56 protein-coding genes and 1 riboswitch (1 of these 57 only partly in view) are annotated in these 55,947 nt (G+C 68.8%); of the genes, 21 read left to right on the top strand and 35 right to left on the bottom strand.

All coding sequences use genetic code 11. The features are described 5' to 3' along the window. A protein-coding gene (gene carD, locus AB0L97_RS30255; RefSeq protein ID WP_011206964.1) for an RNA polymerase-binding transcription factor CarD crosses the window boundary here: on the bottom strand, positions 1 to 344 show its 5' portion. The gene continues 145 nt to the left of window position 1, outside the view; the window shows 344 of its 489 coding nt (coding positions 1–344); the start codon lies at positions 342 to 344; its stop codon lies beyond the left edge, outside the window. A 399-nt stretch (positions 345 to 743) separates the two neighbouring features. Between carD and AB0L97_RS30250 the strand changes: the two genes are divergently transcribed. Together AB0L97_RS30250 and radA are read left to right on the top strand one after the other, a co-directional pair. After that, positions 744 to 1,484, top strand: a complete 741-nt coding sequence (locus AB0L97_RS30250; protein WP_355076730.1) for a hypothetical protein — start codon at positions 744 to 746, stop codon at positions 1,482 to 1,484. A gap of 95 nt (positions 1,485 to 1,579) precedes the next feature. Continuing rightward, positions 1,580 to 2,977, top strand: coding sequence for a DNA repair protein RadA (gene radA / locus AB0L97_RS30245; protein ID WP_364436100.1), 1,398 nt, complete (start codon positions 1,580 to 1,582; stop codon positions 2,975 to 2,977). 9 nt (positions 2,978 to 2,986) lie between these two features. Here the strand turns inward: radA and AB0L97_RS30240 are convergent, their stop codons facing one another. Continuing rightward, positions 2,987 to 3,634: a hypothetical protein gene (locus AB0L97_RS30240; RefSeq protein ID WP_364436097.1), complete on the bottom strand. Its 648-nt coding sequence runs from the start codon at positions 3,632 to 3,634 to the stop codon at positions 2,987 to 2,989. Between the two features lie 124 nt (positions 3,635 to 3,758). After that, on the bottom strand, positions 3,759 to 4,382 hold the full coding sequence (locus AB0L97_RS30235) for a carbonic anhydrase (RefSeq protein WP_355076724.1): 624 nt from the start codon (positions 4,380 to 4,382) through the stop codon (positions 3,759 to 3,761). Between the two features lie 88 nt (positions 4,383 to 4,470). Here AB0L97_RS30235 and AB0L97_RS30230 point away from each other — a divergent pair, with 88 nt between their 5' ends. Next, positions 4,471 to 5,391 carry an A/G-specific adenine glycosylase gene (locus AB0L97_RS30230; protein WP_364436093.1) on the top strand — a complete coding sequence of 307 codons (921 nt, stop codon included), beginning with the start codon at positions 4,471 to 4,473 and terminating at the stop codon, positions 5,389 to 5,391. Between the two features lie 21 nt (positions 5,392 to 5,412). Here AB0L97_RS30230 and AB0L97_RS30225 read toward each other — a convergent pair whose 3' ends face one another. Beyond that, positions 5,413 to 6,159: an alpha/beta hydrolase gene (locus AB0L97_RS30225; RefSeq protein WP_355076721.1), complete on the bottom strand. Its 747-nt coding sequence runs from the start codon at positions 6,157 to 6,159 to the stop codon at positions 5,413 to 5,415. 58 nt (positions 6,160 to 6,217) lie between these two features. Between AB0L97_RS30225 and mhuD the strand changes: the two genes are divergently transcribed. The 4 genes from mhuD to AB0L97_RS30205 all read left to right on the top strand — a co-directional run bounded on the left by mhuD (position 6,218) and on the right by AB0L97_RS30205 (position 8,304). After that, positions 6,218 to 6,532, top strand: a complete 315-nt coding sequence (mhuD, locus tag AB0L97_RS30220; protein WP_355076719.1) for a mycobilin-forming heme oxygenase MhuD — start codon at positions 6,218 to 6,220, stop codon at positions 6,530 to 6,532. An 80-nt stretch (positions 6,533 to 6,612) separates the two neighbouring features. Further along, positions 6,613 to 6,765, top strand: a riboswitch (cobalamin riboswitch). A 29-nt stretch (positions 6,766 to 6,794) separates the two neighbouring features. Next, a complete protein-coding gene (locus AB0L97_RS30215; RefSeq protein ID WP_039794710.1) occupies positions 6,795 to 6,989 on the top strand; it encodes a CbtB-domain containing protein in 195 nt (64 codons plus the stop codon). Then, a complete protein-coding gene (locus AB0L97_RS30210) occupies positions 6,980 to 7,786 on the top strand; it encodes a CbtA family protein (RefSeq protein WP_364436088.1) in 807 nt (268 codons plus the stop codon). The genes AB0L97_RS30215 and AB0L97_RS30210 overlap by 10 nt, the downstream gene beginning before the upstream one ends. Positions 7,787 to 7,821: 35 nt before the next feature. Next, positions 7,822 to 8,304 carry a hypothetical protein gene (locus AB0L97_RS30205; protein WP_364436085.1) on the top strand — a complete coding sequence of 161 codons (483 nt, stop codon included), beginning with the start codon at positions 7,822 to 7,824 and terminating at the stop codon, positions 8,302 to 8,304. Between the two features lie 62 nt (positions 8,305 to 8,366). On the opposite strand, the gene AB0L97_RS30200 is transcribed toward AB0L97_RS30205, so the two are convergent. From AB0L97_RS30200 to AB0L97_RS30190, 3 genes are all read right to left on the bottom strand, one after another. Further along, the gene (locus AB0L97_RS30200) at positions 8,367 to 8,807 is read right to left on the bottom strand and encodes an OsmC family peroxiredoxin (protein WP_355076714.1); all 441 of its coding nucleotides are present in this window, start codon (positions 8,805 to 8,807) and stop codon (positions 8,367 to 8,369) included. A gap of 158 nt (positions 8,808 to 8,965) precedes the next feature. Continuing rightward, positions 8,966 to 9,286, bottom strand: a complete 321-nt coding sequence (locus AB0L97_RS30195) for a multidrug efflux SMR transporter (RefSeq protein ID WP_355081674.1) — start codon at positions 9,284 to 9,286, stop codon at positions 8,966 to 8,968. A gap of 1 nt (position 9,287) precedes the next feature. Then, positions 9,288 to 9,935, bottom strand: coding sequence for an NAD(P)H-dependent oxidoreductase (locus tag AB0L97_RS30190; RefSeq protein WP_364436080.1), 648 nt, complete (start codon positions 9,933 to 9,935; stop codon positions 9,288 to 9,290). Positions 9,936 to 10,044: 109 nt separating this feature from the next. On the opposite strand from AB0L97_RS30190, the gene AB0L97_RS30185 reads away from it, so the two are divergent. Next, positions 10,045 to 10,656 (top strand): TetR family transcriptional regulator, encoded by a 612-nt coding sequence (locus AB0L97_RS30185; protein WP_364436077.1) that lies wholly within the window; start codon positions 10,045 to 10,047, stop codon positions 10,654 to 10,656. Between the two features lie 57 nt (positions 10,657 to 10,713). Here the strand turns inward: AB0L97_RS30185 and AB0L97_RS30180 are convergent, their stop codons facing one another. Both AB0L97_RS30180 and AB0L97_RS30175 read right to left on the bottom strand, forming a co-directional pair. Beyond that, a complete protein-coding gene (locus tag AB0L97_RS30180) occupies positions 10,714 to 11,577 on the bottom strand; it encodes an ABC transporter permease (protein WP_355079122.1) in 864 nt (287 codons plus the stop codon). Beyond that, positions 11,574 to 12,476 (bottom strand): ABC transporter ATP-binding protein, encoded by a 903-nt coding sequence (locus tag AB0L97_RS30175; RefSeq protein WP_364436073.1) that lies wholly within the window; start codon positions 12,474 to 12,476, stop codon positions 11,574 to 11,576. The genes AB0L97_RS30180 and AB0L97_RS30175 overlap by 4 nt, the downstream gene beginning before the upstream one ends. A 229-nt stretch (positions 12,477 to 12,705) precedes the next feature. On the opposite strand from AB0L97_RS30175, the gene AB0L97_RS30170 reads away from it, so the two are divergent. The 4 genes from AB0L97_RS30170 to AB0L97_RS30155 all read left to right on the top strand — a co-directional run bounded on the left by AB0L97_RS30170 (position 12,706) and on the right by AB0L97_RS30155 (position 16,601). Next, positions 12,706 to 14,280, top strand: a complete 1,575-nt coding sequence (locus AB0L97_RS30170) for a histidine kinase (RefSeq protein WP_364436070.1) — start codon at positions 12,706 to 12,708, stop codon at positions 14,278 to 14,280. A gap of 32 nt (positions 14,281 to 14,312) precedes the next feature. After that, the gene (locus AB0L97_RS30165; protein WP_355079128.1) at positions 14,313 to 15,017 is read left to right on the top strand and encodes a response regulator transcription factor; all 705 of its coding nucleotides are present in this window, start codon (positions 14,313 to 14,315) and stop codon (positions 15,015 to 15,017) included. A 502-nt stretch (positions 15,018 to 15,519) separates the two neighbouring features. Then, on the top strand, positions 15,520 to 15,762 hold the full coding sequence (locus AB0L97_RS30160; RefSeq protein WP_364436066.1) for a hypothetical protein: 243 nt from the start codon (positions 15,520 to 15,522) through the stop codon (positions 15,760 to 15,762). A 32-nt stretch (positions 15,763 to 15,794) separates the two neighbouring features. After that, entirely contained in the window at positions 15,795 to 16,601 is an 807-nt protein-coding gene (locus tag AB0L97_RS30155; protein ID WP_364436063.1) for an LLM class flavin-dependent oxidoreductase, read from the top strand. Between the two features lie 73 nt (positions 16,602 to 16,674). Here AB0L97_RS30155 and AB0L97_RS30150 read toward each other — a convergent pair whose 3' ends face one another. The 19 genes from AB0L97_RS30150 to ftsH all read right to left on the bottom strand — a co-directional run bounded on the left by AB0L97_RS30150 (position 16,675) and on the right by ftsH (position 35,459). Further along, entirely contained in the window at positions 16,675 to 19,230 is a 2,556-nt protein-coding gene (locus AB0L97_RS30150; RefSeq protein WP_355079133.1) for an ATP-dependent Clp protease ATP-binding subunit, read from the bottom strand. Positions 19,231 to 19,520: 290 nt separating this feature from the next. After that, positions 19,521 to 20,432 carry an alpha/beta fold hydrolase gene (locus tag AB0L97_RS30145; RefSeq protein ID WP_364436188.1) on the bottom strand — a complete coding sequence of 304 codons (912 nt, stop codon included), beginning with the start codon at positions 20,430 to 20,432 and terminating at the stop codon, positions 19,521 to 19,523. Positions 20,433 to 20,548: 116 nt separating this feature from the next. Further along, the gene (locus tag AB0L97_RS30140; RefSeq protein ID WP_364436058.1) at positions 20,549 to 21,139 is read right to left on the bottom strand and encodes an anthrone oxygenase family protein; all 591 of its coding nucleotides are present in this window, start codon (positions 21,137 to 21,139) and stop codon (positions 20,549 to 20,551) included. A gap of 131 nt (positions 21,140 to 21,270) precedes the next feature. Then, entirely contained in the window at positions 21,271 to 21,870 is a 600-nt protein-coding gene (locus tag AB0L97_RS30135) for an FHA domain-containing protein (protein WP_355079137.1), read from the bottom strand. A 229-nt stretch (positions 21,871 to 22,099) separates the two neighbouring features. Then, positions 22,100 to 22,459, bottom strand: a complete 360-nt coding sequence (locus AB0L97_RS30130) for an Lsr2 family protein (RefSeq protein ID WP_039794672.1) — start codon at positions 22,457 to 22,459, stop codon at positions 22,100 to 22,102. 115 nt (positions 22,460 to 22,574) lie between these two features. After that, positions 22,575 to 24,074: a lysine--tRNA ligase gene (lysS, locus tag AB0L97_RS30125; RefSeq protein WP_355079258.1), complete on the bottom strand. Its 1,500-nt coding sequence runs from the start codon at positions 24,072 to 24,074 to the stop codon at positions 22,575 to 22,577. 262 nt (positions 24,075 to 24,336) lie between these two features. Then, the gene (locus AB0L97_RS30120; RefSeq protein WP_355079260.1) at positions 24,337 to 24,759 is read right to left on the bottom strand and encodes a rhodanese-like domain-containing protein; all 423 of its coding nucleotides are present in this window, start codon (positions 24,757 to 24,759) and stop codon (positions 24,337 to 24,339) included. Positions 24,760 to 24,767: 8 nt separating this feature from the next. Further along, complete coding sequence (locus AB0L97_RS30115; protein ID WP_356963552.1) at positions 24,768 to 25,376, bottom strand: cysteine dioxygenase family protein; 609 nt, start codon at positions 25,374 to 25,376, stop codon at positions 24,768 to 24,770. 181 nt (positions 25,377 to 25,557) lie between these two features. Further along, positions 25,558 to 26,355 (bottom strand): type III pantothenate kinase, encoded by a 798-nt coding sequence (locus tag AB0L97_RS30110; RefSeq protein WP_364436053.1) that lies wholly within the window; start codon positions 26,353 to 26,355, stop codon positions 25,558 to 25,560. A 16-nt stretch (positions 26,356 to 26,371) separates the two neighbouring features. Beyond that, positions 26,372 to 26,791 carry an aspartate 1-decarboxylase gene (panD, locus tag AB0L97_RS30105; protein ID WP_355079144.1) on the bottom strand — a complete coding sequence of 140 codons (420 nt, stop codon included), beginning with the start codon at positions 26,789 to 26,791 and terminating at the stop codon, positions 26,372 to 26,374. Between the two features lie 13 nt (positions 26,792 to 26,804). After that, on the bottom strand, positions 26,805 to 27,782 hold the full coding sequence (gene panC / locus AB0L97_RS30100; protein ID WP_364436049.1) for a pantoate--beta-alanine ligase: 978 nt from the start codon (positions 27,780 to 27,782) through the stop codon (positions 26,805 to 26,807). Beyond that, positions 27,782 to 28,711 (bottom strand): DUF2520 domain-containing protein, encoded by a 930-nt coding sequence (locus AB0L97_RS30095; protein ID WP_364436046.1) that lies wholly within the window; start codon positions 28,709 to 28,711, stop codon positions 27,782 to 27,784. Before AB0L97_RS30095 ends, panC begins: the two co-directional genes overlap by 1 nt. A gap of 155 nt (positions 28,712 to 28,866) precedes the next feature. Continuing rightward, entirely contained in the window at positions 28,867 to 29,814 is a 948-nt protein-coding gene (locus AB0L97_RS30090; protein ID WP_364436043.1) for a DUF6779 domain-containing protein, read from the bottom strand. 70 nt (positions 29,815 to 29,884) lie between these two features. Then, the gene (locus AB0L97_RS30085; RefSeq protein WP_355079262.1) at positions 29,885 to 30,355 is read right to left on the bottom strand and encodes a DUF3180 domain-containing protein; all 471 of its coding nucleotides are present in this window, start codon (positions 30,353 to 30,355) and stop codon (positions 29,885 to 29,887) included. A gap of 2 nt (positions 30,356 to 30,357) precedes the next feature. Continuing rightward, positions 30,358 to 30,894, bottom strand: a complete 537-nt coding sequence (gene folK / locus AB0L97_RS30080) for a 2-amino-4-hydroxy-6-hydroxymethyldihydropteridine diphosphokinase (RefSeq protein WP_364436040.1) — start codon at positions 30,892 to 30,894, stop codon at positions 30,358 to 30,360. 58 nt (positions 30,895 to 30,952) lie between these two features. Next, positions 30,953 to 31,390, bottom strand: coding sequence for a dihydroneopterin aldolase (folB, locus tag AB0L97_RS30075; RefSeq protein WP_356963547.1), 438 nt, complete (start codon positions 31,388 to 31,390; stop codon positions 30,953 to 30,955). After that, complete coding sequence (folP, locus tag AB0L97_RS30070; RefSeq protein ID WP_364436183.1) at positions 31,387 to 32,244, bottom strand: dihydropteroate synthase; 858 nt, start codon at positions 32,242 to 32,244, stop codon at positions 31,387 to 31,389. Before folP ends, folB begins: the two co-directional genes overlap by 4 nt. Positions 32,245 to 32,315: 71 nt before the next feature. Beyond that, positions 32,316 to 32,933 (bottom strand): GTP cyclohydrolase I FolE, encoded by a 618-nt coding sequence (gene folE, locus AB0L97_RS30065; RefSeq protein ID WP_355079266.1) that lies wholly within the window; start codon positions 32,931 to 32,933, stop codon positions 32,316 to 32,318. A gap of 141 nt (positions 32,934 to 33,074) precedes the next feature. Beyond that, positions 33,075 to 35,459, bottom strand: a complete 2,385-nt coding sequence (gene ftsH, locus AB0L97_RS30060) for an ATP-dependent zinc metalloprotease FtsH (RefSeq protein WP_355079156.1) — start codon at positions 35,457 to 35,459, stop codon at positions 33,075 to 33,077. Positions 35,460 to 35,885: 426 nt separating this feature from the next. Here ftsH and AB0L97_RS30055 point away from each other — a divergent pair, with 426 nt between their 5' ends. Continuing rightward, positions 35,886 to 36,764: a hypothetical protein gene (locus tag AB0L97_RS30055; RefSeq protein WP_364436035.1), complete on the top strand. Its 879-nt coding sequence runs from the start codon at positions 35,886 to 35,888 to the stop codon at positions 36,762 to 36,764. Here the strand turns inward: AB0L97_RS30055 and AB0L97_RS30050 are convergent. After that, positions 36,744 to 37,577 carry a DUF1266 domain-containing protein gene (locus tag AB0L97_RS30050; protein WP_355079160.1) on the bottom strand — a complete coding sequence of 278 codons (834 nt, stop codon included), beginning with the start codon at positions 37,575 to 37,577 and terminating at the stop codon, positions 36,744 to 36,746. The genes AB0L97_RS30055 and AB0L97_RS30050 overlap by 21 nt on opposite strands. A 165-nt stretch (positions 37,578 to 37,742) precedes the next feature. On the opposite strand from AB0L97_RS30050, the gene AB0L97_RS30045 reads away from it, so the two are divergent. Next, the gene (locus AB0L97_RS30045; protein ID WP_067794607.1) at positions 37,743 to 38,009 is read left to right on the top strand and encodes a DUF2277 domain-containing protein; all 267 of its coding nucleotides are present in this window, start codon (positions 37,743 to 37,745) and stop codon (positions 38,007 to 38,009) included. 13 nt (positions 38,010 to 38,022) lie between these two features. Here AB0L97_RS30045 and AB0L97_RS30040 read toward each other — a convergent pair whose 3' ends face one another. Continuing rightward, positions 38,023 to 39,336 carry a helix-turn-helix domain-containing protein gene (locus AB0L97_RS30040; protein WP_364436030.1) on the bottom strand — a complete coding sequence of 438 codons (1,314 nt, stop codon included), beginning with the start codon at positions 39,334 to 39,336 and terminating at the stop codon, positions 38,023 to 38,025. Positions 39,337 to 39,521: 185 nt separating this feature from the next. Here AB0L97_RS30040 and AB0L97_RS30035 point away from each other — a divergent pair, with 185 nt between their 5' ends. From AB0L97_RS30035 to AB0L97_RS30025, 3 genes are all read left to right on the top strand, one after another. After that, positions 39,522 to 41,126 (top strand): aldehyde dehydrogenase family protein, encoded by a 1,605-nt coding sequence (locus tag AB0L97_RS30035; protein WP_364436026.1) that lies wholly within the window; start codon positions 39,522 to 39,524, stop codon positions 41,124 to 41,126. After that, positions 41,123 to 41,959, top strand: a complete 837-nt coding sequence (locus AB0L97_RS30030) for an SDR family oxidoreductase (RefSeq protein ID WP_364436023.1) — start codon at positions 41,123 to 41,125, stop codon at positions 41,957 to 41,959. The genes AB0L97_RS30035 and AB0L97_RS30030 overlap by 4 nt, the downstream gene beginning before the upstream one ends. Before the next feature lie 427 nt (positions 41,960 to 42,386). Beyond that, positions 42,387 to 43,274: a LysR family transcriptional regulator gene (locus tag AB0L97_RS30025; protein ID WP_355079169.1), complete on the top strand. Its 888-nt coding sequence runs from the start codon at positions 42,387 to 42,389 to the stop codon at positions 43,272 to 43,274. On the opposite strand, the gene AB0L97_RS30020 is transcribed toward AB0L97_RS30025, so the two are convergent. Further along, positions 43,264 to 44,757: an amidase family protein gene (locus AB0L97_RS30020; protein ID WP_364436019.1), complete on the bottom strand. Its 1,494-nt coding sequence runs from the start codon at positions 44,755 to 44,757 to the stop codon at positions 43,264 to 43,266. The two genes, AB0L97_RS30025 and AB0L97_RS30020, sit on opposite strands and share 11 nt — an antisense overlap. A gap of 178 nt (positions 44,758 to 44,935) precedes the next feature. Here AB0L97_RS30020 and AB0L97_RS30015 point away from each other — a divergent pair, with 178 nt between their 5' ends. From AB0L97_RS30015 to AB0L97_RS30005, 3 genes are read left to right on the top strand one after another with little or no spacing between them, the layout of a single operon-like run. After that, complete coding sequence (locus AB0L97_RS30015) at positions 44,936 to 47,485, top strand: serine/threonine-protein kinase (RefSeq protein ID WP_364436016.1); 2,550 nt, start codon at positions 44,936 to 44,938, stop codon at positions 47,483 to 47,485. Then, positions 47,482 to 50,196 carry a protein kinase gene (locus AB0L97_RS30010; protein ID WP_364436013.1) on the top strand — a complete coding sequence of 905 codons (2,715 nt, stop codon included), beginning with the start codon at positions 47,482 to 47,484 and terminating at the stop codon, positions 50,194 to 50,196. Before AB0L97_RS30015 ends, AB0L97_RS30010 begins: the two co-directional genes overlap by 4 nt. Then, complete coding sequence (locus tag AB0L97_RS30005) at positions 50,193 to 50,909, top strand: cyclase family protein (protein ID WP_355079177.1); 717 nt, start codon at positions 50,193 to 50,195, stop codon at positions 50,907 to 50,909. Before AB0L97_RS30010 ends, AB0L97_RS30005 begins: the two co-directional genes overlap by 4 nt. A gap of 4 nt (positions 50,910 to 50,913) precedes the next feature. On the opposite strand, the gene hpt is transcribed toward AB0L97_RS30005, so the two are convergent. The 4 genes from hpt to AB0L97_RS29985 are packed head-to-tail and all read right to left on the bottom strand — an operon-like array spanning position 50,914 to position 55,219. After that, positions 50,914 to 51,468: a hypoxanthine phosphoribosyltransferase gene (gene hpt / locus AB0L97_RS30000; RefSeq protein ID WP_039794624.1), complete on the bottom strand. Its 555-nt coding sequence runs from the start codon at positions 51,466 to 51,468 to the stop codon at positions 50,914 to 50,916. 1 nt (position 51,469) lies between these two features. Next, positions 51,470 to 52,597 carry a tRNA lysidine(34) synthetase TilS gene (gene tilS, locus AB0L97_RS29995; protein ID WP_364436008.1) on the bottom strand — a complete coding sequence of 376 codons (1,128 nt, stop codon included), beginning with the start codon at positions 52,595 to 52,597 and terminating at the stop codon, positions 51,470 to 51,472. 59 nt (positions 52,598 to 52,656) lie between these two features. Beyond that, complete coding sequence (locus tag AB0L97_RS29990; RefSeq protein ID WP_356963538.1) at positions 52,657 to 53,766, bottom strand: zinc-dependent metalloprotease; 1,110 nt, start codon at positions 53,764 to 53,766, stop codon at positions 52,657 to 52,659. Positions 53,767 to 53,779: 13 nt separating this feature from the next. Continuing rightward, positions 53,780 to 55,219: a D-alanyl-D-alanine carboxypeptidase gene (locus tag AB0L97_RS29985; protein WP_364436179.1), complete on the bottom strand. Its 1,440-nt coding sequence runs from the start codon at positions 55,217 to 55,219 to the stop codon at positions 53,780 to 53,782. 217 nt (positions 55,220 to 55,436) lie between these two features. Here AB0L97_RS29985 and AB0L97_RS29980 point away from each other — a divergent pair, with 217 nt between their 5' ends. Then, positions 55,437 to 55,928 carry an inorganic diphosphatase gene (locus tag AB0L97_RS29980; RefSeq protein ID WP_355079184.1) on the top strand — a complete coding sequence of 164 codons (492 nt, stop codon included), beginning with the start codon at positions 55,437 to 55,439 and terminating at the stop codon, positions 55,926 to 55,928. Positions 55,929 to 55,947: the final 19 nt, after the last annotated feature.

Below are 55,947 nucleotides of genomic sequence, written 5' to 3'. Positions count from 1 at the left end.
TCCCGGCGCCACAGATCGCGGACGACCTCGGCCACCTTGTTCACATCGCCGGAAGCGAGCTTCTCGAGGTTGGCCTTGTAGCGGCGGGACCAGTTGGTCGGCTCCTCCGTATGCGGCGCGCGAAGCACCTGGAAGACCCGATCGAGACCCTCCTGACCCACGACGTCACGCACGCCGACGTATTCGGCGTTCTCCGCGGGAACCCGAACAGTGAGATCGCCTTGGGCGACCTTCAGGACCAGATACTCTTTTTGCTCACCCTTTATGGTGCGAGTCTCGATTGCTTCGATCAGCGCCGCTCCGTGGTGGGGGTAAACGACGGTGTCTCCGACCTTAAAAATCATGTGTCCCGTGCCCCTTTCGATGTTCACAGTTTAACATGCGACTCGATAACGGCGCGATCAACTGTGCAGGTCAGGGCCACAACGAGGCAACCGTGGGGCTTGACAGATGCCAGGCTGTGTGCATTACGTTGTGCCAGAACGGGTTATCTCCCGGCTGGAGTCGGCGCCGCTCGCCGCCCACGCGTCGGCACCTTCGTGGCAACCTCCGAAGTTCGATCGAACCGTTATCGACACGCCGGGTGTCGGCGCGGACGCCCCCGTGGCCCCGTCGCATGCGCCCGGGCCGAACCCCGAGTTCGACCCGGCCCCCGCGCCCGGGCTCTCGAGGGAACTACTACGCTGCCTAGTTACTACGCTCCCGCGCGGAGCCAGAGCCCGGTCGACATGGAGGGACAACCCGTGACTGCCCTGAAAGCTGTGACCGCCCCGAAGGGGGCGCGACGTCGCATGGTGACGGTTGCCGCACTCGCCGCCGGAGCGGCGATCGCGCTGTCCGGCTGCGGCGCGGGCCAGATCGCGCAGACCGCCGAACAGGTCGCCGCCGTGAACGGCAACCACGCCGACGTGGGCCGCATCGCGCTGCGCAACGTGCACATCGTGTACCCGTCCGAGGGCACCGCGTACAACAACGCCAAGGGCGGCAAGGCGCTCATCGCGCTGTCCATCATCAACAACGGCGAGTCCGTCCCCGACGAGCTGACCAGCATCACGACCGACCTCGGCACCGTCAAGATCACCCCCGCCTCCGGCAAGTCGGTCGTCGAACTCGCCCCGCAGCAGACCGTCGTCGCGGCGAGCCAGCCGGTCAAGCGCGAGGCCGCGTCGACCACCACCAGCGCCGCGCCGACCACGAGTGCCGGTGCGCCCACCTCAGCGCCGCGCTCCGCCGCGCCGACCACCACCGCCGAGTCGCACGGCTCCCCGGCCGCCGCCGAGGACCCGGAGGCCAACCCGATCCTGATCGAGATCACCGGCCTGACCAAGGACATCGCCCCCGGCCTGACCTACAACGTCTCGTTCAACTTCAAGCAGAACGGCACCGTCCAGGTCCAGGTCCCGGTCGACGCGGGCCAGCACACCGAGCGCCACGAGTCCGACAAGTCGGGCCCGGCCGAAGCCGAGCACACCGGCGGTCACTGAGGCTGTGTCTGATTCGCAGCGCCTGCGGCGCTGCGTGTTCGCGGCGCAGGCGCTGGAAATCAAACACTGTCGGCCCTGGTGCGTATGGTGCCGGTGTGGCAAAGACCAAGCCGACCTTCCGCTGCTCCGCCTGTTCGCATGAAGTCGCCAAATGGGTGGGCAAGTGCCCCGAATGCGGGGCTTGGGGCACCGTCGACGAAGTAGTCGCCGCGGCAGGTGCGGTCGGGTCTCCTGGGCGCAAGGCGATGTTGCCGAGCACCGCGGCCGCGCCGATTTCGCAGATCGATTCCAAGGTCACCAGAGCGCGGCCGACGGGCGTCACCGAGTTGGACCGCGTGCTCGGCGGCGGGGTGGTGCCGGGATCGGTGGTGTTGCTGTCCGGCGAGCCGGGGGTGGGCAAGTCGACGCTGCTGCTCGAGGTGGCGCATCGCTGGGCGGCTCAGCGCGACGAGAAGTCGCTGTACGTCACCGCCGAGGAGTCGGCGGGGCAGGTCCGGCTGCGGGCCGATCGCACCGGCGCGGTGCACGACCGGGTCTATCTGGCGGCGGAATCGGACCTGTCGATCGTGCTGGGACACGTCGAGCAGGTGCGGCCGACGCTTCTGGTGGTCGACTCGGTGCAGACCATGCTCGCCCCGGAGGTGGACGGCGTGATCGGCGGCGTCACCCAGGTGCGCGAGGTGACCGCCGCGCTGACCTCGCTGGCCAAGGCGAGCGGGATCGCGGTGCTGCTGGTCGGGCACGTCACCAAGGACGGCAACGTCGCGGGCCCGCGCACGCTCGAGCACCTGGTCGACGTCGTGCTCCAGTTCGAAGGCGACAAGAACTCCACGCTGCGCATGGTGCGCGGCATCAAGAACCGCTTCGGCAGCGCCGACGAGGTGGGCTGCTTCGAGCTGCACGAGGATGGCATCGCCTGTGTCGACGACCCGTCCGGCCTGTTCCTGCACCATCGAACGGATTCCGTGCCGGGCACGGCGGTGACTGTCGCGATGGACGGCAAGCGTCCGCTGGTCGGCGAGGTGCAGGGCCTGACCGTGAAGACCGAGATTCCGCAGCCGCGCCGCGCGGTGAGCGGTCTGGACTACAACCGGGTCGCCATGGTGCTGGCCGTCCTGCAGAGCCGCGGCCGGGTGTTCCTCGGCAAGAGCGACGTCTACGCCGCGACGGTCGGCGGCATGCGCCTGGTCGAGCCGTCCGCCGACCTGGCCATCGCGCTCGCCATCGCCAGCGCCGAGTCCGACGTCCCGATCCCCCCGGGCTGGGTGATCCTCGGTGAGGTCGGACTGGCCGGTGAGGTCCGCAAGGTAACCGGCCTCAACCGCAGACTGGCCGAAGCCGAACGCCTCGGCTTCACCACCGCCCTGGTACCCCCCGGCCTCGCCCCGGTGAAAAGCACCATGAAGATTCACGAGGTCACCGACCTCCGCTCCGCCATCCGCATAGCGGGCCTGCGCAAACTACGCGCCGCCCCTGAGGGGGCCGCCAGCTGACCTACCCTCTCAAGCGATGTTGAACGGCTCGGCCATGCTGCGTACCGAACCCAATTGCGCGACAACGCTGTACGCACCCGGTGGGACTTGGACGCGTTCGCCCGCGCAGTTGGGCTGGGATGTGGTGCCCGACCAGGTCACCGTGAACGCGGCCTGCTCGCCGCGGCTCATCGTGCGGACGTCGGGCTGGCCGTCCGGGTAGCAGTCGGTGCTCGACCACAGGCGCCGCTGGCCGTCGAGCGTGTGCACCGACACCTGTTGCAGACCGGAACCCATATCGCGGGTGCAGGCCATCGCCGAGATGTTGGTGATGACGATCCCGAACACCGGCTGCTCGCCCGTCTTGTAGGTGGGCTGCTCGACGGTCACCTTGATCGCCAGCGATTGGTCCGGGCACGGGCCTGCCGCGACGCTGGTTGCCGCCGCGGAGGACTTCGGCGCGCCGGACTCGCCCGACGGCTTGGCCCCCGCGTCGGCGGACTTGGTCACGACCGAGCTGGTCCCGGCGGCCGCGGTGTCACCGGGCGAGTCGCCGCCACGCGCGACCGCGAGCACGACCCAGATCACCAGCGCCAGGGCCACCACCAGGATCCCGATGGCGAACACGCGTCGACGCCAGTAGATCTCCGGTGGCAGCGGTCCATTCGGTTCCAGCACGCCTCAACGGTAAGGGCACCATCGGGCGCATCGTCTCAGGGGCACGGCGTGTCGGCCGCCCGCACCCGAGGGCGACGAGTACATTCCGCCGGCACGCTGGGGCGATGGCGGGCGCGCGGCAGCCTCAGACCACCTCGCCGATGTTGCCGACAACCCGGTGCAACTGCACTTTGCCCTCGGCCAGTTTGTAGGTCACGCAGGCGATGGCGCACTCACCGGTCGCGACCCGCTGCGAGATGATCATCGACCGCTGCATGAGCAGGCGGCTGGTCTCCACCACGTGCCTGGCCTCCATCTCGTCGACGGTGGACAGGCCTTCGCGCCGTCCGACCAGGATGGACGGCGCGACCCGCTCGACCACGCTGCGGATGAATCCGCCGGGCACCTCGCCGCCGTCGAGCGCGTCGATAGTGGCCTTCACGGCTCCGCAGCTGTCGTGCCCGAGCACTACGATGAGCGGCACGTTGAGCACCTGCACCCCGTACTCGATCGAGCCGAGCACCGAGCTGTCGACCACATGGCCCGCGGTACGCACCACGAACATGTCGCCGAGGCCCTGGTCGAAGATCAATTCGGCGGCGACCCTGGAGTCACCGCAACCGAACAGGATCGCGTGCGGGTGCTGGCCGCTGACGAGTTTGGCCCGGTCTGCGGCGCCCTGGCTAGGATGCAGCAGCGCACCGCTGACGAAGCGCTCGTTGCCTTCGCGCAGGGACTTCCAGGCACTGATCGGGTTGGAATCCGGCATACCGACCATTGTGCAGGACAGTTACGGTTACCAGCGAGTTCGGCCGGTTACAGGCGGGCAAATACCGTCTGGCGGCAGTAGTACGGGGATGGTGAGGACAGTGCGGAACGGCGCACCGAACGGCATCGACGCCGACACGTTGCTGGACTGGTACCAGGAGACCGCCCGGGATCTGCCGTGGCGCCACCCCGGCGTCACGGCGTGGCAGATCCTGATGAGCGAGATCATGCTTCAGCAAACGCCCGTGGTCCGGGTCGAGCCGATCTGGCGGGAATGGGTGGCGCGCTGGCCGGTCCCTTCGGCGATGGCCGCCTCGTCGCAGGCGGAAGTGCTGCGTGCCTGGGGCAAGCTCGGGTACCCGCGCCGTGCGCTGCGGCTGCACGAGTGCGCGAGGGTGCTGGCGAGCGAGCACGGCGACGAGGTGCCCGCCGACGTGGAGGTACTGCTCGGGCTACCGGGCATCGGCGCGTACACCGCGCGCGCCGTCGCCTGTTTCGCCTACGGACAACGCGTTCCGGTGGTGGACACGAACGTCCGCCGGGTGGTTGCCAGGGCGGTGCACGGGCGCGCGGAAGCGGGCAACCCGTCGTCGCGCGATCTCCCCGAGACCGAGGCGCTGCTGCCGCTGCGGATCGATCGGGCCGCGGTGTTCTCCGCCGCCCTCATGGAACTGGGTGCGACCGTGTGCACCGCCCGCACCCCCGATTGCTCGCGCTGCCCGCTGCCGAGCTGCGCGTGGGTCACCGCCGGGCGACCGGTGAGCGAAGTGGTCCGCCGCACGCAGAAGTACGAGGGCACCGATCGCCAAGCGCGCGGTCGGCTGTTGGACGTGCTGCGCGCCGCGAGCGGCCCGGTGGAGCGGGTGCGCCTGGATCTGGCCTGGACTCGCGACCCGGGCCAGCGCGACCGCGCGTTGGACTCGCTGCTGGTGGACGGACTGATCGAACAAACACCCGGCGGGTTGTTCGCATTGGCGGGCGAGGGCGGGACTCCTGGGGCCGACAGCTGAACGCCGAGATGGACTCCTGCCCTAGCTGCCAAGGACCCGCCGCAGGAAGCGCTCGACCTCCGCTCGGTAGCGCTCCGGTTGGTCGTCGTGCACGAGGTGTCCCGCACCGGGCACCAAGACATAGTCGGCGCCCGGATGGTCGGCGGCCATCTGCCGCATCTGCCCCGGCGGTGTGATGCTGTGCTCGCCCTCCAGCAGCAGGGCGGGCACTCGCACCGCATGCCAGTGCTGCCAGAAATCCCGCGTCCCCCACTCCTCGGAGATATCGCGGAAAGTGGTGACCGACCCGTGCAGCCGGTATCCCTCCGGCCCGCGTTCGAAAGAGTTCAGGAAATATCGCCCGGCGACCGGCCCGAAGAAGGACAGTACGGCTTCGTCGTCAGGGAATGGCTGCGGCCAGGCCTCGATCATCGCCGCCCAGTGCGTCGCGGTGCGGCCGGTGAAATCCGGCGCGATGTCCTCGATCACCAGCGCCCGCACCCGGTCGGGGTGAGTCGCCGCGAACACCCAGCCGTGCAGCGCACCCATCGAATGCCCGATCACCACCATCGGTTCCGCGATCGCGGCGGTGCCCGTGGCGAGGTCCGCGATGAAGGCCTCGGTCGTCAATTTCTCGGGTGCGGGCCTGCCGTGCCCGGCGGCGTCGAAGGTGTAGACGTGGCCGTGCTCGCGCAGCCAGTCCAGCTGATCGCGCCAGGTGCGCGCGCTGCCCATCAGGCCGTGCAACAGCAGGATCGGCGCGCCTGCTCCGCCTTCGTCGTGCAACATCGGTTCGACAATACGAGGCACCGAGCATCTGCTCGGCATCAGCCGCTAGCTTGGACACATGGCTGTTGTGAAGATCAACGCGATCGAGGTTCCCGAGGGCGCGGGCCCCGAGCTGGAGAAGCGGTTCGCCCACCGTGCGCACGCGGTCGAGAACTCCCCCGGCTTCCTCGGCTTCCAGCTGCTGCGCCCGGTGGCCGGAGAGAAGCGGTATTTCGTGGTCACCCAATGGGATTCGGAAGAGTCCTTCGCGGCCTGGCGGGACGGACCTGCGCGCGAGGCGCACGCGGGCGAGCGGCAGAAGCCGGTCTCGACCGGTGCGTCGCTGCTCGAGTTCGAGGTCGTGCTCGACGTGGACGCGAAGCCCGCCGACTGAGTCCGAGGCCCACCGCCGGGCAGGCCCGCCTGCCCGGCGACTCGCCCGACGCCGTGGTACGCCCGTGCCGGACCCGGTTGACGCCGGGGGTGTGCGGGTGTCACAGTTCGAAGGACAAACGCGAGGGTGACGCGGTAATTCCGGTGCGATTCCGGAGCGGTCGCGCCACTGTGTTCCACGCACCGAGTCCGGTGCCGGAAAGCCAGACACCGGCACCGTCGCGCCACCACCCTACGGGACGCGTATCCCAAGGAGGACTCGAATGGCCATCGCGCATTCACCCAGCCGGGCAACCGATTCCCTGGCCACCGTGCTCGTCACGGTCGGTGTCGTTCTTCTCGCACTGCTCACGCTGTACCTGGTCGGTTTCGACCAGGGCGTCATCTCGCGCAGCGGGATGTATCTGCATGAGCTGATGCACGACGGACGCCACCTGCTGGGGCTTCCGTGCCACTGATCGGTTCACTCCGAACACTGCTGTTGCGCGGCCTGCTGGCCGGTCTGATCGCCGGGCTGCTGGCCGCCACAGTCGGTTATTTCGTCGGCGAACCCAAGGTGGAAGCGGCCATCGCCATCGAGGAAGCGCACAGCGAACACGCCGGAGCCGCTGACGGGCACTCTCACGGCGAGCACGCCGAATCTCCTGGCGGGCATTCCCACGGTGACGAGGAAGAACCGCTGGTGAGCCGCGGCGGCCAGAAGTTCGGACAGTTTCTCGCCCTGGGGTTGGCCGGTCTCGCTCTCGGCGCCATCTACGCCTCGGTCGCGCATTTCGCGCGGCGCCACACCACGCTGTCCGGGCCGCGGCTCGCGCTGACGCTCGGTGTGGCCGGTTGGGCCGCGATCGTCGCGGTGCCTTTCTTCAAGTACCCGGCCAACCCACCGGCGGTGGGCGACCCGGACACCATCAACGAACGCACCCTGCTGTGGGTGGCGGCCGTCGTGCTCGGCATCGTGGCGGTCGGTGCGGCGGTGGCGGCGTTCACCGCGCTGCGCGCGCAATTGCCCACTTTCCGGCTGATCGGTGGCGTCGCCGCGTTCGTACTGGTCACCACCCTCGGCTACGTCCTGCTGCCCGGCGTGAACGAGGTGAGCGCGGATTTCCCGGCCACCCTGCTGTGGCAGTTCCGGGTGGCGTCGCTGGCCGAGACCGCGACCCTGTGGGCCTGCCTTGCTCTCGGTTTCGCGGCGCTCACCGAGTTCGCGACGCGTACCGATACCCGGGTACCGGTAGCCGCCGCTACCGGGGATTGATTCGCGTCCGGAAACCTTCAGGCAGTGTCGGTCCCATGACCGGCACTGCCTTTTCCGTCTGGCCCGCTTCGCCGCGTGTCCACCCGGGTGGACCGCCGCGCGCCGTCCGCGTCGCGTTCGTCGCGCTGGTCGTCGCGTTGGTCGCGGGTGGCGCCGAGGCGATCACGCGAGCCGTCCGCGCCTTCTCGACTGCCGACCCGGCGAGCCTCGCGACGGGGCTGGGGTTCCGCGCGGCCCTCTACCTTCTGGTGCTGGCCGTCGCGGTGCGCATGACCTACGGCGACCGCTGGGCACGCCTGCTGATCACCGTCGGCATCGGCGTGTTCGGCCTGCTGTCCCTGATCATCGAGCCGCTGGCCGCGGCCATGTCCGCGAACCAATTGCGCGATCTGGTCCGGGACGCCGCACCCGCGTCCTTGCTGCTCGCGACGTTCCGCACCGTGCACGTCACAGCCGTGCTGATCGCCATCCCGGCTCTCTACACCCGCCACGCCCGGCGCTACTTCCGCGAACGCTGACTGCCCCCAACGGTTTCGTGCCCCGCACCTTGTCACGGTGCGGGGCACGAAGCCTGCGCGGACTACGCGAGTGCGGCGTCGAGGGTGATGTGGTCGACGCCGGCGAGGGCCTTGCTGACGGGGCAGCCCGCCTTGGCGGCTTCGGCGGCGGCCTGGAAGGCGTCGGCGTCGATGCCGGAGACGCGACCGCGAACGGTCAGCTTGATCCCGGTGATCCGAAAGCCGCCCGCCGGATCGGGGCCGAGGGTCACGTCGGCGGTGACGTCCAGGCTGTCCGGGGTGCCGCCCGCGTTGCCGATCTGCGCCGACAGCGCCATCGCGTAGCACGAGGAGTGCGCGGCCGCGATCAGTTCCTCCGGGCTGGTGGTGCCGTCGGCCTCCTCGGCGGAGCGCTTGGGGAACGACACGTCGTACTTACCGACCCCCGAACTGGCCAGTTCGACCTGGCCCGAACCCTCCTGCAGGGTGCCGGTCCAGGCGGTACGCGCGGTACGTGTGGGCATCACGGTCCTTTCGCCGATGATCGTTTCACGATTCAGCACGAACCTACCCCGGCCGATTCGTCCCGGCCCACCTGTTCGCCGATCGGGTTCGCCCGACGCCCCGTGCACGCGCGCCGCGCGGTAAAGCAGCGGCGCGCCAAACGAATCCGCGCGGAGTTCTACTCCGGATTCGTGATCCTCGCCAGCACGATGCCGCCGAGGATCAACGCCAGGGCCAGCAAGCGCCCCGCACCGAGCGGGTCCTTGTGGACGACGATGCCGAGGGTGATCGCGCCGAGCGCGCCGATGCCGGTGAACACGGCGTAGGCGGTACCCACCGGCAACGTCTGCATGGCGCGCGACAGCAGATACACGGCGGTGACGCCGAGAACGAAGCAGATCAGGGTCGGGACGAGCCTGGTGAAGTTCTCGGTCGGTTTGATGCTCTGCGACCAGACGATCTCCACCACTCCGGCGGCGGCGAGGACTACCCAGTTCACGTCAGTGCTCCCCGGCCAGAGCGCGCGCGGCGGCCAGAGCGCGGACGTAGGACGTGTCGTGCTCGGCACGCAGGTGTGCCAGCGCTGGGTCCTGGCGGGAATTGGCTAGTTCCGCGTGCACGAAAACGGTGTCGGAAACCGCGAAATGGCCCGCGAAGAAGTCGCGCAGGAAGCGCTCTTGATAGTCGTAGGCCGCTTTCGGAGCACCGGGCGAGTAGGCGCCGCCGCGTGCGCTGGTCACGACGAACTTTCGGTGGGCGAGCGACATTCGCGGAAATGTCACCTGGTCCAGCCAGGCCTTGAGCGAAGCCGGAATCGAGTAGTTGTACATCGGGGTGCCGATCAGGATCACATCCGCCGCAAGCAACTCGGCCAGCAGTGGCTCGACGATCTCCCACGCGGCGGCATGTTCGGGAGTGCGCACCAATTCACCGATTCGTTCTACGTCCGTGTTCGGCAGGGTGAGCACAGCGTCGCACAGCTGAGTCCACCCCTCCCCGATGAACGGCACCGGGTCGGCCGCGAGGTCACGGTAGTGGTAGCCGCCGTCCGGGTGCCGTGCGCGCCACGCGTCCGCGAAGGCGGCGCTCAATTCCCGGCTGATCGACCGTCGCCGGGCGCTGGCATCCAGATGCAACAAGGTTCTCATGACCGACCTCCGATTAAGTGGACATAGCGTCCGATTCCTTCCGAGATCGACGATACGGTGAATATGGACATATTGTCCACTTATCGCCGAATCGGCTACAGTCACGGGCATGGAACCCCGATCCGACCTGCTCGCCGGTCACGGGCCGGGCCGGTCGGCGACCCCGCCGGAACGCGCGGACGCCGCACGCAACCGGGCCAAAGTGCTCGCCGCCGCCGCGGAGTTGTTCGCCGCCCGAGATCCCCGCACGGTGACGATGGACGACATCGCGAAGGCCGCCCGCGTCGGCCGAGGCACCCTCTACCGGCGTTATCCGGACACCAACTCGGTGGCGGTGGCCCTGCTGGACGAACACGAACGAGCGTTGCAAGAGAAACTGCTTTCCGGTCCTCCGCCGCTCGGCCCCGGAGCTCCCCCCGCACAGCGGCTGGCCGCGTTCTACGCCGCGATGGTCGAATTGCTCGACACACACGCGCATCTGGTGCTGGGCGCCGAGATCGGCGGCGCACGCTTCACGACCGGTGCTTACGGCTTCTGGTACGCGCATGTACGAGGACTGCTGGTCGCGGCGGGCATGCACGAACCGGACGCATTGGTCGACCCGCTGCTCGCGCCGCTGGCAGCGGAGGTCTACCGGCAACAACGTGAGCGCGGCTTGACCCCCGGACAGATCGCCCACGCGCTGCGAATGATCGCCGAAACCGTTCTCGGTGCCGGGTGATCTAACCGAAAACGAAACCGGCGGTGGACAACCACCGGTTTCGATACCCCTCGTCGCTCACACCAGATCGCGTCTGCGCATCAGCCAAACCGTGCCGACCGCGAACAGCACCGAATAGACGGCCAGCACGACCAGCGATTCCGTCGGCGAAAGAATCTGCAGCACACCGGGCGTGGCGGGACCGTCCACGGTGCGCATCGCTCCGGCCAGCGACCCGGCCGCCGTGCCGGGCAGATGATCGGTGACCACCTCGATCGGCGCGAAGATCCCGGCCACGCCGCGCAACAGGTTCTCCACCACCAGCACCCAGACCAGGCCGAGGCCCACCGCGAGCGCGGGCCCACGGGCGATCGCGCCGATCAGCGCCCCCGCCAACGTCCACATACCGAGGATGGCCACGCCGGTGGAAATTCCGAGGAGCGACCGATCCAGTGCGGGCATGGTGAGCGCCTGCGACTGGGACGCCGCGATCAGCGCGGCGACCGCGATGTCGACGACGAATGCCGCACACACCAGCGCCACCACCACGGTCGCGAGACTCACCACCACCGCGGCGACCGCTTGCACGCGCGAAGGCCCTTGGGTGTAAACGGTTTTCCAGGTTCCCCAGCCGTATCCGCTACCCACGGTCAGCGCGCCGAGGACGAGCATCAGCGCGCCGCCGAACATGGCCATGCCTTGGGTGAATACTTCGGGAACCGCCGCGGGCAGCATCTGTCGCAGCAATGCTTCGCGCGGCAGCCCGTTGGACATCCGGCTCGATCCCCCGGAGGTGTAGGCAAGATAGTTGAACAGATACGCGAACGTGAGGTTCAGCAGAATCCAGGTTCCGAGAACGATCCAGAATGCCGGCCACTTTCGCAGCCGCAGCATCTCGGCATTCGTGCTCGCGATCAGGTCCCGGATCGCCATGCCGTTCATCGCGCCGCCTCCCATCGCGTCATCTCGAAGAACACTTCTTCCAGGGACTTCTCCTCGACCCGCAACTCCAGTAGGTCCGCGCCCGCCGCCACGACCGCACGCGCCACGGCGGGCGCGGTGACGGTGTCCGACTCGATCCGGATGCCGCTCGCGGTCAACAGCGCCGAACGTCCACCCACCAGCCCGCGCACCGCGGGCAGGGCCACCTCCACCGGCTCGGCCCGCACCACCAGCGACGAGTTGCCGCGCAACTGCGCGACCGTCGCTTCGGTGCGCAGCGTGCCCTGCGAGATCACGCCGACCCGGTCGCAGATCGCCTGGACTTCGCTGAGCATGTGACTCGACAGCAGCACCGTGCGCCCCTCTGCGGCCAAAGCGGTGATCAGCTCCCGCATTTCGGCCATACCGGCGGGGTCGAGGCCGTTGGTCGGCTCGTCCAGGATGAGCAGGTCGGGGTTGCCCAGCAATGCCGCGCCCACGCCGAGGCGCTGTTTCATGCCCAGTGAGTAGGTCCGGTACTTGTCCTCGGCGCGGCCCGCCAGCCCGACTCGCTCGAGCGCGTCCTCCACCTCCGGGCGCCCGAGCCCGCGATATTCGGCGAGCACGCGCAGGTTGTCCCGGCCGGAAAGGTAGGGATAGAACCCGGGACCCTCGATGAGCACGCCGATCCGGCGCACCACCGCTGGATCGCCGGGCCGATGCCCCGCGACGGTGGCCGTACCCTCGCTCGGACGGATCAGCCCGGCCAGCATCCGCAGGGTGGTGGTCTTGCCCGCACCGTTCGGGCCGAGGAAGCCATAGATCTCGCCGTACGCGACGCTCATGCTCACGTCGTCGACAGCGGTGTGCTCCCCGTAGCGTTTGGTCAGCCCTCGGGTGACCACGATCGAATCTGCCATGCACCGAGAATCCGCCGCCGACCCCCTGCGGACATCCGTCGCCGGGCGACGATCCGCATACGTAGCTGGAACGACGGATCGATCCGTGGCCAGTGTCGGATCAGCTGGTGCGGAACCGCTTACATGGTCTGCGAACACCCGAATCGGTGCAATTTCCGCGAAATACGTTTCCAGGCGGACGTCGAATCACGACCGAGCCGCATAGGCTACGTGGGTGCGGGTGGCAGGGATGACAGATCGGAGTTCGGTCGGCTGGGATTGGGGCGTCGCGCTCGTCGTCGCCGCGGTTCAGTTGGTCGGAGGCACTTTCGCGAACATGCGGCAGACCGGAGTGCACTCCCTCGACGCGCTCGGTTACCTGCTGTTGCTCGCCGGCCCGGTGGCGCTGATCCGGCGCCGCGCGCAGCCGCTGCCCGTGCTGATCGTCGTGCTCGCCGTGTGCCTGGCGTACTTCCTGCGAGGCTACGGATACGGCCCGATCTTCGTCTCATTGGTCGTCGCCTTCTTGACCGCCGCGAGCAGCGGATCACGATGGTGGACTTATCCGCTCGTCCCGCTCGGGTACCTGGCGCTGGTCTGGCCGCTGCCCGCACTGCTCGACCGCCCCGCGAACCTGTGGCAGGTGTTCGCGCTGATGGCGTGGCTGGCCGTGCTGCTGCTGGTGGCCGAGGGCATCCGGCAGCGCAAGGCCGTGCTAGTCGCGCGCGGGCAGCGCGCCGAGGCCGCGCGCCGGGACGAGGAAGCGCAGCGTGAGCGGCGGGCCAGCGAAGAGCGGCTCGCCATCGCCCGCGAGCTGCACGACGTGCTGGCGCACAGTCTGTCGATGATCAACGTGCAGTCCTCGGTGGCGCTGGAACTGCTCGACAAGCGCCCGGAGCAAGCGGAGACGGCGCTCACGGCGATCAAGAACGCCAGTCGCGACGCCCTCGCCGAGGTGCACGCGCTCCTGCACACGATTCGGTCCGGAAGCGCACCCGCGACGCCCAGCGAGCAATCGCCCACAGAAGAGGCGAACGCCGAGGAGACCGGCCGCACAACCGAGGCCGAGCCGCCACCCGCCCCGCGTACCCCCGCGCCGAGCATCGGCGATTTGGACGACCTGTTGCAGCGCCCGCGCAGCACCGGATTGACCGTCACCACGCGAGTGCTCGGCACCCCACAGCAATTGCCCAGCGTCATCGACGTGGCAGCGGCGCGAATCATCCAGGAGTCGCTGACCAACGTGCTCCGGCACGCACCCGGCGCCGACGCAACGGTGACCGTGCGCTACACCCCGGACTCGGTCGACATCACCGTCGACAACAGCCGCCCGACCAGTGCCCCGTCGCGCTCCGGCAACGGCGGCGGCAACGGCATCATCGGCATGCGCGAGCGCACGCACGCCCTCGGCGGCGCCCTCACCGCGGGCCCGCGCCCCAGCGGCGGGTTCCGGGTCGCCGCCCGGCTGCCCACGCGAACACCCGGACCCGACGCGGCCACGGCGTCACCGGGAGTGCGAGGCGCGGGGGCGGCGGCAACGAGCCGGAACAACGCGGCAGCGCAAGCACCGGATCAGGACACCGCGACGACGAGTACGCCGAGACGCGGCGTCGCGGCCGCGACGAAAACCGAACAAAGCGGCACGACATCAGACGCACCCGAATCGAGCGCCGCGGGATCGAAGCCTGCCGGGAGATCGCGCTCGACGACCACGGCCACATCGAGCACGACCGGCCCGAGCGAGAGCGAGTCGCGTGCCACACCGGACCGACCCGCTGATACGGCCGAACGACCGAGCACCTCGGCCGGTCGCGCGCAGCGCTGACGGGATCGCCGGCCGACGGCAGAGGAGATCCGATGCACGACCACCACGATTCGGTCCCGGCCCACGCTCCATCCGGCGGCATCCGGGTGCTGGTGGCCGACGACCAGGCGTTGGTGCGTGGCGGGTTCGTGGCGTTGCTGGATGCCCAGGACGGCATCGAGGTGGTCGGCGAGGCGGACAACGGGGAGCAGGCCGTGCGCATGACCCGCGATCTGCGTCCCGACGTGGTGCTGATGGACATCCGCATGCCCGTCCTGGACGGCTTGGCCGCCACCCGCGTGATCGCCGAGGACCCCCTGCTGGCCGCGGTGCGCGTGGTCGTGCTGACCACCTTCGAACTCGACGAGTACGTCTTCGAGGCGATGCGCTCCGGCGCGACCGGGTTCCTGGTGAAGCACACCGAACCGGCCGATCTGGTTCGTGCCGTCCGAGTGGTCGCCGCCGGCGACGCGCTGCTGTCCCCCGGCGTGACCCGCACGCTGATCGCGGAATTCTCCACACGCGCGAAAACGCCGCCGACGGCCACGCTCGCCGAACTCACCGACCGCGAACGCGAGGTGATGACGCTGGTCGCCGAGGGTCTCACCAACGCCGAGATCGGCGAACGGCTCTACATGAGCCCGGCGACCGCCCGTACCCATGTCAGCCGCATTCTCACCAAACTGCACGCCAGAGACCGCACTCAACTGGTGGTCATGGCCTACGAATCCGGACTCGTCCGCCCAGGCTGGCAGTGAGCCGCCGATCGTTGCCCAGGAGCCGGACTGCTTCGCCGCACTGCCATGGGAACCGGAATCAAACGACCCAGGCACCCATCCTCCGAATAAAGACGCAGGACGGCAACCAGTCAGTGGGCAAACCCGCGCCGAATTCCGCGATTCGCGGTCGGACCATCCGGCAGAGTGAGCGTCCCGCCCCTTCTTGCGCGTTCTTCGGCGCGCGACTACGGCCAGGACCAGGCACAGCCGTAGCCCAGCCCGAGATTCTTCCTCCTCGCGCGGCGCGCCGGCGCAGTGCGACACGGTCCGACTTCTCCCGGCATCAGCCAATAGCAATTTCTCAGCGAACATTAATTGTCCGGCCTGCTGCCGATTAGCAAATAACTGGTAAATCACCGCGGGCAGAGCCTTCGGGCTCTGGGCGTACGTATCCAGGCGTATTCCGAGTGCCGACGCGCGACCGATGCCCCCGGCATGCCCTTCGGCGCAGTCTTTCGTCATGAATATTTTCACTCGACCCGTGGCCGTGAGTTTTCTGGCCGACCACTACGACGGCGGATGGCACCCCTGGCCGTTCTTCTGGATTTTCCCGATGTTGTTCTGGCTGACCGTCGTCACAGTGCTGGTTTTCGCCCGGAGGCGGTTCATCGGACGTGTGAGCGGTATCGGCGCGCTGCGCACCGCGTTCGCCCGGGGCGAGATCACCGAGGAGCAGTACCGCAGCAGGCTCGCCGTCCTGAGCGAACCGCGACACAAGCCCTGACCGGCCCGCCTGCACGATCGGGAGATCCCATCATGAGCATGACCTTCGGCATCGTTCTCACTCCGCGTTCGGGAGCGGACTGGGCGCGCGAGGCAGCCGCCGTCGAACAGCAGGGCTACCGGACCATCCTGTTGCCGGACACCCGGTTCACCCCCTCGCCGTTTCCGGCCCTCGCCGCGGCGGCCGCCGTCACCACCACCATTCGGCTGCGCCCGAACGTACTCGCCGCACCGCTGCGCACACCGGCCGCCACGGTCAGGGAGACCGCGGCATTGCAGCTGCTGTCGGACGGACGTTTCGAACTCGGAATCGGCTCGGGACGCCCGGACGCCGCCGCCGAAGCACAGTGGCTCGGCACGTCCTGGGGTTCGCCCGCGCAACGGCGCGCGCAGCTGGTCGCCACCATCGCCGCCGTGCGGGCTGGAGTGAACCCCACCCCACCGGTCGTGGTCGCCGCCAACGGACCCAGAATGCTGGCGACGGCGGCGGAATTCGCCGACCGCATCCTGCTGGCCGCGGCACCCGGGGCCACCGAGTCGGAGCTGGCCGAGCTGGTCCGCACCGCACGGGACGGTACCGACCGCACCCTGCGCTTCACCCATCAGGTGGTCGGCATCGGGCAGCGGCTACCGATCTGGACCGCGACGAGGCTCGGCCTGACCGCCGCCGCCCTCGCGGACGCGGGCGCAGCGGGCATGATTCCCGCGGAACCGTCCGCCGCCGCCGAAATCCTCGAGCGACGCCGGGAAAAGTACGGCATCGACGAGGTGATCGTGCCCGCTGAACTCGCCGCTGACTTCGCACCGATCCTCGCCTACTTCGCCGACCACGATTCCTGACCCGGCGCAGCGGGCGACGCCGAATACGAAAAAGCCCGTGCCCACAGGTGGGCACGGGCTTTTCGGTTGCGGCTTACTCGCCCGAGGCGGCCTCGGTGGAGCCTTCCGTCGCGCCCGTCAGCACGACTTCGGGCTTCTCCTCGCTCGCGGCCTTGGTCAGTTTCGCCTTACCGGTGAAGGTGAACTTCGCGTCTTCGCCGGAGCCCTCGCCGTCCCAGCCCTCGACGTCGACCTCGATGGTCTGGCCCGGACCGATCTCGCCGAAGAGGATCTTCTCCGACAGCTGGTCCTCGATCTCGCGCTGGATGGTGCGGCGCAGCGGCCGGGCACCGAGCACGGGATCGAAGCCACGCTTGGCCAGCAGGTTCTTGGCGTTCGGGGTGAGCTCGATCGCCATGTCCTTGTTCTTCAGCTGCGTGGCGACGCGGCCGATCATCAGGTCCACCATCTCGACGATCTGCTCGTTGGTGAGCTGGTGGAAGACGATCACGTCGTCGATGCGGTTGAGGAACTCCGGCCGGAAGTGCTTCTTCAGCTCGTCGTTGACCTTGAGCTTCATCCGCTCGTAGTTCGAGCCCTCGTTGTTCGACTGGGTGAAGCCGAGACCGACGGCCTTCGAGATGTCCGAGGTGCCGAGGTTCGAGGTGAAGATCAGCACCGTGTTCTTGAAGTCCACGGTACGGCCCTGGCCATCGGTCAGGCGGCCGTCCTCCAGGACCTGCAACAGGGTGTTGTAGATCTCCTGGTGGGCCTTCTCGATCTCGTCGAACAGCACGACCGAGAACGGCTTGCGGCGCACCTTCTCGGTGAGCTGGCCGCCCTCTTCGTAGCCGACGTAGCCCGGAGGGGCACCGAACAGCCGCGAAGCGGTGAAGCGGTCGTGGAACTCGCCCATGTCGATCTGGATGAGCGCGTCGTCGTCGCCGAACAGGAAGTTCGCCAGCGCCTTGGACAGCTCGGTCTTACCGACGCCGGACGGGCCGGCGAAGATGAACGAGCCGGACGGACGCTTCGGATCCTTCAGGCCGGCACGAGTGCGGCGGATGGCCTTGGAGACGGCCTTGACCGCGTCCTCCTGGCCGATGATCCGCTTGTGCAGCTCGTCCTCCATACGGAGCAGACGGGTGGTCTCCTCCTCGGTGAGCTTGAACACCGGAATACCGGTCCAGTTCGCCAGCACCTCGGCGATCTGCTCGTCGTCGACCTCGGCCACGACGTCCAGATCACCCGAACGCCACTGCTTCTCTCGCTCTGCCCGCTTGGCGACGAGCTGCTTCTCCTTGTCGCGCAGCCGCGCGGCCTTCTCGAAGTCCTGCGCGTCGATCGCGGACTCCTTCTCCCGGCGCGCCTCGGCGATCTTGTCGTCGAACTCGCGCAGGTCCGGCGGAGCGGTCATGCGACGGATGCGCATCCGCGCGCCCGCCTCGTCGATCAGGTCGATCGCCTTGTCCGGCAGGAACCGGTCGTTGATGTAGCGGTCGGCCAGGGTGGCGGCGGCCACCAACGCGCCGTCGGTGATGGAGACCCGGTGGTGCGCCTCGTAGCGGTCGCGCAGACCCTTGAGGATGTTGATGGTGTGCTCGACGGTCGGCTCGCCCACCTGCACCGGCTGGAACCGGCGCTCCAGGGCGGCGTCCTTCTCGATGTACTTGCGGTACTCGTCGAGGGTGGTCGCGCCGATGGTCTGCAGCTCGCCGCGGGCCAGCTTCGGCTTCAGGATCGAGGCCGCGTCGATGGCGCCCTCGGCGGCGCCCGCACCGACCAGCGTGTGCAGCTCGTCGATGAACAGGATGATGTCGCCGCGGGTGTTGATCTCCTTGAGCACCTTCTTCAGGCGCTCTTCGAAGTCACCGCGGTAGCGGCTGCCCGCGACCAGGGAGCCCAGGTCGAGGGTGTAGAGCTGCTTGTCCTTCAGCGTCTCGGGGACCTCGCCGTTGACGATGGCCTGCGCGAGCCCTTCGACGACGGCGGTCTTGCCGACGCCGGGCTCGCCGATCAGCACCGGGTTGTTCTTGGTACGGCGGCTGAGCACCTGCATGACCCGCTCGATCTCCTTCGAGCGGCCGATGACCGGATCGAGCTTGCCCTCGAGCGCGGCCTGGGTCAGGTTGCGACCGAACTGGTCGAGCACGAGCGAGGTCGACGGTGTGCCCGCCTCGCCGCGCGAACCGGATTCGACCGGCTCCTTGCCCTGATATCCCGACAGCAACTGGATGACCTGCTGGCGCACACGGTTGAGATCGGCGCCCAGCTTCACCAGCACCTGCGCCGCCACGCCCTCGCCCTCACGGATGAGGCCGAGCAGGATGTGCTCGGTGCCGATGTAGTTGTGGCCGAGCTGCAGCGCTTCGCGAAGGCTCAGCTCCAGCACCTTCTTGGCGCGCGGGGTGAACGGGATGTGACCGGACGGGGCCTGCTGGCCCTGGCCGATGATCTCCTCCACCTGGCTACGCACGCCTTCCAGCGAAATGCCGAGCGACTCCAGCGACTTGGCCGCGACGCCCTCACCCTCGTGAATCAGCCCCAGCAGGATGTGCTCGGTGCCGATGTAGTTGTGGTTGAGCATCCGGGCCTCTTCCTGGGCCAGGACAACGACACGCCTCGCGCGGTCGGTGAACCTCTCGAACATCGCTCCCTCACTCTCCTGCTCCGACATTCTGGCAACAGACGCCGCAGTGTGCTGTGTACAACAACCGTGGGCGTCAGCCTGCCATGAAGCCCGGGGGTTGCGGCCCCCGCCTCCACTCTAGTTGGCGGGGGATGCCACCGCCGCCGGTCCACCCTATTGCCGACCGGCGACAGCACGGTCATTCACTCATAACGTGGGCGTCGCGGGATTCGTTTCCGGCCGGGTTTTGCCCTCAGCGAACAAACCGTCCGCCGACCGGATCTGCGCCGCACACGTACGACATCGGCCGCCTACCCCGTGTACGGGTCGACGAAACCGCAGGGCACCGGGCGTTGATGAGCGGGATCGAGCGCGTTGAGCACGTAGGTCGCGGCCCTCTTGCTGCCCGCTATGCCCGTATGCCCAGAGTAGTCCGTCGCGCAGCCGTCCTGAACCACGATGTTGGTCACATGGGGGCCGGTGACCAGGCCGGAGGTGTACGGCACCACCAGTTCGTCCAGCTGGGTCGCGATATTGGTGTAGGTCACGTCGGGGTGGTAGACGCCGTCCGCGTTGAGTTCGCGCACGAACTCCGACCCTTGCAACACCTGCCTGCAGGCATTGCACGGCGATCCGGCCACGGCGTCGAACAGCGGACCGAGGCCGAGGCGTGTGCCGAACGCGTTCAGGTCCGCCATGCCGTACGCGTTCGAGCCTTGCCACGGCGGGGCCAGACCGACCATCTTGTCCACCTTGCCCGCGCCCGCGAGCCGTTTGACGAAGTAGTTGCCGATGAAGTTGCCCTGGGAATGGCCGATGAGGTCGACCTTGCGCGCACCGGTCGCGGAGCGCACCCGGTCTACGAAGGCGGCGAGCTGGGCCGCGCTCTGCTCGATCGGGAGCATGCCCCCGATGGCCGACGCGGGCCACGGCAGGTCGTAGGCGCCGAACGTGGCCGAGTACACGCAGTAGCCCTCGTTGGCCAGCAGCGGCGCGTACACGCCCCAATTCGTCTGTGCGCCACCGCCCGTGCCGTGCACGAGGACCACGGGGTTCGGATGCTCGGAGTTCGGCCGGCACGACCAGTCGTTGGTGCCGGGCAGCGAACCACCCGGATTGGACAGTTCGGCGGGAATGCCCGCGAAGAAGTTGAACTCGACCGGATATCGCTCCTGCGCGTGCGCAGCGCCCGCGGTGGCGCACACCGCGGCGAGCAGAACGATGAACAACGAAAAGCCTGGGACACGCCGCACGATAGCCTCCCGGTCCGGATCGTCTCCGGGGAAGCTACCGCACGGAGTGGCCCAGACGGCGCAGATTCCGGCGGGTCGTTGCGAAACTAGCTCTGACCGAAGGCCGACGCGCCGGACGGGTACGGCGCCGCGTACTCGCCTGCGGCGATCCGGCCCGGCGCCGCCGCGGCGGATGCCTTCCCCTGCTGGATTCCCGCGACGAACAGCGCACCGCAGAGCACCAGGAAGGCCAGCGTGTGGAAGACGCCACGCACGATGTTCCAACGCACCCAGGCGGATTCGAAATCGGCGCGCACCGCCGCCGGGTCGGCGATCGACGCCGGGTCGCCCGCGGCGGCCAGTTGGTCGTTGAGCGGAACATTCAGCCCGGAGGTCACCGCGAAGGCGATCACGTTGAGCACCAGAGCCAGGCCGATCCAGATCAGCGTGCTCCGGTGCTCACGTCCCAGATGCAGCGCCGCGGCCAGGATGGTGAACCCCACCGTGCCGAGGAAGCCGATCATGAACCAGGGATTGATGATCACCACGTTGATCTTCTGCATCGCGTCGATCATCGCGCGATCGTCGGTGCGGGCCAGCGCGGGCATCACCGAATTGGCGTACGCGTAGAAAAGGCCCGCGACCAGGCCCGTAGCCAGTGTGGCGAGCACCAGTGCGGCGAGACGTGTGGCGGTCATGACTTCCTCCTGCTTCGGAAACCGGCCGGAGCCATCGCCCCGGTCGCTCGTCTCCGAGTCAAGCCGTCGCCGCCGTGACTCTCCATGGTCGAGAAGCTCGATCGGATGAGCGAGCGTCTACGGTGGACGTCTCACAGGTCCCGATCGGAAATGAGCCCACTCTGCATGGCCAGTCCAGCCAGCCGCACCCGCTTCTGGTTCTGCGGCAGATCCTCCACCCCGAACTTGGCGAACAACGCGCGTAGATGGGTCTTGATCGCGTCGACGCTGAGGAACAACTCCTCGGCGATCTGCTGATTCGAGGCGGGAGTGGCGAAACCCGCGCCGTGCTTGTACGGGCGGCACAGCGCGACCAGGACCGAGCGCTGCGTTTCGGTGAGCGACCGCGCGGTGGGTATCGAGCCGGTGGAGGTGCGGGTGATGTCGTCGGACACGCCGCCGAAGTCGTGAAAGGACACCCGAGACGTACCGACCCGGATGACGTCGCCCGCCATCAGTCTGCGGCGGCCGACCAGCCGGTCCCCGTTGACGAAAGTGCCGTTGCGGGAGAGGCCGTCGTCCACGATGGTCCAGTGCGCACCCAGGTATTCGACCGCCGCGTGCAGCCGGGACACCTCCGCGTCCCAGCTCAGGGCGAGATCGGCATGCGGGGAGCGACCGATGGTGACGCGGCCGCGGTCGGGCGTGAGCGTGAGCTCCTGCTGCCGACCGGCGTCATCGGTGAACCGCAAGAATGATCCGACGAATCCTGTCACTGCGCCGATACCTCACCTCTCCATACCGCCAGTGACCTTCGCACGCTTCCATGGTGCCGCTTCCCGGTACCACGAGCAAGATCGATTCATCCGCCGTGACGGGCCACCGTGCGAACCGGTCTCGCTGCTATATCGAAGCCCTATCACAAACAAGACCGCCGTCCCGACGTCGCACGATTCGCCGGGACGGCGGCCGGAAAAAGAACTATCCCTTCGCGGCCTTGTTGTACGCGTCGGTGATGTCGGCGGAGATGCGGCCCCGCGCGGACACCTTGTGTCCATTACGGCGCGCCCACTCACGAATTGCGGCGCTTTGTTCCCGATCGATCGAGACCCGGCTCTTCGGAGTGCCCGTTGCGGCCGCGGCGGCCTTGACCCGACGCCGGCCGCTGACCCGGCGCGCATTCGAAACCCACTCCTCCAAACCGTCGCGCAGCTTCGCCGCATTTGCCGACGACAGGTCGATCTCGTACGACACACCGTCGATCGCAAACTCGATGGTCTCGTCTGCGATGGACTCACCGTCGACATCGTCGATCAGGCTAACGGTGACCTTCTTTGCCATGAGATGAACGTCCTCTCGAAATCGTGCGACCCGCATACTAGGCCGATTACCCGAGGCAAGAATACCTCGAATTCCGGAAATTCCAAGACGGAGCCGCTGCTTTGCAATCCAGTGGTCACCTGGTGACCGGACGCACAATTGGGAACAGTATCGTTTCTCGGATTCCCAAACCCGTCAACGCCATCAACAACCGATCGATTCCCATACCCGTTCCGGTCGTCGGCGGCATGCCGTGCTCCATCGCGGCGAGGAAGTCCTCGTCCAGCACCATCGCCTCGTCGTCGCCCTGCGCGGCCAACCTGGCCTGGTCGACGAACCGCTCCCGCTGGATCACCGGGTCGACCAACTCCGAATAGCCCGTGGCCAACTCGAAGCCGCGCACATAGAGGTCCCACTTCTCCGTGACGCCTGCGGTGCTGCGATGCTGCCTGGTCAACGGGGATGTCTCCACCGGGAAGTCGCGCACGAAAGTCGGTGCGTACAGCTTGTCACCATACTGGTGTTCCCAAAGTTCCTCGACGAGTTTCCCGTGACCGTAGCCCTTGCCCTCCGGAATTTCCAGACCGACCCGATCCGCGAGTGCGCGCAATTCGGCGACCGATGTTTCCGGAGTGACCTGCACACCCAGCGCATCGGACAGCGACGGGTACATCTCGACGGTGGCCCACTCGCCACGGAGATCGTATTCGGTGCCGTCGGCCAGGGTCACCACCTGCGTGCCGAACGCCTCCTGCGCCACTTCCTGCACCAATTCCCGGGTCATCACCGCCGAGTCGTCATAGGTGCCGTAAGCCTGGTAGGTCTCCAGCATCGCGAACTCGGGGGAATGCGTGGAGTCCGCCCCCTCGTTGCGGAAGTTCCGGTTGATCTCGAAGACCCGCTCCAAGCCGCCGACCACGCAGCGCTTCAGGAACAACTCGGGCGCGATGCGCAGGAAGAGGTCCATGTCGAGGGCATTGGAATGGGTGACGAACGGCCGGGCCGCGGCGCCGCCGTGCAGCGTCTGCAGCATCGGCGTCTCCACCTCGAGAAAGCCCCTGCGCTCGAGCGCGTTGCGCAGCGCGCGCACCACGGCGATGCGGGTACGGGCCATCTCCCTGGCCTCAGGGCGCACGATCAAGTCGACATAACGCTGCCGGACCCGCGACTCCTCGTTCATCTCCTTGTGCGCCACCGGCAGCGGCCGCAGGGCCTTCGCCGCCATGAACCACGAATCGGCCATGACGCTCAGTTCCCCGGTTCGCGAAGAGATGACCTCACCGTGCACGAAAACGAAGTCACCGAGGTCGACGTCCGCCTTCCAGGCGGCAAGCGCGTCCGCGCCGACCCCGTTCAGACTGATCATCGCCTGCAGCTTGGTGCCGTCGCCTTCCTGCAGTGTCGCGAAACACAACTTGCCGGTATTACGCAGGAATATGACGCGCCCGGCGACGCCCACCTCTTGTCCGGTGGAGGTGTCGGCGGCCAGGTCCGGATATGCGGCCCGAATTTCCGCCAGGGTATGCGTACGCGGCACGACGACGGGATACGCCTCGCCACCGGCCGCGAGCAGCCGCTCCCGCTTCTCCCGGCGAATCCGTATCTGCTCCGGGGCATCGTCGGCGGCGGGCGCCACAGCGGGCCGCGAATCCGATGTCGATGCGGTCGAAGAGGCAGAGTTCGGGGTGCTCACATCGAACAACCCTAGCGTGCACCGGAAATCGTTTTGCGCGCCGCCCGGACTCCGACCCGGAGTAACGAAACGGTATCGCCGCGGCGCACCGTCCGGGACGTCCCGGTCCACGTCCCGGAGACGCGAAATAGCCGGTGCGCATCATAGTGTGTGCGAAAACACCTGCGCGCCCGGCTATTTCGAGATGGAAGTGTTGGCGGGGAAATTACAGCGAGGCGAGCGCCTCGGCCTCACGCACGAAGTGCGACGCCCCGACGGCGACGTTCAACAGCCCGGCCGCCTTCAACGCCTGGTAACCGCCCACCAGATCGGTCGCCCGGTGCAGCCCGAGTTGCTGCAGGGCGGCGGCGGCCAAGCTGGAGGTATAGCCCTCGGAGCAGACGACGATCCATTCCACGTCGTGATCGGCGGCCAGCGCCAAGCGGGCCGAACTGGTGGGGTCCAGCCGCCATTCCAGGACATTGCGCTCGATCACCAAGGCGCCGGGCAAGGTGCCCTCGCGTCCGCGTTGCGCCTGCGGCCGGATATCCACCAGAATGGCGCCCCGCTCGATGGCTTCCGGCAATTCGAAGGCATAGATCCGGTCGAGTTGCGCCCGTGCGTTCTCGAGCATCTGATCGATGGTCAAACGGGTCATCACATGTCACCTTCGGGCTGGTCGGTGAGGACGGTTCGGGTGCGCCGCAGGGTGCCGTGGCCGGTCACCTCGTAATACGACATGGCGGTGAGCGGCGGGGAATAGGCGTGCACGCTGAGCGTCGGATCGAGCGGGCCCGCGGATTCGACGGCGCCGGGCACGTCGGCGGGCGCCCGCATGACGTCGTGCACCCAGCCGATCGGGAACGAGGCCTGGTCACCCGCCGCGAGCGTGCGGCAACGCAATTCCGTCCCGTTCCAGCGGTATTCGGATAACGCGCCGCTGAGCACGGTGAGCGCGCCGAGCGACCCGGCATGGTCGTGCAACTCGGTCGACTTGCCCGGCGTCCAGCTGATCAACCAGACGTCGACCTCGTCGTCGGAGAGCAGCCTGGTCGCCCAGCGCTCGTCGTGCGGCCATGTCCCGTCAGCTGGAAGCAGGTGGTCATAGCGACCGGCGAGCACGTCCTCGGCGCCCTCGTCGGTCAGCCGCAGCAGATCGGCCGGGCGCAGCCGAGTGGGCAGAGCGGGTGCCACCGAGCGTTCCACCGGCGGAGTAGCCGACAGCGCCGTACGCGCGGAAGAAAGGGAAAGAACAGAAGAACGCATGAGCGAATCTCCAGGAGGAAGGTAACGGTCGAGGGCAGGAACTCAGCCTCGATCGGTCGAGGCACGTCAGCCTCGACAACACTCCTGGGTGCTCACGAAGAAAGTCACGAGAGGGAGTTTAACAGCATGCGACGCGGTGTCGACAAGTCCCTGGCCTGCGACGAATCCAACACCGCGCATATCAGACATTTCCCTTGCGCCGCTGGTTGCGTTCGTATACGAGCCGCAGGCCGGTCAACGTGAGATGCGGATCGTGGTCGTCGATCGTTTCCGATTCCGGGACGATCAGCGGCGCGGTCGCGCCGGTCGCCACCACCGCCACATCGTCGCCGGCAAAGGCGTCGAACTCGTCGCGAATCCGATCGATCAGGCCGTCGACCAGTCCGGCGAAACCGAATACCGCGCCGGACTGCATGCATTCCATGCTGTTCTTCCCCAGCACCGACCGCGGCCTGGTCAACTCCGCCCGCCGCAGCGCACTGCGTTCTACCAGGGCTTCCGTGGCGATCTCCACACCGGGTGCGATGATCCCGCCGAGAAACTCGCCCTTCTTCGACACCAGATCGACGCAGATCGCCGTTCCGAAATCGACGACGATCGCGGGCCCGGAATACCGCTGGTAGGCGGCCAGGCAATTGACGATGCGGTCGGCGCCGACTTCTTTCGGATTGTCCACCAGCAGCGGAATCCCGGTGCGCACACCGGGTTCCACCAACACGTGCGGAACATGAGCCCAGTATTGGCCGAGCATGCCGCGCAGTTCGCGCAGCACGGGCGGCACCGTCGAAAGCGCCGAGACGCCGATCACCTCGTCCAGTTGCGCGCCGACCAACCCGCGCACCTGCATGGCGAATTCGTCGGCGGTCAGCAACGGATTGGTGTGGACACGCCAGTGGCGCACCAGTTTCGAATGCTCTCCGGAACCGGAGAACAAGCCGAGTTCGATACTCGTATTGCGGACATCGATGGTCAGCAACATGTCCGGTCGCCGCTGTTCAGACGAACGACAGCGAGCGCGGCGAGGTCAGGCCCGAGCCCTCCGGTGCGTGCGCCGGGTCCGAACCGAGCTCGACCGGGCGGTTGCGCTCGTCGACGAATACGACCTTGGGGTCGTATTCCTTCAGCTCCTGCTCGTTCAGCTGGCCGTAGGCGATCAGGATGACGAGGTCGCCGGGATGCACCAGGTGGGCCGCGGCGCCGTTGATCCCGATCACCCCCGAACCTCGCTCACCGGCGATCACGTAGGTCTCCAGGCGGGCGCCGTTGTCGATGTCGACGATGCAGACCTGCTCGCCTTCCAGCAGATCGGCGGCGTCGAGCAGGTCCTGGTCCACGGTGACCGAACCGACGTAGTGCAGGTCGGCGTGCGTCACGGTGGCACGGTGGATCTTCGACTTCATCATGGTGCGCAGCATTGCGTCGACCTTTCTAGTTCGCGGGACGAAGCGGGGCGGGATTCGACACCGCCGGAACGGACCGGGGGTCCACGGCGGGCCGCGAACCGGAGACGTTGGGATGGCCGTCGATCGGAGCGCCGAGCGTGACGGCGATGTTGTCGATGAGCCGGGTAGTGCCCACCCTGGCCGCGATCAGCAACCTGGCGTTGCCCGCGGCCGGGGCGGGGCACAGGGTGGCCGAGCGCAATTCCAGGTAGTCGACGTCCACGCCGGGCACGGCGTCGAGCACCTGACGGGCGGCCGCGAGCACCGCGTCGCCGCCGAGTCCGCCCGCGTGCTTGCCCGCCGACAGGGCGGCCGACAAGGCGAGCGCCGATTCGCGCTGCACGGGGTCGAGATAACGGTTCCGTGAGGACATGGCCAGGCCGTCGGCCTCACGGACGGTGACCACCGGCGTGATCTTCACGTCGAAGTTCAGATCGCGGACCATCTGCCGGATCAACGTGAGCTGCTGGTAGTCCTTCTCGCCGAAGAACGCCTCGGTCGGCCGCGCGATCTGCAGGAGCTTGGCGACCACGGTGAGCATGCCCGCGAAATGGGTCGGGCGGCTCGCCCCTTCCAGCTCCGCGCCGAGCGGGCCTGGCTGCACCGTGGTACGCGGGCCGTCCGGATACATGTCGGACGCGCTGGGCGCGAACACCAGCTCGACACCCTCCGCGCGCAACAACTCGACGTCGGCGTCCAGCGTGCGTGGGTACTTGTCCAGGTCTTCGTTCGCCCCGAACTGCAACGGGTTGACGAAGATCGAGACGATGACCACCTGGTTGGTCCGCTTGGCCAGCCGCACGATCTCCAGGTGGCCCTCGTGCAGCGCACCCATGGTCGGCACCAGCGCGACGGTACGGCCGACGCCGCGCAGCGCGGCGGACACCGCGCCGAGCACGGCGGGATCGTGGTGGACGGTCAGCGCACCGGGCCGGTAGGCGCCGCGCAGTTTCGGGTCCAACATCAGCGTCCTTCCAGCAGTTCGATGACGGCGGGGGCGGTGCCCGCGCGTTCCGCCGTGCGCAGCGACAGCGCGCGATACGCCTCGGCCAGCCTGGCGTCGACCGACGCCAACGCGGTCAGATGCGCGGCCACCGCGTCCGCGTCACCACGGGCGACCGGGCCGGTCAGCGCGGACTGGCCGCGCCGCAAGGCGTTGTCCAGCGCCGCCGATGCCAGGGGCGCGAGCAGACGCTCGGCCAGGCCGTTGGGCGACTCGTCCACCAGCTGCTGGCCCATCAGTCCGGGGCCGGCCAGGGCGGCGCGCAACGCGGCCACCGCGTCGACGATCACCGTGACCAGGTGATTGCTGCCATGCGCGAGCGCGGCGTGGTATAGCGGCCGGTTCTCCTCCGGCACCCGCACCGGCTCGCCGCCCATCTCGATCACCAGCGACTGCGCGATGGCGTAGCCGACCTCATCGGCGGCGGTGATGCCGAAGCACGCGTTGCCGAGGCGGTTCACGTCCTCGTCGTGTCCGGTGAAGGTCATGGCCGGGTGGATGGCCAGCGGAAGCGCGCCGATCTCGGCCAGGGGCGCGAGTACGCCGACGCCGTTCGCGCCGGACGTGTGCGCGACGATGGTGCCGGGACGGACGACTTCCGCGCCGGCCAGACCGCGAACCAGGCCGGGAAGCTCGGCGTCGGGCACGGCCAGCAACAGCAGCTCGCTGCGGGCGGCCACCTGTTCGATCGGCAGGATCTCCGAATCGGGCAGCCGGGTCCTGGCACGCCGCACCGACGCGTCGGAGATCGCGCAGACGCCGAACACGACGTGTCCGGCGCGCTCGAGTGCGACGCCCAATGCCGAGCCCACGCGTCCCGCCGAGACGATTCCCACCGTCAGGCGTGCGGGCGCGGGGTCGTAGCCCGAATCAGCGTTGTCGGAATTCACGCTTCTCGAGGTCAACGTTGTCCTCTCGATGTCGTTCCAGTCCCGCCATGCGGGTACCGGACGGTACGCCAAGAGGATATCTACAGGTGCTTCGCCGCCGCCACGGGGTGTCCGCGTGATCTAGGCCGCAGTGCCGGGCCGGGCCCCGGCTCCACTCACCGGCGGTCCCGCTCCTCCGATTGCAGGTTGGCCATGATCTCCGCGACCGAGAGACGACGCGACGGCGTCTCGTCGTCGCTTTCCGCCCGGCGGCGCCTGCGCGCGCTCGGCGTGCCCATGGCGGGTGCTGAGGCCGACCGAGAGGCCGGTTCCGGCGTCGGCTGGGGTCGTGCGGCGGGCTGGGTGGGTGGCTCGTCCAGCGGCTCCTCGTCCACCGTCTCGGTGAAGGCGTCGGCCCAGCCGCGCGGCTCGGCGTAGCGCGCCCGCTCCGCGTCGGCCTGGTCGGTGTCGTCGAGGGAGACGACGGCGGTCTCCGCGGTGACCGGATCATCGAAGGGGCTGGCGAAGACCGGTGGCTCGGGATGGTCGGGCTCGAAGATCGGCGTCATACTGCTACGCGGTTGCTGGTCGGCGAACATCGACCACATCCCGGCATTCGCGGAGCTATTGTTCCCCGATTCCGTGCCGGAGCTGGTCAGCTCCTGGATCCTGGTCGCGTCGGCGCGCAACGCGGGGCGATCCATCGGCAGATCGCCGTCGAACAGCCGCTGCAGGCTCTGCCGCAGCACGGTGAGCTCCGCGCGCAAGGCCGCGAGTTCGGTCGCGTCGGCGCCCACCTCCTCGCGGACCCGCGCCTCCACACCGAGTTCGTACTCGCGGCGCGCGGTGACCTCACGCTCCAGCTGCAACGCGTAGACGGTTTGCAGATCGCGGACCTTCGCCTTGTCGATCGTCGCCTCTTTGCGGTACTTCGTCGCAGCAAGAGCCCCGATCGCCGCGGCCCACAGGGCCGCGACCAGACCTACCCGTACGAACTCGACACTGTTGCTGAAGATCAGGAAAACACTGGCAACCAGACCGAGCACGATCAGGACGCCGACGAATAATTTTCCCGCCTCGTCCCGCCGTCCACGGGAAGTGCTGCTACGGGAGGGTGAAACCATGCCAGCCAGGGTAGCCAATTGCTTCGGCCACGCCCAGATTCCGGTTTTGTGATTAAGTTCGTGAAACTAGCTATGTAGTTGCCGCATCGTCGGTGGGATCCTCCGGCGCCCGGCAGCAGTACTCCAGCCAGAGGGCCGCAGCAACCAAAGCGAAGCCCGCCAGCATCCCGACGATCGCGCCGGGGCTGTCGGCCGCGGCCGCGCGCAAGGTGCCGCGCTGCGGGAGGACCCAGCACAGGAATCCGAGCCAGATACCCGCGGCGATCGAACCGACCTGCGCCGACGCCTTGGCCAACGCGACGGCGCGGGCCGCCGTGATCGGATGCAACTGGTGACGTCCATCGCCGATCTGATGGTCGTTGACCCGCGCCCGGATGACGAAAGCGAGCACCGCTTCGATCGCGGCCACCGGATACAGCGAGGCGCCCGCGAAGATCGAGATCGGCGGGAAGCTGTCATAGGCCACCCGGGTGGCGATCCACGCGACGATCGCGGCGATCAGCACGTTCGCCACGAGGTCGAGTATGCGAGTCGGCTTCAGTTTCACGACGGCGCGCCCGTCAGCGAGAACTCGGTGCGACGCACCCCGGCGCGTTCCTCCGGATCGAGCCCGGCCAGCAGATCCGCGACAGCGTGCGGCACGCCGTCGACCTCGAGCACCGCGTCCGGCATCACGTCCAGCCACGGCGCCAGCACGAAGGCGCGCCGATGCGCCTGCGGGTGCGGCAGGATGAGATCCGGGTCGGCGCTACGGCACGCGACCGGCTCACCGCCGCGCAGTTCGGCGCACCACACCACGTCCACGTCGAGTGTGCGTGCGCCCCAGCGCACTTCACGCACCCGTCCCGAGGCCTGCTCCAGCTCCTGTCCGCGACGCAGCCAGTCGGCGCAGCCGAAGGCCGGATCCTCTACCAGCACAGCGGCATTGAGATAGTCGCCCTGCGGGACACCACCCCAGGGCGCGGTCGAATACACGGCGGAGACCGCCAGCACGCGATGGCCGAACCCGTCCAGGACGCTGCGCAGATGCGCGAGCCGATCACCCAGATTCGAACCGATGGACAGCACGGCACGGGTCATCGGCGCACCTCCGCGGCGCCCGGCACGGTGAAAAACACCGCGCCGCAGTTCCGCTCGCTCATCCGACGGGCTCCCCCCGGTGACGCGAGGTGATCACCCGCACATCGGCGAACGTGTGCGGGATCGGCGCGGACGGCTTGTGCAACACCACCTCGACCGACCGTATCCGCGGATCGGTCATGACATCGTCGGCGATCTCCGAGACCACCGTCTCGATGAGATTGCGCGGCGGACCCTGGACGATGCGCACCGCGCGTTCGGCCAACGCGCCGTAGTCCACGGTGGCCGCCAGGTCGTCGGACGCCGCGGCCACGTCGAAGTCCACCCATACCGTCAGGTCGACCAGGAACTCCTGGCCGTCGCGGCGCTCGTGCTCGAACACGCCGTGGTGCCCGTAGGCGCGCAGGCCGCGCAACTCGATGCGGTCGGCGCCGCGCCGGATCGCCGAATCACCCGGCGGCGCCTCGTCTTCGGCGTGGATCGGGGACCGGCTCATCGTCGAGCTCCTTGCGCACTGGATCGGGCGGTGTCGTGCTGTTCGGCGCGCTGCCGTGCGGCATTCTGCCACGCGTCGGTGACCGTGATGGCGTCCAGCGAGGCGCGCACGTCGTGCACCCGCACACCCCACGCGCCGTGCACCGCGGCCAGCGCCGAGATGGTCGCGGTGGCCGTCTCCCTGCCGTCCGGTGGACGCGGCCCCGCCTCGTCGGCGAGCAGGGAGCCGAGAAAACGCTTGCGAGACGCCCCGATCAGGACCGGGAGCCCCTGCGCGACCAATTCCGGCAGCGCGCCGAGCAGAGCCCAGTTGTGTTCGGCGTTCTTCGCGAAGCCCAAGCCGGGGTCGAGAATCAGCCGGGACGACTCCACGCCCGCGGCGACGGCCGAGTCCACCTGCGTGGTCAACTCGGCGAGCACCTCCGCGACCACGTCGTCGTAGTGGTCCGCCGGTCCGGTGTGCCGGTAGTCGGCGCCCGCCCGCCAGTGCATGAGGATCCACGGGACCCGCGCGGAGGCGACCACGCGCACCATGTCGGCATCGGCGCGGCCGCCGGAGACGTCGTTCACCACCGACACCCCGGCTTCGATCGCGGCTTCGGCGACGGCGGCGCGCATGGTGTCCACGCTGGTCGGCACACCCGCCGCGACCAGTCCGCGGATGACCGGTGTCACCCGTGCGGTCTCGGTCGCCGCGTCGACGCGGACCGCGCCCGGCCTGGTCGACTCGCCGCCGACGTCGATGACGTCCGCACCCGCGGCGTGCAGCCGAACGCCGTGCGCGATGGCCAGCTCGGGATCGAGGTATCGCCCGCCGTCGGAGAACGAATCGCTGGTGACGTTCACCACACCCATCACCACACAGGAGCGCCCGTCGCGGGCGGCGAGGCTCTCGAAGCGCCTCGGTTCGGACACCGTGGGCCCGCTCACTTCCGCAGGATCAGATCGAGCGCCTCGGCGCGCGAGGCGGCGTTGGACTGCAGCAGTCCACGCACCGCGGAGGTGGTCGTGCTCGCGCCCGGCTTGCGGATGCCGCGCATCGCCATGCAGAGGTGCTCGGCCTCGACCACGACGATCGCTCCCCTCGGGTCCAGCTTGCGCATCACCGCGTCGGCGATCTGGCTGGTCAGCCGCTCCTGCACCTGCGGGCGCTTGGCGTACAGGTCGACCAGGCGGGCGAGTTTGGACAGGCCGGTGACCCGGCCGTGCGGACCGGGGATGTACCCGACATGGGCGACACCGTGGAAGGACACCAAGTGGTGCTCACAGGTGGAGTACATCGGAATGTCCCTGACCAGTACGAGTTCCTGATGGCCCTCGTCGAACGTGGTGTTGAGCACCGAATCCGGTTCCACATAGAGCCCGGCGAACGTCTCCCGGTAGGCCCGCGCGACCCGGGCGGGCGTGTCGAGCAGGCCGGGCCGGTCCGGGTCCTCACCGACGGCGATCAGCAACTCCCGTACCGCCGCTTCGGCTCGCGCCTGATCGAACGACCTGCCCGTTTCCAGTGCCACGAGGCCCGGCTCCGACAGGCCGATGTCGATGCCGTTGTGCTCCGCACTGTCCAGTTCGGCGACGGTGTGACCACCGCCATACTCGTTGGCCGACAATCGAGGACACCTCCAAACTCCCCGGGCGCCGGCAATCTCTCGGCACCCCAGATGGTCGAGCCTAATCGTCACAGGTCAGTGACGACCGTTCGGTCCATCCCAATCACCGTCGCCCTCGCCGTTCGGATTCGTCCGGCGCGGCTCGTCGTAACCGCCGTGGTCGCCGTACCCGTCCCTGTCATAGCCGCCTTCGGGCGAACCCTGCGGACCCCACGGCTGATAGCCGTGCCGCGGCTGCTGCGGGTCGCCCCAGCCGGGCTGACCCTGCTGCGGCTCGTCGCGCGGCGGCCAGCCGGGAGCGGACCAGCCCGCCGGAGCGCCGTAGTCCGGCCGCGAACCGTGCGTGCCCTGGCGCGGATAGGCCGGAGCGGGCGCCTGCGGCAGCGGGTAGCCGGGCGCGGACGGGCGGGGGTACTGCGGCGGAGCGCCGTAACCGCTCTCATGCGGCGGATACCCGTTGGCGGGCTGCGGCTCGCGCTGCGCGGACGCGGCCACCGGCTTCACCACCGGCTCCGGCGGCCACGACTCGCCGCGCTCGGCGGCCAGCTCGCCCGGGGTCTTCACCGGCGGCTTGTCCGAGGGGACGCGCTCGCCGAAATCGTTGAACGCGGTGATCCGCGGGCGCTTCTGCACGGAGGCGAGGATCTGCTCGAGATCCTTGCGGTGCAGCGTCTCCCGCTCCAACAGCGCGGTGGCCAGGTCGTCGAGCACGTCGCGGTACTCGTTCAGGATCGCCCACGCCTCGGTGTGCGCGGCCTCGATCAGGTTGCGCACCTCCACGTCGATCGCGCCCGCCACCTCGTGCGAATACTCCGAACCCATGCCCATCGAGCGGCCGAGGAACGGGTCGCCCTGCTCCTGGCCGTAGCGGACCGCGCCGAGCCGGGCGCTCATGCCGTACTCGGTGACCATCGCCCGGGCGATCTTGGTTGCCTGGTCGATATCGGAGGACGCGCCGGTGGTCGGCTCGTGGAACACCAGTTCCTCGGCCGCGCGGCCGCCCATCGCCATGACCAGGCGGGCGATCATCTCCGAGCGGGTCATCAGGCCCTTGTCGTCCTCGGGCACCGTCATGGCGTGGCCGCCGGTGCGACCGCGCGCCAGGATGGTGACCTTGTAGACCGGCTCGATGTCCGGCATCGCCCAGGCGGCCAAGGTGTGGCCGCCCTCGTGATAGGCGGTGATCTTCTTCTCGTGCTCGCTGATGATCCGGCTCTTGCGGCGCGGGCCGCCGATTACGCGGTCGACCGACTCCTCCAGCGATTCGCCGGTGATCACCGCGCCGTGCTCGCGGGCGGTGAGCAGCGCGGCCTCGTTGATGACGTTGGCGAGGTCCGCGCCGGACATGCCGACGGTGCGCTTGGCCAGGCCGTCCAGATCGGCATCCGGGGAGATCGGCTTGCCCTGCGAGTGCACCCGCAGGATGGCGCGGCGACCGGCGAGGTCCGGATTGCCGACCGGGATCTGCCGGTCGAAGCGGCCGGGACGCAGCAGCGCCGGGTCGAGGATGTCGGGGCGGTTGGTGGCGGCGATCAGGATGATGCCGGTGCGGTCGCCGAAGCCGTCCATCTCCACCAGCAGCTGGTTGAGGGTCTGCTCGCGCTCGTCGTGACCGCCGCCGAGGCCAGCGCCGCGCTGGCGGCCGACCGCGTCGATCTCGTCGACGAAGATGATGCAGGGGCTGTTCTGCTTGGCCTGCTCGAACAGGTCGCGCACGCGGGAGGCGCCGACGCCGACGAACATCTCCACGAAGTCCGAACCGGAGATGGTGAAGAACGGCACGCCTGCCTCGCCCGCGACGGCACGGGCCAGCAGGGTCTTACCGGTGCCGGGCGGACCGTAGAGCAGGACGCCCTTGGGGATCTTGGCGCCGAGGGCCTGGTAGCGGACCGGGTTCTGCAGGAAGTCCTTGATCTCGTAGAGTTCCTCGACCGCCTCGTCGGCTCCGGCCACGTCGGCGAACGTGGTCTTGGGCATGTCCTTGGACAGCTGCTTGGCCTTCGACTTGCCGAAGCCCATCATGCCGCCGCGGCCGCCGCCCTGCATGCGGGCCATCACGAAGATGAACAGGCCGAGCAGGATGACCATCGGCAGCACGAACAGCAGGATCTGGGTGAACCAGCTCTCCTGCTTGACCACGGTGTTGTACGGGGCGCCGGAGTTCTTCACGGCCGAGAAGATCTGGGCGGAGGTCTCGCTACCGCCCGGATACTTCGCGATGATCTTGTTCTGTCCGCCGGTGGCGTCGTTGCCGTCCTTCAGCTCGATGCGCAGCTGCTGCTCGCGATCATCGATCTGGACGTTCTGGACGTTGCTCTTGTTCTCGAGCTGGCTCAGGGCAACCGATGTATCGACGCTCTTCCAGCCCCGCGTGTCGTTGCCGAAGTAGCTGAACGCATAGATCACGAGCAAGATGCCCGAGACTATGGCCAGGGTGCGAAACACTGTCTTGCGGTTCATAGAGCGTCGGCCGGGGCGGCCAGTCCTTTCCGGTGTCTCCGGTTCTTGCCTAGCGATGCGTCTGGCGCGTCCGGTTCCGCAGGGGTTCGGATGCGGACAAGCCACGTTACCGCGTACGGTCTACTCGATACATCGCGTAGTTCGGCTGCAGGTGCAGTTAAAGAGGTAAACGGCCGGGGATCGACGGTGGTTCCCGATGTCTCCGGTTCGGCTTCCTCCAAGTGGCAACAATCATGGCATGTTCGGCCTATCGTGAGCGACGACACAACATCGCGGCGCGAGCGACGGGCACGTAGGCGGTAGCTCGCACACCACGAAAGGCCCCGGGAGCGCCGCAGACCAGACACGAGCGCAGGGGGTATGGACATAGTCGAGTTACGAACACCCACAGCGATACTGCGTCACGGCCGCGGCAGGTTGATCGTCTTGCGGCCCGGGTCCGACGGCGAGCGCGTGCTCGATGTCCCGGTCTCCGACCTGCTCAAGGTCCGGCTGAACCGGCGCGCGGACGACGCGGTGGTGATCGAGATCTATCTGCGCTACCCGACGCCCGTGCTCACCGGCGTCCCCGCGGACCGCACGCCACTTCCGGTGATCATCGCCGAGCACGACGTTCCCGCGGCCACCGAAATCGTCGACCGCATCAACGCGCACATCCTCGCCACCCAGCGCATCGACGTGGCGGCGCCGGACCTGCGCCCGCCTCCCCCCACCTGGGGACGTAGCGGCCCCACCCGCGCGGACGTGGAACGGGCGACGCGCAGGATGTCGCCGCGCCGTGAGGCGAAGCATGCGATAGCGGCTCTGCATCGTTACGTGACGCCGGACGAGTACGTCCTGGAGACCGCCGTCGCGGTCGCGCACCCTCCGGCGGGCAGCGGCTCCGGCCTGCTCGCCGCCACGACGACGCGGCTGCTGTTCATCGCGATCGGCGACAGCCGGTACGCGTACGAACTCCCGATTCCCGTGGTCGTATGGGCTCGCGTGACCGATACCCCCACCGCGGGGCGCGGCGAGATCGGCCCCGGACGCGGCGCGACCGGCGCCGAGGTACACGACGGCAGCCGCACGCTGCAATTCGCGGGCGTCGACCGCGCCGACACCGATCGGGTCATCTGCGCGGTGAACTTCGCGGTACGCCGGGAGTCCGCCGACGGCGCCGCTGGCCCCGCGGATCCCGGTGTGGCGCAGTTGTATTCGGAGTGGGAACTGCTGGTCGAGCGACACTCCCTCGGCATGGTCGACGACGCGCAGTTCCAACGTTACGGCCGCGGAATCCTGCGTTCACTCCCCGACGGGAGCTGAGTTCAGCGCGATCCGCCGCCACGGGCTGGTCGGACGCAGCCACAGCCGCAGCAGCTCCTTGCGGCGGTCGACGCCGCCGTTCTTCAGCTCGGCCAAGTCCTCGCAGGCCTGCCAATAGGTCCAGCCGGTGAGGTAGGCGTCGCCGAACTGGCGCCAGTTGCGGTACTTGCTCTGGGCCAGCGGCAGGGCGCGCGCCAGATAACTCCAGGCCACGTCAGCGTCGAGGTACCCGGCCGTGTAGGCCATCCTGGCCACCGCGACGACCCTGGCCAGATCCCAGGCGTGGATGTCACCCGGCAGCGGCCGGGCCAGATGGTCGGTGAATCCGATCTTGATCGCCTGCGACCAGATGTCGTAGTCGCGGACCAGCGCCTCGGGATTGTCCATCCCCCGGAACGCTCCGACCTGCCGCAGGAACGCCCGGTGCCGGTCGGCGCGCTCACCGAAGCGATCGCGCTCACTGGCGTTGATCGAGGCCGTCACCAGCGGGTGCACCAGCGCGTAGAGCGGGGCGTGCATGCCGTCGAGCAACTGCTCCATCGACGCCTGCGCCTCGGTGCCATCGGTGATGCCCCACGCGCCGGTGAGTGTGTCGATGGCCAGTTCACGCCGGTCACCGAGCGGATGCGCGCGTTCCGGGCCGAGCAGCAGCGCGTCATGGAAGGCGTCCCAGCGCGCGGAATAGAAGGCGCCGAGGGCCAGCGCCCGCAATTCGTCGTCGGATACCGCGGCGCCGGACCAGTGGTCTTCCTCCCGCTCGTCCAGCTCCGCGTACGGAAAGGTCGTCAAGGTGGGTACGCCGCGCGAAGACATGCCCCGATTGTTCCCTATCCCGCGCGGGGTACGCGCGGGATTCGCGGACGGCCACCTCTGTCGGTCGCGACGCCGGACCGCGGGCGCGTCCGCAGGGCGAATCGATTTCGGACTCCGTTGGTTCTTGCGCTGACGCATGTCGTGATCTGGGGCTAGTGTGCTCGCATGTGTAGAAACATCACCGTCCTGCGTGGTCTGGAGCCTGCCGCAACCGAGCAGGAAATCTATGCCGCCGCACTGCAGTACGTGCGCAAGGTCGGTGGCGTGTCCGGCCTGAGCTCGACCACCAAACCGGCCGTCGACAAGGCCGTCGCGGCCATCGCAAACGCGACCACCACCTTGCTCGCCGAGTTACCCGACCGCAGGGTGGCCCCGACCACCGAACCGCCGCTGCGCCGGATCGCCGCACGGGAGGCCGCGGCGGGAGAGTAGACAGGCGGCCGGTTCAGGGCAGTGCGTCGGCGCCGTAGACGGCGACGCACACCAGCGCGATCTCCAGCGGCAGACCGCGTTCTTCGATCGGATATCCCAAAAGCTGTTCGATCCGCTGCACGCGGTAGCGGACCGTGTTCTTGTGTACGCCGAGCACCTTCGCGGTGGCCTCCGGGCTGCGTTGGCTGCGCAGATAGGCGTGCAGCGTCTCGCGCAGCCGGGCGGCGTTCCCGTCGCGCGCCGCCAGCGCGCCCAGTTCCCGCTCGACCAGTCCTCGCATGGCCGCTTCGTCCGCACCGGCCAGATAGGCGATCTCCACCGTTCGATACCCGGTGACGCGCCGCCCGCCCGCGGGTGCGCGCTCCGCGACCTGCCGCGCGGCGACCGCTTCCCGATGACTGCGACGGAAACCGGCGATCCCCGCGGCGGGCACACCGAACGCCACCCGTACCGGCGCATCGACCTGCGCCGCGGCCAGCCGCTCCGCTTCGCCCGGCACCGCGAGTTCGGCGCCGTGTTCCCCGTCGTCCGATCCGGCCCACGCCCACATCGCGCTGGCGCCGGATGGAACGGTGAGCAGCCGCGCGCTGCCCAGCGCCGCGGCCAGCCGCGCCGCGACCCGATCCAGCAGTCCGGTCGCCTCCGCCTCCGCGCCTGCGGGTTCTCCGGTCGGCTCGTCGGTCCACAGCACGAAGGCCAGGTGCCGCTGGGAGAGCCGGTAGCCGAGCCGCACCGATGCCTGATCGACGTCCACGTGCTCGCCGTCCAGCAGCGCTCGGACGGTCTCGGCGCGACGGTTGAAGGCGGCGCGCAGCACCTGCTCACGCTCCTCCATGTAGGTGTCGGTGAGCAACTCGACCGACGTGCTGATCCACTTGGTGGCCCGCTCGAACAGCCGCAGCAGCACCATGCGTTCGAGTTCCGGCGTCGCCCGCCGCTGCTCGACGACCTCGGTCATGTAGTCCAGCACCGCCTCCATGCCCACGTGATAGACCCGCAGCAGCAACCGCAGCTCGAAACCACGCCTGGCCACGCTGCGCGCGAACGCGTGCGCCTCCTCCGGGAGCGAGAACTCGAAGGTATCGCTGGCCAGGCGGCTGAGCACGATCCTGGCGTGCGCCCTGGTGCTGGCCGCGAGGTCGCGGCGCATATCGCGATCGGCTAGTTCGGGGATGCGCGCGATGATCACGTCGTCGAGCCGGGTGACGATGCGTTCGAGCACTTCGGCGCGCGTCGTCTCGTAGACGTACTCCGCGAGCCAGTCGCGCACTTCGTCGGGTGCGGGGCTCGGCCTGGCCGCGGCGCCCGGCGAAGGCCCAACGGTCATCGCCCTCTCCTCCGGCTCGGCGGATACCGAACCACCGCTTGTCTCACGGACACAAAATCACCCGTTTTCCTTGATGATCTGGGCCAAGAAAGTCTGTTTGGATTGTGTCACGATCATAGTTCAGTGGCCTGTCTCACAGCAGTCAGCAGACCGCGGTTCAACACGACGTCAGTGGGAGAACAGCAGTGACCAACACCGAACCAGCGCCCGCGACCGAGAAGGCGCGGGCACGCGAAACGACCGCGAAGAAGGACGGTCCCGCCCTCATCGAAGTGCGCAATCCCGGCACGGGCGAGGTCGTCGGCACGGTGCCGGACGAGACCGCGGACGCGGTCGCGGCCAAGGTCCGCGAACTGCGGCTGTACCAGCCGGAGTGGGAGGCGATCGGCCCCGAAGGGCGCAAGGTCTGGCTGCTGAAGTTCCAGGACTGGTTGATCGACAACACCGACCGCCTTGCCGCCGTGCTGCAGTCGGAGACCGCCAAGCCCCGGGTGGACGCCCTGATCGATCCGGGTTTCGCGACCGATCTGATCGGCTACTACGCCCGCCGCGCGGCGAAGTTCCTCGCCGACGACCACCCGTCACCGCACAGCCCGCTGGCCCGCGTCAAACGCTTGACCACGGTCTACCGGCCCTATCCGGTGGTCGGCGTCATCACGCCGTGGAACTTCCCGCTGGCCATGCCGGTGATGGACGTGATCCCGGCGCTCGCGGCCGGGGCGGCCGTCATCCTCAAGCCCTCCGAGGTGACCCCGCTCTCCGCGATCGAACTGGCCAAAGGCTGGGCGGAGATCGGCGCGCCGCCGATCTTCGCGGTGGTCACCGGCGCGGGCGCGACCGGAGCGGCCGTGGTGGGCAACGCCGACTACATCCAGTTCACCGGTTCCACCGCGACCGGCCGCAAGATCGCCGCCGCGTGCGTGGAACGGATGGTGCCCTACAGCCTGGAACTCGGCGGCAAGGATCCGGCGATCGTCCTGGCCGACGCCGACCTGGATCGCGCCGCGCACGGCATCGCCTTCGGTGGCATGTTCAACTCCGGCCAGGTCTGCATCTCCGTGGAGCGGGTGTACGTCGAAGCGCCGGTGTACGACGAGTTCGTCGCCAAACTCACCGCCAATGTGCAGGCGCTACGCCAAGGCCTGGACGGACGCGAGTCGAAATACGACGTGGGAGCGCTGGCCAACGAGAATCAGGCGGCCATCGTGCAGCGCCACGTCGACGAGGCCGTCGCGGCGGGCGCCAAGGTGCTCACCGGGGGCAAGCGGGCCGGATTCGGCACCGCCTTCGAGCCGACCGTGCTGGTCGATGTCGACCACACCATGTCCTGCGTCACCGAGGAGACCTTCGGCCCGACGCTGCCGGTGATGAAGGTGGCCGACGAGTCCGAGGCGATCCGGCTGGCCAACGACTCGGTGTACGGCCTGTCGGCCTCGGTGTGGACCGGCGACAAAGAGCGCGGCGAACGGATCGCACGGCAACTGAACGCGGGCGCGGTCAACATCAACGACGTCTTCGCCAACCTGTTCAGTTACGCCCTGCCCATGGGCGGCTGGGGGCTGTCCGGCGTCGGCGCTCGCTGGGGCGGCGCGAACGGCGTGCGCAAGTACTGCCGCCAGCAGGCGATCACCACGCCGCTCCTGCCGACGCAGCAGAAGGAACTGTTCTGGTACCCCTACTCGATGCCGAAGCTGCTGTTCGCGCTCGGCGCCATGCGCGCGGCAGGCGCCCGCGGGCTGCGCCGCCTCGACCTTCCGGCCCTGCTGAAGCTCAAAAGGGGCGACAAGTGACCCAACAAGCGAAGCAGATCCGCGGCAAGGTCGTGGTGATCACCGGTGGGGCACGCGGCATCGGACTCGCCACCGCGACCGCGCTACAGGCTCTCGGCGCGCAGATCGCGATCGGCGATATCGACGAGACCACGGTCAAGGAGTCGGGCACGGCACGCGGTTTCGAGCTCTACGGCAAGCTCGACGTTACCGATCAGGAGTCGTTCGACGGCTTCCTCGACGAGGTGGAGCGGACCCTCGGCCCGATCGACGTGCTGATCAACAACGCGGGCATCATGCCGACCGGCAAGCTGGTGGACGAGCCGGACCCGCTGACCCGCCGGATCCTGGACATCAACGTCTACGGCGTGATCCTGGGCTGCAAGCTGGCGCTGCGCCGGATGCTGCCGCGCGGCGGCGGGCACATCATCAACATCGCCTCACTGGCCGGCGAGACCCATATCCCCGGCCTGGCCACCTACAACGCCAGCAAGCACGCGGTGCTCGGCTTCACCGACACGCTGCGGGAGGAGTACCGGGGCACCGGCGTGCGCTTCTCCTCGGTACTGCCCACGCTGACCAACACCGAGCTCGGATCCGGCGTCACCGCGCCCAAGCTGCTGCGCGCCGCGGAGCCGGAGGAGATCGCCGACGCCGTCGCGAAGCTGATCGTCGCGCCGAAGTCGAAGGTCAGGGTGACCGCGGTGGCCGGGTTCATCGCCCAGTTCGTCGGCCTGCTGCCGGAATCGCTCGGTGACGGCATCGGCCGCGCGCTCGGATCCGGCCGCGCCTTCCTCGACGACGTCGACGCCGAGAAGCGCAAGGCCTACGAGGAGCGCGTGCGCGGCGCGTGAGCGGGTCGGGAAGCAGGGGCGCCGCGGCTGGGATTCGTCTCGGCCGCGGCGCCCCGCCGTGTTCGGGGGCACATCGGGAGCCCCACACACCGACGGCATTGTGAGGAAAATCACGCGCGCACTCGCTGACATCGCGAAGCCGGTCAGCGGCAAATTCTCAGCCCATACTCGGCGGCCACAAACGCGTCCACAATCCGCCACAAAGACTCCCGGTTCACTCTCGTTCATGCTGGTCAACTGCCCAAATCGAAGAACCTGACGGTAAACGGCCACGGCATGCCGAAAATTCGCTATCCGCCTGGTGCGCAGCACCATCGCAGGCAATATGCTGTCCCTAACAAACCTGCCGACTGTTTCGGCGCCCGTATCCGAACTTTTCGGCCTGATAAGGCTGGAAATTCCGGACCGATTCTGATAGCAAGGGGCTATGGACCCGCATTTGCGCGACCTGCGGTATTTCGTCGCCGTCGCTGAGGAACTGCATTTCACCAACGCCGCCCAGCGGCTGCACATCGCTCAACCCACCCTGTCGCGTCAGATCCGGCAGCTGGAACGTCAGCTCGACGTGGTCCTGTTCGACCGCAACCAGCGCAGTGTCGCGTTGACCGTCGCGGGCAAGGAACTGCTCGAAGGCGCACGCAAGATCCTGGAGTTGTGGGAGGTCACCAACGTCTCGCTGCAGGAGGCGGGCGAGGTGTTGCGCGTCGGCATCCAATCCACACTCGGGCGCGGTCTGCTCAGCGATCTGGAGAGCGCGAGCGGACATCGTCTCGCACTGCACGCGGCTTCCTGGACCGATCCCTCCAGCGGCCTGGCGGGTCGGCAGGCCGATCTCGCTCTGGTCTGGCTGCCGTTGCCGGACCAGAGCCGCTACCGGTGGCAGGTGCTGCGCACCGAACCGCGCTGGGTGCTGCTTCCGGAAAACCACCCGCTGGCGATCTCGGAGACCATCGAATTCGCCGATCTGCTCGACGAACCGTTCGTCGCACTGCCCACCGAAGCCGGTGCGGTGCGCGATTTCTGGCTCGGCAACGACGGGCGCGGCGGCCGTCCGCCGAAGATCGGCGCCGAAGCCGCGACCGCGGAGGACAAGCTGGAAGCCGTTAGCCTCGGCCTCGGCGTGTGCCTGCTCGCCGAGAACAACGTGCCGATGTACCGCTGGCCCGGGCTGACCGCGCGTCCCGTGTCGGGGTTGGCGCCGTGCGAGCTCGCCGTGGCCTGGCGGGCCGACGACAACCGGCCGACAATCCTGGAGTTCGCCGGACGAGCCGTCGATGGCGGGTTCGCGGCGCAGCAGTCGCCGGTCAGCGTCTGAACCGGCCCGGCGGGGTCTCGGGGGCGGTGCGCTGCCACGGACGGCGCGTCTCCAATTGCGCGGCCAGCCGTAGCAGGGTGGATTCGCTACCGGGTGGTCCCGCGAGCTGAGCGGCCACCGGCGTACCCGACCAGGAGTGCATGCCCATGGGAACGGAGGCCGCGGGCCAGCCGACCAGATTCCACAGCGGAGTGAAGGGTGCGAACCGCGCGCCGGCGAGCAGAGTGGCCGGACGATTGCGGAAGTGCCAGGCCCGCGCCGTCGGCGGCGGGGCGGCGAGCGTGGGAGTGATCACCACGTCGTAACGCTCGAAGAACTCCAGTAGTCGCGCCTCCACCCGGTCGATCTGGGCGGGACGCGCGAGCCTCAACCGATGCACCGTCCGGCCCAGAGCCACGCGGTGCCGGGCTCTCCGCGGTAGTCGGCCGGGTTGGAGTAGCGCGGGGGCCTCGCGGGCGCCGAGGGCCAGCCAGCGTAGCGAGGCCGCGAGCAGGGCGTTTCCGTACGGTAGCGCGGTCGGTTCCACCGAGTGGCCTGCCGCCGCGGCCACCGAGGCCGCCCTGCGCGCCGCGGCGGTCCAGCGGCGGTCGACGCGCAACAGGCGGGAAGGTGGATCCACCGCCAGCCCGATACGTAGTCGGCCGGGTGGATCCACCTCGGCTAGGTCCGGTCGCGCCGCCAGGACCGACAACGCCAGCGCGGCATCGTCCACGCTTGTCGCGAGGACACCGTGCTCGACCAGGCTCGACCACGGGCCCGCAGCGGGGACCGTGTACTGCCCGGGCTTGATCCCGAAGATTCCACAGCACGCGGCCGCGACCCGCACCTCCCCCAGGCCGTCGCAGCAGTGCGCCACCGGCACCAGTCCGGCCGCGATCGCGGCTCCGGCCGCGCTACCCGCGTAGCGCGTGGGGTTCCACGGATTGCGGATGACACGCTCGGTGCCCACGCTGGTCACCCACCGACTCGGCTCGGGAGCCGCGACGAGGCCCATGACCACCGCTCCCGCGGCGCGCAGCCTGGCCACCACGGGGTGATCCGCGGCGGCCACCGGCCCCCACGGCATCGGCTCGCCCGCGAGGGGAACACCGTGCTCGACCACGACCGGGACACCGGCCAGGGGCAGCACGTCGAGGTCGTCGCGTTCCATCAGGCCGACCGACTCGGCCGTCGCCTGTTCGGCACGCAGGACGCTGAAGGCATGTCGTTTCCGGTCCGCCGCCGCGATCCGCGTCCCGGCATCCGCGGCCACTTGCCCGGGGTGCAGCAGGCCGTCTCGCACGCACGCCGCGATCGTCGCGGCCGGGCCGCGTTCGAGTGCGGTCTCGGCTTCCGGAGCGCCGTCGGGCCGCGCGTCTGCGACGGCTCCCAGCAGTCGGGCGGGCATCGGCTCGCCGGTCTTCGCGTTCGGAATGGCGGTGTGCGGAGCGGCGTTTCCCGCTGAGATCGAGCCGTCCGCCATGATTGCGGCCTCGTCGGACATGTGCTGGTCATCCCCCGTCGCGTCGTTGTCGAAATCGGGTGATCCACTGTCGAGCCGCAAGTTATCATTTCGAATACGGCACGGGGGATGATGGTGTCGGGTGTGGCGGAAATTTTCGGCACATCGGACAACAACCGGTGCGGATTCCGCGGCGTCCGCCGAGCCACTAGGTCCGAGCATGAGTGCGAACTCTGAGAGAAGGTCCGACCCCGACACGGGTATTTCCACCCGGCCGAGGAGTGGCGACCTGTCGCGTGCCGAATCCGACGCGGTGGCCGCGTTCACAGCGGAGTGGGAATCCACCCGGCGCCCACCGGCGATCGCCGAATATCTACCGGACGCCAGTACCTTGCGACGTGAGGCATTGCTGGAGCTGATCCGCGTCGACCTGCGCCATCGCTGGCTGCTTCGCCGCGGTAAAGGCGCGGGCACCGCGCCGGAACCGGCCGCGCGCATGCGCCTGACCGATTACTGCGCCGAATTCCCCGAACTCGCTTCCGACGATATTCCGGCCGGCTTGGTGTACGAGGAGTTCGTCATCCGCCGCCAGAGCGGCGAGCGGGTCGATCCGCGCGAATGCCTGCGCGAATATCCGCGGCAGGCGGAGCAACTGCGCGAGTTGCTGAACGCCGACGAAATCGACCAGAGCACCCGTCGCGCGACTCCGGAGGATTCCGTCTTGACCGCGGTCGCGCACAGCGACTCCGTTCTCGCCGACACCGTATTGAACCGAACCGCGGGGTCTGCTCGTGATTCCGAGGTGACCAGAACGACCGCCGCCGATCTGACGGGTACGGCCACCGCCGTGCCCACGACGATCGGGACCGGGCCGGGCCGCTCCGACCCGCTCGACCGGATCGAGATCGGTCAGCGGATCGACGACTTCGATCTGCTGACCGGTCTGGGCAGCGGTGCGTTCGCCCGGGTCTTCCTCGCGCGGCAGCGCTCGCTGCAACGGCTGGTCGCGGTGAAGATCTCCAGCGATCACGGCACCGAGCCGCAGACGCTGGCCCAGCTCGACCACGATTACATCGTGCGGGTCTTCGACCAGCGGCTGCTGGACGACGCCGAGGGCGCCGCGCGCCGGCTGCGGCTGCTCTACATGCAGTTCCTGCCCGGAGGCACGCTGCTCGGCGTGCTGCGCTGGGTGCGCGCGACCCCACCCGAGGAGCGCAGCGGCAGGCTTCTGCTGGACGCCGTGGACGCGGCGATGGAGGAGAAGGGCGAGATCCGGCCGACCGACTCCAGCGTGCGCGCCGAGATCGCGGCGCTGAGCTGGCCGGAGACGGTGGCGTGGCTGGGCCGCAGGCTGGCCGAGGCGCTGGACTACGCCTCCTCGCACGGCGTGCTGCACCGCGACGTCAAACCGGCCAATGTCCTGCTCACCGCCGAGGGCGTGCCGAAACTCGCCGACTTCAACATCAGCTTCAGCCGCAACGTGGAGGGCACCAGCCCGGTGGCCTACTTCGGCGGATCACTGGCCTACATGTCACCGGAACAACTGGAGGCCTGCCATCCCAGTTTCGGCCGCAGTGCCGCGGACCTGGATACCCGTGCGGACATCTATTCGCTCGGCGTGGTGCTGTGGGAGCTGCTCACCGGTGCGAAGCCGTTCGACGACCGCACGGCGGGGGCGGGCGACCAAGGCGACGACACCACGCTGGAGGCCATGCTGGAGCGGCGCAGCAGCGGCGTGGACGAGGCCGCGCTGCAGCGGGTTCCGGCCGACTGTCCCGCCGCGTTGCGGCGCATCCTTCTGACCTGCCTGGCCCCCGAGCGGGCCGACCGGTGGTCCAGCGGCGCGATCCTGGCCAGGCAGCTGGAGATGTGCCTGGACGAACGCGCGCGAGAATTGGTCGACCCCGCGCCGAACAGCTGGCGGCTGCGGCTGCGCCCCTACATCGTTCCGGTGGCGCTGGTGGCGATGGCGCTGCCGAATGTGCTCGCCTCGCTGTACAACATCCAGCACAACCAGCACCTGATCATCAGCCGGATGACCGAGGAGGCCCAGCAGACCTTCCTCATCATCACCGGCGTGGTGAACGCGATCTTCTTCCCGACCGGCATCGCGCTCGTGCTGTATATGGCGAGATACGTGCTGACGGTGACGCGCGGTCTACGCAAAGGACGAAGATACGATCCGGGAACCCTGCGGCGTGCCAGACGCGATGCGTTGCTGATGGGCGATCGGGCCGTGGCCGTGGCCTTCTCGCTGTGGGTGCTGGCCGGACTGATCTTCCCGATCGCGCTACAGGTGTCGACGGGAGATATATCGGCACAGGCCGTGGTGCACTTCTTCTCCTCGTTGGTGGTGTGCGGCGCGATCGCGGTCGCCTATCCCTTCTTCCTGCTGACGTTCTACCTGGTGCGGTGCGTCTATCCCTTGTTCCTCCGGCACGGCGACATCAGCCCCGAGGACGCGGTCTGGCTGCGCGGCCTTGACCGGCGCTGCAACGGCTACCTCGCGGTGGCCGCCTCGGTGCCGCTGCTCGCGGTCACCGGGGTGACCTTCCTGCCCCCGTCCGACATCCCCTCGGTCATCGTCGCGGTTCGGCTGCTGTGTGTGGGCGGCATAATCGCGTTCGTGGGCACCTATCTGCTGTTCCGTGCGCTGGAAGCGGACCTACGGGCGCTGGAGCGGGTGGTCGATCCGGAATCCGCCGAACCGGGGGCCGCCGAGGGCCGACCCGCCCGATCGACCGCGACCGCCGTGGAGACCGACACGTGAGTTTGCCCCGCACCGATGCCGTCGCCCGCTTCTCCGCCGACTGGCAGCGCAGTCTCCATGGTGATCGCTTGCCGCCGCAGATTCGCGACTACGTACCCGACGGCACGCAAGTTCGCCTGGGGGTACTCGTCGATCTGATCCGGGTGGATCTGCGGCGACGCTGGGAGCGCGAAGGGCTCGGCAAACGGATCGCCGACTATCGCGAGGAATTCCCCGATGTGGAGACCAGCTCCGAGTTGGTCGACCTGCTGTGCGAGGAATTTCTGGCGCGTCGCGGACGCGGACCGCTGCCGCTGGAGGACTTCCTCGCCGAATACCCGGACCTCGCCGGCGCGGTCCGCGAGCACCTCGCCGATCTCGCCGCCGACGACGCCCACCCGGACGCCGACTCGAGCGAAGCCCTCGCCGCGCTCGCCGATCTCGCGCCGGGCCTGCGGATCGATGACTTCGACCTGCTCACCGACCTGGGCGCGGGACTGCTCGGCCGGGTCTTCCTGGCCAGGCAGCGTTCCATGCAACGGCTGGTCGCCGTCCGGTTCTCGGCGGGCCGGGCGGGCGCGGCGCACACGATGGCCCAGCTCGACCACGCCCACATCGTGCGGGTCTTCGACCAGCGAGTACTCAGCGCCGACGCCGCACAGGCCCTGACCATCGCGGGTCCTCCCGCGAACGGCCGCCACACCGCGGCGAACGCCGCCATCGCCGCGCCGCGCCTCGACCTCGACGCCGCGGCCGTCCCGTCCAGCCGGACGAGCCGCCCCGGCGACGACGACACCATCGTGGCGCCGACAACCCGAACGACGAGCCACCCCAGCGACGACGAAACGGTCCCCGGCCCGCGCACGCACGGCGCCGAGAGGCGCGCCCCGACCATCACGGGTGACGCGACAGCCACCGCGCCAGAAGGTATCGATGACGAGACCGTGGTCAGCGCGCCCGATACGACCGCTGCGGTCCGCCCACGCAGTGCTCTGATTCCCGATTCCGGACGATCGGCCGAACCTCGTGACGCCGCCGCGGTTCCGGCTCATCCGGACGCGGTGACCGAGCGATCGAGCGATCCGGACGCGACCATCGCGGTCCCTCCGGACGACATCGCATCCGCGCCCCCGCGACCGCCCCTCGCACCGGAGTCCAGGACGACCGCCCTCCCGCGTCTGGTCTACATGCAATACCTCCCCGGCGGCACGGCGGTCGACCTGCTCGAGCAACGCCGTCGCGGCCCCGTGACCGACGGCGGCGCCCTGCTCCTGCGCGCGGTGGACACCGCCATGGAGGCCAAGGGCGAGATCCGGCCGTCGGATTCGAGCGTGCGCGCCGAGATCGCGCGGCTGAACTGGCCGGAGACCGTGGCGTGGGTGGGCAGGCGGCTGGCCGACGCGCTGGATTACGCCGCACACCATGGCGTGCTGCACCACGACATCAAACCGGCGAACGTGCTGTTCACCGCGGAGGGCATTCCCAAGCTGGCCGATTTCGCCCTCGGTGAGGTACCTGGGCGCACCGCGCCGCACGGTCCCGGCGGGACCGACGCACTGGTCTACCGCTCTCCGGAGCAGCTGAGCCGCTACCTCGACCCCGACGCGCCCGCCCCCGGCGACGCCAGCGACGTCTACTCCCTCGGTGTGCTGCTCTGGGAAATGCTCACGGGCGCAACCCCCTTCGCCGATCCGCCACTGGAGCAGAACAGCCCCGGCACCGAGACGTACACGCGGATGCTCGCGGAGCGACGCGGCGGCGTCTCGGCCGCGGCGCTCGCGCGCCTGCCGGAAGACACGCCGGCCACGCTGCGCCGCGTACTGCTGGACTGTCTGCACGAAGACCCGCAGCGGCGCTGGCGCGGCGGCGCCGAACTCGCGGGACAACTCGACCTCTGCCTGGACACCCGCGCGCGCGACCTGGTCGATCCCCCGCCCGGCAGCCTCGCCCACCGCGCCCGCGGGTGGCTGCTTCCGGTCGCGGCGCTGTGCGTCGGCGTGCCGAACGTGCTGGCCAGCTTCTATAACATCCAGCTGAACCAGACCCTGATCATCGACCGGATGTCGACCGCGGACCAGGAGAAGTTCACGGCGGTCGGATTGATCAACAACCTCATCGCGTTCCCGGTCGCCGCGCTGCTGCTGTTGTTCATGACCCGGCGGCCGCTCGCCATCTCCTACCGCCTCGGCCGTGGCGACGGCTACTCCGCGCGCACGCTCGCGAAAGCACGCCGCGACACCTTGCTGATGGGTGACTGGGCGGTGTGGATACCCTTCGGCTTCTGGCTGGTCGCGGGCATCGTCTGGCCGCTCGGGCTGGCCTTCTCCGGAGTCGACCTGCCGCGTGGCACCTTCTTGCACTTCTTCGCCGCGCAGATCGTGTGCGCGGCGATCGCGCTCGCCTATCCGTTCTTTCCGATCATGGTCTACTCGGTGCGCGCGATCTATCCACAGCTGCTGGTGCGCGGCGGTATCGGTCCCGACGACGAACGCCAGCTCCGCGCGCTGGCCAGGCGCGGCAGCTTCTACCTCGGTGTGGCGGCATCGGTTCCGCTGCTCGGCGTGGCGAGCGCGACCTTCGTCGAGGCCGACGACCTGGAGCTGGTGATCGTTCCGGTGCGTGTGCTGAGCGTGGGTGGCATCCTGGCATTCGTGCTGACCTATCGACTGTTCCGGCTCCTGGAAGCGGATCTGCTCGCGCTGGCCAGGGCGATTCCCCAGCGGACGCGATGACCACACCCCGCCCGCTGGGACGGCTGGTGAACCTGTCGCACGTCCACGATCCGGTCACCACACCGCTGTACCCGGAGGATCCGGAATTCCGCACCGACATCGTGGCCACGATCGCGAACGACGGCTACCTCCTGCGCTATATCCAGCAGGGCGAACACACCGGAACCCATTGGGGTGCGCCGATTCATTTCCGTGCGGACGGACTGGCCGCCGACGAACTCGACCTCGACGATCTGCTGCTGCCCGCGGTGAAGATCGATCTCCGGCAGCGCTGCGCGAACGATCGCGACTACGCGATCACGGTCGACGATCTGAAGCGGTGGGAGGCCGAGCACGGCCGGATCCCGGACAGCGCCGCGATCGTCGCCTGGACCGGGTGGGACGCCAAGTGGGGCACGCCGGAGTTCGTCGGCACGGGCGAATCAGCCGGTCGGCAACCCGGTTTCGCGGTGCAGACGGTGGAATGGCTGCTGCGCGGCGGCAGGCTCGGCCGCCGCGGCGCGCTTGGCATCGACACGTTCGGCCCCGACGTGGGCACCGACGAGACGTACGCGGTGTCGAAGCTGCTCTACGGCGAGCACCGGATCAGCTTGGAATGCTTGGCGAACCTGGCGGCACTGCCCGCGACCGGGGCGTGGGTGCTGGTGGGCGGACCGCTCTATCGCGGCGGTTCCGGTTCGCCGGCAACGATTTTCGGCATCCTGCCCGGATGAGGTCTCAGCCGCCGTAGACCTTGGGGTTGAGGGTGCCGATGTAGGGCAGGTCGCGGTAGCGCTCCGCGTAGTCGAGGCCGTAGCCGACGACGAATTCGTTCGGGATGTCGAATCCGACGTGCGCGACCTCCACCGGCGTGCGTAGCGCGTCGGGCTTGCGTAGCAAGGTGACCACCTCGAGCGAAGCCGGGTTACGGGTGGACAGGTTGCGCTTGAGCCACGACAGCGTGAGCCCGGAGTCGATGATGTCCTCGACGATCAGGACGTTGCGGCCCGCGATGTCCTTGTCCAAGTCCTTCATGATGCGCACCACACCCGAGGACGAGGTCGACGACCCGTAGGACGAGACGGCCATGAACTCCATCTGGGTCGGGATCGGCAGAGCCTTGGCCAGGTCGGTCATGAAGAAGATCGCGCCCTTGAGCACGCCCACCAACAGCAGATCGCCCTCCGGAGCGTCGGGTGGATACCGCTTGGCGATGAGTTCGGCCAGCTCCTGGGTCTTGGCGGCGATCTGTTCCGCGGTGATCAGCACCGACGCGATGTCATCCCCGTACACGTCAGCTGGATTCCCTTCCGTGGTGGTGAGCCCGTTCGGCCGGTTCGGTCTGCGTCATCGGTCCGATGCCAGCCTCACCCAGCCGCAGTGTCAGCCTGCCATGTTCGCGCCCCGCGACCAACCTGCTACCCGGCCTGCCGCCGCCGACCGCGACGCCGCCCTGTCCGCGCCAAGCCGTAACCAGTTCGTCGACTGCCTGTAAATGCTTGGTGGTCAGGGCTTTCGCACCGTGCTCGAGCAGCCATGCCCGAATCGCCCGTTTCCGCAGAGCCGCGGGTGCAGTGGCGAGGGTCTCGATCACCAGCGCCCGCCCATCACCGGCGGTGTGCCGCAGCTCGGCGGCGAGCGCGTCGAGAACCGCCCCGTCCTCCCGCAGTTGTTCGGCCGTACGCGCCAGCGCCGGGGCCACCCCGCCGCCGAGGATCTGCTCCAACAGCGGCAACGCCTCGGTGCGTAGCCGGACCCTGGTGAACTCCGGCGCCACGTTGTGCGGGTCGTCGTGCGGCGTCACGCCCAGATCGGCGCACACGCGCCGGGTGGTCTCCCGGCGCACGCCGAGCAACGGCCGCCCCCACGGCTCGGCGTACGCGGACATCCCTTGGATCGAGCGGCCACCGGAGCCGCGTGCGAGCCCGAGCAGCACCGTTTCGGCCTGGTCGTCGAGGGTGTGCCCGAGCAGCACCGGAAGACCGTGGCGCGCGGAGTCCAGCGCGGCATACCGCGCCCGGCGCGCGGCGGCTTCCACACCGCCCTCGGTGCCGACCTGGACCGCGAGCACGCGCGCGGACCGGCAGCCGAGGGCGAGTGCCTGTGCCGCGGCCTCGGCGGCGACGGCGCCGGAACCGGGTTGTAGGCGATGATCCACCACCAAGGCGTCGACCGCGCCCGTCTCGACCACTGCCGCCGCGGTGAGGGCCAGCGAATCCGCGCCGCCGGACAGCGCCACCGCGACCGCCTGCTCCTCGGTCTCACGCGGCCCGAAACCGCTCAGCCAATCCCGGACCGCTCGACGAACGGCCAGCACAGCGGCGGTCTCGGGCAATCGCCGGGCGGCGGACGGCCGCCCGGATCCGGATGTCCCGCTCTCCGGCCCGAAGCGCCCGGGTGTCGTTCCTGGCGCACGCCCCATGGGCGCAGCCTACCGGCCGACCGCGCACGGCGAGTCGCCGCCGAGCCGGGAACCCTCGTTCAGTCCAGTACTCGTTCGATCCAGCGCTGCGGCTGCTCGATCTCGTCGGTGCGCGGCAGCGTGTCGGCTTCGGTCCACACCGTGTTGAACCGCGTCATCCCGACGGTGGCGACCACCTCATCGACGAATTTCTTGCCACGCACGTACTGGGCGACCTTCGCGTCCACGCCGAGCAGCGCGCGCAGGAGTCGCTGCACCGGGTTGGTCGGACGCCTGCGGCGCTGGTCGAACGCGGTGCGGATCTGCTCGACCGACGGGACGACCGCGGGACCGACCGCGTCCATGACGTGATCGGCGTGCCCCTCCAACAGGGTGCCGAGCATGAGCAGGCGGTCCAGCGCCGCACGCTGCGGCGGCGCCTGGGTGGCACGCAGCAGCCCGACCACACCGCGCGCGGCCGGATCGTCGGGGGCGGTTCCGCGACGGCGGTCGCGCACCTCTTCGACCAGCCGGGACAGCATGTCGCTCACCGGCTCGTCACCGGCCTCGCCGAGTACCTCGACGTTCGCGCGCATGTATTCGCCGAGCCAGGGCGCGGAGGAGAACTGCACCCGGTGGGTCACCTCGTGCAGGCACACCCACAGCCGGAAATCGCTCGCCGACACCCCGAGCGCCCGCTCCACCGCGACGATGTTCGGCGCGACCAGCAACAGAGTGCCGTCCGGCCCCGTGAACGGGTCGTATTGACCGAGGATCGCGGTGGAGAGGAAGGCGAGCATGGCGCCCGCCTGCACCCCGGCGGGTTTACCCGCGAGGAGCTTGCGGTCGGCCTGCGCCTCATCCGCCCCGGTGAGCTGGGCCATCGAGTCGGCGGCGGCCGTGATCCACCCCGGACGGTCGACGATTCTGGCCGCCGGGACCGGCCGGTCGTCCAGCAACCCGCTGACCTCGCGCACCGGCGCCTCGGCCCGCACGGAGGCATCGGCGAGCTCGGCGACCACCTGCTCGGCCGAATAGCGCGACGTGCGCGGACCCGCGGGCACCAGAACGGAGCCGGTCCGCGCGGCCAAACGCCAATCGACCACGCCGGACAAGCCCGAGCGCGGTTTTCGCCGCTCGACCGTGCCGGCGGAGCCGAAATCGGCTGTCTCGGAACCTTGCTGGGTCATGATCAACCACCCGTCACGAGCATCCACAGTTTCGCAGCGTGCCTGCGATCGCGTCCAACGCGGGCCTGCTCACCTCCGGTGGTCGATCGTTCGACATCAGTGCGAAGGTCAGCACCCGCCCATCGGCGTCCAGCACATATCCGACCAACGCGCTGGAGACCGACAGAGTTCCGGTCTTGGCTCGCACCCAGCCCGCCGCCTGACGATCCCGGGTGACGTAGCGGCTGGTCAGCGAGCCCGTGGCACCGGCGACCGGCAGGTTGTCGAGCATCGGCGTCAAGGTCGCCGCGACCCGGCCGTTCTCGGGCTGGGCCTTGGCGCCTGCCGGTCGCACCGCCGTGGCGCCGGTGGGCTGGGCCGCGGTCGCCACGACCCGGTCGAGCAATCGCGCGGGAATCCGGTCGTCTACCGAAAGCCCGCTGCTGTCGTGCATATCCAGGCCGGACAGATCGAAACCGGCCTTGCTCAGCGCCGTGCGCACCGCGGTGACCCCGCCGGTGAACGAGGCCTCGCCGCCGGTGGCGGTCGCGATCTCCCGTCCGATCGCCTCGGCGAGCACGTTGTCGGAGTAGACCATCATGTCGCGCAGCCGGTCGCGCAGCGGCGCCGAACGCACCGAGGCGACCTCGGCCGCGCCCGCGGGTGCGGCGCCCGCCCGGACCCGCGCCGGGTCGAGCCCCAGTTCGGTGGCCAGCCGCCGTCCCGCGTCCAGAGCGGGCGTCGCGGTGCGCGGCGAGTACTCGACTAGCGGTTGCAACCGGCCGCCGTCGATCATCACTGGCTCGATCGGGGCGATGGACCCCTCGGGGATGTCGACCGGGTCCCAGCCCTGCGCCATGGTCGGGCCGGTGTAGGCGGAGAGGTCGACGACGATCGTGTCCACCGCGCGGCCCGCGGACTTGATCTGGGTGACCAGGTCGGACAGACGCGGTCCGTTCGGGTAGTACCCCTTGCCGTCCGGCTGCGCGGTGAGCGTCGGATCGCCGCCGCCGACCAGCACCAGTTCGTTCGGCGCCGCACCGGCGACCACCTTCGTGGTCACCCGTTGCTCGGCGGGCAGCGTGAGCAGAGCGGCCGCGGTGGTGAGGATCTTGGCGGTGGACGACGGGATCATCGGCCGGTTCGCGTCGCCGCTCCACAGCACCGTCCCGCTGTCGGCGTCGGTCACCTGGCCCGCGAACGCGCCGAGGTCCGGATTGGCGATCACCGGGGCCAGCGCGGCGGCGATCCCGGCGGAACTCGGCGCGGAACCGGTGGGCCGGGCCGGGACGACCTGCCCGGACGGCTCGGTCGGCGCGGGCGGGGCGGCGATGGTCAGACCACCGTGCCGGAACTCCTCGGTCCACGGCCGCACCGCGAGCAGTGCCACCGCGGCGGCCACGGCCAGCACGACCAGCACGGTCGAGATCAACAGCCATCTGTTGCGGCGCCGCCGGGCGGCCAGCCCACCGATGTTCTCGTTGCCACCAAACACGTCGCCGCCGCTCTCCTGACCGATTCCCGCAGCAGCCGCCTGCCGCACCCATGTCCCCGACGACCACACTATCCTCGTTGCGCAACCGTTCCCCTGAACAACCTGGCGAGTCGGCGCACTCCGCAGCGGCCGAGTCGGCAGTCGCCGAATAGCAGCCGAGTCGCAGAACTCGGCACCGATGCACGAAGGAGATGGCGTGGAGTTCGACGTCACGATCGAGATCCCCAAGGGTTCCCGGAACAAGTACGAGGTCGATCACGAGACCGGCCGGGTCCGGCTCGACCGGTTCCTGTACACGTCCATGGTCTATCCCGCCGACTACGGCTACATCGAGAACACCCTCGGCGAGGACGGCGACCCGCTGGACGCGCTGGTCCTGCTGCCCGATTCGGTGTTCCCCGGCGTGATCGTGGAGGCCAGGCCGGTCGCCATGTACAAGATGACCGACGAGGCGGGCGGCGACGACAAGATCCTGTGCGTGCCCGCGGGCGACCCGCGCTGGGACCACATCCAGGATCTGAAGGATGTCCCCGAGTTCGAGCTGGCCGCGATCAAGCACTTCTTCGAGCGCTACAAGGATCTCGAACCCGGCAAGTTCGTCAAGGGCTCGGAGTGGGTCGGGCGGGCCGAGGCCGAGGCCGAGGTGCAGGCGTCCATCCAGCGGTTGAAGGACCAGGGCGGACACTGAAGCCCTTCGGGCACAACGA

Source organism: Nocardia sp. NPDC051911, assembly GCF_040681035.1.
GTDB classification, from domain to species: Bacteria; Actinomycetota; Actinomycetes; order Mycobacteriales; family Mycobacteriaceae; genus Nocardia; species Nocardia sichangensis.
Note: the sequence above shows the minus strand (reverse complement) of the source record. Positions and strands in the feature narration are given on the sequence as shown.

What these genes read in the sequence shown, in the direction of transcription:
- AB0L97_RS30235 (WP_355076724.1), bottom strand. Translation starts at nt 4,382, where the DNA reads ATGCCGGATTCCAACCCGATCAGTGCCTGGAAGTCCCTGCGCGAAGGC.
- AB0L97_RS30230 (WP_364436093.1), top strand. Translation starts at nt 4,471, where the DNA reads ATGGTGAGGACAGTGCGGAACGGCGCACCGAACGGCATCGACGCCGAC.
- AB0L97_RS30225 (WP_355076721.1), bottom strand. Translation starts at nt 6,159, where the DNA reads ATGTTGCACGACGAAGGCGGAGCAGGCGCGCCGATCCTGCTGTTGCAC.
- mhuD (WP_355076719.1), top strand. Translation starts at nt 6,218, where the DNA reads ATGGCTGTTGTGAAGATCAACGCGATCGAGGTTCCCGAGGGCGCGGGC.
- AB0L97_RS30215 (WP_039794710.1), top strand. Translation starts at nt 6,795, where the DNA reads ATGGCCATCGCGCATTCACCCAGCCGGGCAACCGATTCCCTGGCCACC.
- AB0L97_RS30205 (WP_364436085.1), top strand. Translation starts at nt 7,822, where the DNA reads ATGACCGGCACTGCCTTTTCCGTCTGGCCCGCTTCGCCGCGTGTCCAC.
- AB0L97_RS30200 (WP_355076714.1), bottom strand. Translation starts at nt 8,807, where the DNA reads ATGCCCACACGTACCGCGCGTACCGCCTGGACCGGCACCCTGCAGGAG.
- AB0L97_RS30190 (WP_364436080.1), bottom strand. Translation starts at nt 9,935, where the DNA reads ATGAGAACCTTGTTGCATCTGGATGCCAGCGCCCGGCGACGGTCGATC.
- AB0L97_RS30185 (WP_364436077.1), top strand. Translation starts at nt 10,045, where the DNA reads ATGGAACCCCGATCCGACCTGCTCGCCGGTCACGGGCCGGGCCGGTCG.
- AB0L97_RS30180 (WP_355079122.1), bottom strand. Translation starts at nt 11,577, where the DNA reads ATGAACGGCATGGCGATCCGGGACCTGATCGCGAGCACGAATGCCGAG.
- AB0L97_RS30175 (WP_364436073.1), bottom strand. Translation starts at nt 12,476, where the DNA reads ATGGCAGATTCGATCGTGGTCACCCGAGGGCTGACCAAACGCTACGGG.
- AB0L97_RS30170 (WP_364436070.1), top strand. Translation starts at nt 12,706, where the DNA reads ATGACAGATCGGAGTTCGGTCGGCTGGGATTGGGGCGTCGCGCTCGTC.
- AB0L97_RS30165 (WP_355079128.1), top strand. Translation starts at nt 14,313, where the DNA reads ATGCACGACCACCACGATTCGGTCCCGGCCCACGCTCCATCCGGCGGC.
- AB0L97_RS30155 (WP_364436063.1), top strand. Translation starts at nt 15,795, where the DNA reads ATGAGCATGACCTTCGGCATCGTTCTCACTCCGCGTTCGGGAGCGGAC.
- AB0L97_RS30150 (WP_355079133.1), bottom strand. Translation starts at nt 19,230, where the DNA reads ATGTTCGAGAGGTTCACCGACCGCGCGAGGCGTGTCGTTGTCCTGGCC.
- AB0L97_RS30140 (WP_364436058.1), bottom strand. Translation starts at nt 21,139, where the DNA reads ATGACCGCCACACGTCTCGCCGCACTGGTGCTCGCCACACTGGCTACG.
- AB0L97_RS30130 (WP_039794672.1), bottom strand. Translation starts at nt 22,459, where the DNA reads ATGGCAAAGAAGGTCACCGTTAGCCTGATCGACGATGTCGACGGTGAG.
- AB0L97_RS30115 (WP_356963552.1), bottom strand. Translation starts at nt 25,376, where the DNA reads ATGCGTTCTTCTGTTCTTTCCCTTTCTTCCGCGCGTACGGCGCTGTCG.
- AB0L97_RS30110 (WP_364436053.1), bottom strand. Translation starts at nt 26,355, where the DNA reads ATGTTGCTGACCATCGATGTCCGCAATACGAGTATCGAACTCGGCTTG.
- panD (WP_355079144.1), bottom strand. Translation starts at nt 26,791, where the DNA reads ATGCTGCGCACCATGATGAAGTCGAAGATCCACCGTGCCACCGTGACG.
- panC (WP_364436049.1), bottom strand. Translation starts at nt 27,782, where the DNA reads ATGTTGGACCCGAAACTGCGCGGCGCCTACCGGCCCGGTGCGCTGACC.
- AB0L97_RS30090 (WP_364436043.1), bottom strand. Translation starts at nt 29,814, where the DNA reads ATGGTTTCACCCTCCCGTAGCAGCACTTCCCGTGGACGGCGGGACGAG.
- folK (WP_364436040.1), bottom strand. Translation starts at nt 30,894, where the DNA reads ATGACCCGTGCCGTGCTGTCCATCGGTTCGAATCTGGGTGATCGGCTC.
- folB (WP_356963547.1), bottom strand. Translation starts at nt 31,390, where the DNA reads ATGAGCCGGTCCCCGATCCACGCCGAAGACGAGGCGCCGCCGGGTGAT.
- folP (WP_364436183.1), bottom strand. Translation starts at nt 32,244, where the DNA reads ATGGGTGTGGTGAACGTCACCAGCGATTCGTTCTCCGACGGCGGGCGA.
- ftsH (WP_355079156.1), bottom strand. Translation starts at nt 35,459, where the DNA reads ATGAACCGCAAGACAGTGTTTCGCACCCTGGCCATAGTCTCGGGCATC.
- AB0L97_RS30050 (WP_355079160.1), bottom strand. Translation starts at nt 37,577, where the DNA reads ATGTCTTCGCGCGGCGTACCCACCTTGACGACCTTTCCGTACGCGGAG.
- AB0L97_RS30045 (WP_067794607.1), top strand. Translation starts at nt 37,743, where the DNA reads ATGTGTAGAAACATCACCGTCCTGCGTGGTCTGGAGCCTGCCGCAACC.
- AB0L97_RS30040 (WP_364436030.1), bottom strand. Translation starts at nt 39,336, where the DNA reads ATGACCGTTGGGCCTTCGCCGGGCGCCGCGGCCAGGCCGAGCCCCGCA.
- AB0L97_RS30025 (WP_355079169.1), top strand. Translation starts at nt 42,387, where the DNA reads ATGGACCCGCATTTGCGCGACCTGCGGTATTTCGTCGCCGTCGCTGAG.
- AB0L97_RS30020 (WP_364436019.1), bottom strand. Translation starts at nt 44,757, where the DNA reads ATGTCCGACGAGGCCGCAATCATGGCGGACGGCTCGATCTCAGCGGGA.
- AB0L97_RS30015 (WP_364436016.1), top strand. Translation starts at nt 44,936, where the DNA reads ATGAGTGCGAACTCTGAGAGAAGGTCCGACCCCGACACGGGTATTTCC.
- AB0L97_RS30005 (WP_355079177.1), top strand. Translation starts at nt 50,193, where the DNA reads ATGACCACACCCCGCCCGCTGGGACGGCTGGTGAACCTGTCGCACGTC.
- tilS (WP_364436008.1), bottom strand. Translation starts at nt 52,597, where the DNA reads ATGGGGCGTGCGCCAGGAACGACACCCGGGCGCTTCGGGCCGGAGAGC.
- AB0L97_RS29990 (WP_356963538.1), bottom strand. Translation starts at nt 53,766, where the DNA reads ATGACCCAGCAAGGTTCCGAGACAGCCGATTTCGGCTCCGCCGGCACG.